The 46,824-nt window shown below is 70.7% G+C and carries 40 protein-coding genes and 1 pseudogene; 19 read left to right on the plus strand and 22 right to left on the minus strand.

From position 1 onward, the window contains the following. Positions 1 to 32: 32 nt before the first annotated feature. From C1I93_RS33375 to C1I93_RS04375, 4 genes are all read right to left on the minus strand, one after another. The gene (locus C1I93_RS33375) at positions 33 to 569 is read right to left on the minus strand and encodes a helix-turn-helix domain-containing protein (protein ID WP_111241911.1); all 537 of its coding nucleotides are present in this window, start codon (positions 567 to 569) and stop codon (positions 33 to 35) included. A 72-nt stretch (positions 570 to 641) separates the two neighbouring features. Further along, positions 642 to 1,400, minus strand: a complete 759-nt coding sequence (locus C1I93_RS04365; protein ID WP_223256659.1) for a polyphosphate polymerase domain-containing protein — start codon at positions 1,398 to 1,400, stop codon at positions 642 to 644. A 20-nt stretch (positions 1,401 to 1,420) separates the two neighbouring features. Beyond that, positions 1,421 to 2,008, minus strand: a complete 588-nt coding sequence (locus C1I93_RS04370) for a DUF4956 domain-containing protein (RefSeq protein WP_111241913.1) — start codon at positions 2,006 to 2,008, stop codon at positions 1,421 to 1,423. Positions 2,009 to 2,081: 73 nt separating this feature from the next. Then, a complete protein-coding gene (locus tag C1I93_RS04375; RefSeq protein ID WP_146603425.1) occupies positions 2,082 to 3,458 on the minus strand; it encodes a carbohydrate-binding domain-containing protein in 1,377 nt (458 codons plus the stop codon). 530 nt (positions 3,459 to 3,988) lie between these two features. Between C1I93_RS04375 and C1I93_RS04380 the strand changes: the two genes are divergently transcribed. Further along, positions 3,989 to 8,143 (plus strand): SpoIIE family protein phosphatase, encoded by a 4,155-nt coding sequence (locus tag C1I93_RS04380; RefSeq protein ID WP_111241915.1) that lies wholly within the window; start codon positions 3,989 to 3,991, stop codon positions 8,141 to 8,143. After that, positions 8,140 to 8,454 (plus strand): STAS domain-containing protein, encoded by a 315-nt coding sequence (locus C1I93_RS04385; RefSeq protein ID WP_111241916.1) that lies wholly within the window; start codon positions 8,140 to 8,142, stop codon positions 8,452 to 8,454. Before C1I93_RS04380 ends, C1I93_RS04385 begins: the two co-directional genes overlap by 4 nt. 36 nt (positions 8,455 to 8,490) lie before the next feature. Here the strand turns inward: C1I93_RS04385 and C1I93_RS04390 are convergent, their stop codons facing one another. Next, a complete protein-coding gene (locus C1I93_RS04390; protein WP_111241917.1) occupies positions 8,491 to 9,837 on the minus strand; it encodes a glycoside hydrolase family 6 protein in 1,347 nt (448 codons plus the stop codon). A 77-nt stretch (positions 9,838 to 9,914) separates the two neighbouring features. Here C1I93_RS04390 and C1I93_RS04395 point away from each other — a divergent pair, with 77 nt between their 5' ends. Continuing rightward, on the plus strand, positions 9,915 to 10,310 hold the full coding sequence (locus C1I93_RS04395) for a hypothetical protein (RefSeq protein WP_111241918.1): 396 nt from the start codon (positions 9,915 to 9,917) through the stop codon (positions 10,308 to 10,310). Positions 10,311 to 10,385: 75 nt separating this feature from the next. Here the strand turns inward: C1I93_RS04395 and C1I93_RS04400 are convergent, their stop codons facing one another. The 3 genes from C1I93_RS04400 to C1I93_RS04410 form a co-directional block, all read right to left on the minus strand. Beyond that, positions 10,386 to 10,697, minus strand: coding sequence for an amphi-Trp domain-containing protein (locus C1I93_RS04400; protein WP_111241919.1), 312 nt, complete (start codon positions 10,695 to 10,697; stop codon positions 10,386 to 10,388). A 29-nt stretch (positions 10,698 to 10,726) separates the two neighbouring features. Further along, positions 10,727 to 11,425, minus strand: a complete 699-nt coding sequence (locus C1I93_RS04405; RefSeq protein ID WP_111241920.1) for a YoaK family protein — start codon at positions 11,423 to 11,425, stop codon at positions 10,727 to 10,729. Positions 11,426 to 11,530: 105 nt separating this feature from the next. Beyond that, a complete protein-coding gene (locus C1I93_RS04410; protein ID WP_111241921.1) occupies positions 11,531 to 12,505 on the minus strand; it encodes an ArsR/SmtB family transcription factor in 975 nt (324 codons plus the stop codon). Positions 12,506 to 12,562: 57 nt separating this feature from the next. Between C1I93_RS04410 and C1I93_RS04415 the strand changes: the two genes are divergently transcribed. After that, the gene (locus C1I93_RS04415; protein ID WP_111241946.1) at positions 12,563 to 13,765 is read left to right on the plus strand and encodes an MFS transporter; all 1,203 of its coding nucleotides are present in this window, start codon (positions 12,563 to 12,565) and stop codon (positions 13,763 to 13,765) included. Positions 13,766 to 13,925: 160 nt separating this feature from the next. Then, positions 13,926 to 15,884: a copper resistance CopC family protein gene (locus C1I93_RS04420; RefSeq protein ID WP_223256660.1), complete on the plus strand. Its 1,959-nt coding sequence runs from the start codon at positions 13,926 to 13,928 to the stop codon at positions 15,882 to 15,884. Here the strand turns inward: C1I93_RS04420 and C1I93_RS04425 are convergent. Next, on the minus strand, positions 15,881 to 17,086 hold the full coding sequence (locus C1I93_RS04425; protein WP_223256661.1) for a DUF418 domain-containing protein: 1,206 nt from the start codon (positions 17,084 to 17,086) through the stop codon (positions 15,881 to 15,883). The two genes, C1I93_RS04420 and C1I93_RS04425, sit on opposite strands and share 4 nt — an antisense overlap. A gap of 91 nt (positions 17,087 to 17,177) precedes the next feature. On the opposite strand from C1I93_RS04425, the gene C1I93_RS04430 reads away from it, so the two are divergent. The 6 genes from C1I93_RS04430 (at position 17,178) to C1I93_RS04455 (ending at position 25,360) form a co-directional block, all read left to right on the plus strand. Continuing rightward, positions 17,178 to 17,972, plus strand: a complete 795-nt coding sequence (locus C1I93_RS04430; RefSeq protein ID WP_111241923.1) for a TetR/AcrR family transcriptional regulator — start codon at positions 17,178 to 17,180, stop codon at positions 17,970 to 17,972. Between the two features lie 172 nt (positions 17,973 to 18,144). Then, a complete protein-coding gene (locus C1I93_RS04435; protein WP_223256662.1) occupies positions 18,145 to 20,592 on the plus strand; it encodes a glycoside hydrolase family 43 protein in 2,448 nt (815 codons plus the stop codon). Positions 20,593 to 20,685: 93 nt separating this feature from the next. Further along, on the plus strand, positions 20,686 to 23,100 hold the full coding sequence (locus tag C1I93_RS04440; RefSeq protein ID WP_111241925.1) for a family 43 glycosylhydrolase: 2,415 nt from the start codon (positions 20,686 to 20,688) through the stop codon (positions 23,098 to 23,100). A 23-nt stretch (positions 23,101 to 23,123) separates the two neighbouring features. Beyond that, on the plus strand, positions 23,124 to 23,747 hold the full coding sequence (locus C1I93_RS04445) for a hypothetical protein (protein ID WP_111241926.1): 624 nt from the start codon (positions 23,124 to 23,126) through the stop codon (positions 23,745 to 23,747). A gap of 112 nt (positions 23,748 to 23,859) precedes the next feature. After that, positions 23,860 to 24,753: a hypothetical protein gene (locus C1I93_RS04450; protein WP_111241927.1), complete on the plus strand. Its 894-nt coding sequence runs from the start codon at positions 23,860 to 23,862 to the stop codon at positions 24,751 to 24,753. Positions 24,754 to 24,832: 79 nt separating this feature from the next. Continuing rightward, positions 24,833 to 25,360, plus strand: coding sequence for an AAA family ATPase (locus C1I93_RS04455; protein WP_111241928.1), 528 nt, complete (start codon positions 24,833 to 24,835; stop codon positions 25,358 to 25,360). A gap of 17 nt (positions 25,361 to 25,377) precedes the next feature. Here the strand turns inward: C1I93_RS04455 and C1I93_RS04460 are convergent, their stop codons facing one another. Both C1I93_RS04460 and C1I93_RS04465 read right to left on the minus strand, forming a co-directional pair. Continuing rightward, complete coding sequence (locus tag C1I93_RS04460) at positions 25,378 to 26,253, minus strand: LLM class F420-dependent oxidoreductase (protein ID WP_111241929.1); 876 nt, start codon at positions 26,251 to 26,253, stop codon at positions 25,378 to 25,380. A gap of 64 nt (positions 26,254 to 26,317) precedes the next feature. Then, positions 26,318 to 27,361 carry a DUF2332 domain-containing protein gene (locus tag C1I93_RS04465; protein WP_181445008.1) on the minus strand — a complete coding sequence of 348 codons (1,044 nt, stop codon included), beginning with the start codon at positions 27,359 to 27,361 and terminating at the stop codon, positions 26,318 to 26,320. 503 nt (positions 27,362 to 27,864) lie between these two features. Between C1I93_RS04465 and C1I93_RS04470 the strand changes: the two genes are divergently transcribed. Next, complete coding sequence (locus C1I93_RS04470) at positions 27,865 to 28,659, plus strand: TIGR02452 family protein (RefSeq protein ID WP_111241931.1); 795 nt, start codon at positions 27,865 to 27,867, stop codon at positions 28,657 to 28,659. Between the two features lie 74 nt (positions 28,660 to 28,733). On the opposite strand, the gene C1I93_RS04475 is transcribed toward C1I93_RS04470, so the two are convergent. Next, positions 28,734 to 29,948 carry a S8 family peptidase gene (locus tag C1I93_RS04475; RefSeq protein WP_111241932.1) on the minus strand — a complete coding sequence of 405 codons (1,215 nt, stop codon included), beginning with the start codon at positions 29,946 to 29,948 and terminating at the stop codon, positions 28,734 to 28,736. A gap of 68 nt (positions 29,949 to 30,016) precedes the next feature. Next, on the minus strand, positions 30,017 to 30,520 hold the full coding sequence (locus C1I93_RS04480; protein ID WP_111241933.1) for a DUF6403 family protein: 504 nt from the start codon (positions 30,518 to 30,520) through the stop codon (positions 30,017 to 30,019). 117 nt (positions 30,521 to 30,637) lie between these two features. Here C1I93_RS04480 and C1I93_RS04485 point away from each other — a divergent pair, with 117 nt between their 5' ends. Further along, entirely contained in the window at positions 30,638 to 31,111 is a 474-nt protein-coding gene (locus C1I93_RS04485) for a molybdenum cofactor biosysynthesis protein (protein ID WP_111241934.1), read from the plus strand. 35 nt (positions 31,112 to 31,146) lie between these two features. On the opposite strand, the gene C1I93_RS04490 is transcribed toward C1I93_RS04485, so the two are convergent. Continuing rightward, positions 31,147 to 31,875: a hypothetical protein gene (locus C1I93_RS04490; RefSeq protein ID WP_111241935.1), complete on the minus strand. Its 729-nt coding sequence runs from the start codon at positions 31,873 to 31,875 to the stop codon at positions 31,147 to 31,149. Further along, complete coding sequence (locus C1I93_RS04495; RefSeq protein ID WP_223256645.1) at positions 31,868 to 32,443, minus strand: RNA polymerase sigma factor; 576 nt, start codon at positions 32,441 to 32,443, stop codon at positions 31,868 to 31,870. Before C1I93_RS04495 ends, C1I93_RS04490 begins: the two co-directional genes overlap by 8 nt. Positions 32,444 to 32,522: 79 nt before the next feature. Here C1I93_RS04495 and C1I93_RS04500 point away from each other — a divergent pair, with 79 nt between their 5' ends. After that, positions 32,523 to 33,785: a YncE family protein gene (locus C1I93_RS04500; RefSeq protein ID WP_223256646.1), complete on the plus strand. Its 1,263-nt coding sequence runs from the start codon at positions 32,523 to 32,525 to the stop codon at positions 33,783 to 33,785. Between the two features lie 188 nt (positions 33,786 to 33,973). Further along, positions 33,974 to 34,381 carry a roadblock/LC7 domain-containing protein gene (locus C1I93_RS04505; RefSeq protein WP_111241937.1) on the plus strand — a complete coding sequence of 136 codons (408 nt, stop codon included), beginning with the start codon at positions 33,974 to 33,976 and terminating at the stop codon, positions 34,379 to 34,381. Positions 34,382 to 34,393: 12 nt separating this feature from the next. On the opposite strand, the gene C1I93_RS04510 is transcribed toward C1I93_RS04505, so the two are convergent. Beyond that, positions 34,394 to 34,783: a DUF2267 domain-containing protein gene (locus C1I93_RS04510; protein ID WP_111241938.1), complete on the minus strand. Its 390-nt coding sequence runs from the start codon at positions 34,781 to 34,783 to the stop codon at positions 34,394 to 34,396. Between the two features lie 179 nt (positions 34,784 to 34,962). Between C1I93_RS04510 and C1I93_RS04515 the strand changes: the two genes are divergently transcribed. Beyond that, positions 34,963 to 37,020: an alpha-glucuronidase gene (locus C1I93_RS04515; protein ID WP_223256647.1), complete on the plus strand. Its 2,058-nt coding sequence runs from the start codon at positions 34,963 to 34,965 to the stop codon at positions 37,018 to 37,020. Between the two features lie 43 nt (positions 37,021 to 37,063). On the opposite strand, the gene C1I93_RS04520 is transcribed toward C1I93_RS04515, so the two are convergent. The 6 genes from C1I93_RS04520 to C1I93_RS04545 all read right to left on the minus strand — a co-directional run bounded on the left by C1I93_RS04520 (position 37,064) and on the right by C1I93_RS04545 (position 43,069). Further along, on the minus strand, positions 37,064 to 37,654 hold the full coding sequence (locus C1I93_RS04520) for a peptidase inhibitor family I36 protein (RefSeq protein ID WP_146603426.1): 591 nt from the start codon (positions 37,652 to 37,654) through the stop codon (positions 37,064 to 37,066). Between the two features lie 314 nt (positions 37,655 to 37,968). After that, entirely contained in the window at positions 37,969 to 38,667 is a 699-nt protein-coding gene (locus C1I93_RS04525; protein WP_111241941.1) for a DUF624 domain-containing protein, read from the minus strand. Positions 38,668 to 38,828: 161 nt separating this feature from the next. Next, the gene (locus C1I93_RS04530) at positions 38,829 to 40,463 is read right to left on the minus strand and encodes an ABC transporter substrate-binding protein (protein WP_111241942.1); all 1,635 of its coding nucleotides are present in this window, start codon (positions 40,461 to 40,463) and stop codon (positions 38,829 to 38,831) included. A 43-nt stretch (positions 40,464 to 40,506) separates the two neighbouring features. After that, a complete protein-coding gene (locus C1I93_RS04535; protein ID WP_212808504.1) occupies positions 40,507 to 41,442 on the minus strand; it encodes a carbohydrate ABC transporter permease in 936 nt (311 codons plus the stop codon). Next, a complete protein-coding gene (locus C1I93_RS04540) occupies positions 41,439 to 42,416 on the minus strand; it encodes an ABC transporter permease (RefSeq protein ID WP_111241943.1) in 978 nt (325 codons plus the stop codon). The genes C1I93_RS04535 and C1I93_RS04540 overlap by 4 nt, the downstream gene beginning before the upstream one ends. Next, positions 42,413 to 43,069: a glycoside hydrolase family 3 N-terminal domain-containing protein gene (locus C1I93_RS04545; protein WP_420811783.1), complete on the minus strand. Its 657-nt coding sequence runs from the start codon at positions 43,067 to 43,069 to the stop codon at positions 42,413 to 42,415. The genes C1I93_RS04540 and C1I93_RS04545 overlap by 4 nt, the downstream gene beginning before the upstream one ends. A gap of 286 nt (positions 43,070 to 43,355) precedes the next feature. Between C1I93_RS04545 and C1I93_RS04550 the strand changes: the two genes are divergently transcribed. The 3 genes and pseudogenes from C1I93_RS04550 to C1I93_RS04560 all read left to right on the plus strand — a co-directional run. Continuing rightward, positions 43,356 to 44,387, plus strand: a complete 1,032-nt coding sequence (locus C1I93_RS04550) for a LacI family DNA-binding transcriptional regulator (protein ID WP_111241944.1) — start codon at positions 43,356 to 43,358, stop codon at positions 44,385 to 44,387. A gap of 20 nt (positions 44,388 to 44,407) precedes the next feature. Further along, on the plus strand, positions 44,408 to 45,436 hold the full coding sequence (locus C1I93_RS04555) for an acetylxylan esterase (RefSeq protein ID WP_111241945.1): 1,029 nt from the start codon (positions 44,408 to 44,410) through the stop codon (positions 45,434 to 45,436). Positions 45,437 to 45,696: 260 nt separating this feature from the next. Continuing rightward, positions 45,697 to 46,782, plus strand: a pseudogene (locus C1I93_RS04560) (glycoside hydrolase family 10 protein); the annotation flags it as partial. Positions 46,783 to 46,824: the final 42 nt, after the last annotated feature.

A 46,824-nucleotide genomic window follows, 5' to 3' on the forward strand; every position in this document is an offset into this window, starting at 1 on the left:
AGCGTACTACACGAGCCTTATCGTCGGCAGCGTCAGCTGTGTATAAGAGACAGGTCGGGGAATGCCTCGGCGTACCGGGTCGCCGCCTGCACCATGAGCGCCGTCTTGCCCAGCCCGGGTGGTCCGGAGACGACCGCGACCACCGGTGCGCCCTGCCGGTCGGCAGGTTCGGCGCTGCGGGCGACGAGGTCGCCCACCCAGGCCACTTCACCGTGCCGGCCGGTGAAGTCGTCGACGGTCCGCGGCGGCGCCAACGCCGGCGCCGGCTGCCCGTCCCGCCGGTTGGCACGGGCGCTGTCGCGGAGGGCCGCAGCCGCGCCGGCCGGCAGGTGCAGCGCCCGGAGCAGGGCCTCGACGGTACGTCGCTGCGGTACCCGGCTACGACCGCGTTCCATGTCGCTGATCGCCCGGATGCTGACTCCCGAGGCGGTGGCCAGCTCCTCGATCGTCAGGCCGGAGTCGGTGCGGTGCCGGCGCAGCAGCAGACCGAAGCGGTTCGGCTCGGTGTGCGGGTGCTCGGGTCGGCGACCCTTGGATGCGGTACGTGACGAGTCGATCACATGCGGCATGGGCTGATGATGCCATGGCCGTGTTGCGGCTCCCGGTGTCGCGGGGTGCACCGTCCACGAACGAGCGAGCGGCTACGTCATCGCGTCGCCGTCCGGCACGAAGTGTCGGCGCAGGGTGCGGCGCCACCGCGCGGCGGGCAGGTCGGGGTCGAGCGCGGCGAGTCCGGTGGCGTACTTGGAGATGGAGACGGGGCGGTGGCCATAGCGCCACAGCAGACGGTCCAGGTGCGACGCCGTGGATCCGGTCTTGGTCTCGATGATCGCCAGCCGGGGCAGTTCCAGGCGACCGCCACGGTTGTCCTGCCAGCTCAACTCGACGTCGATGGTGGCCCGACTCGCGGTCGCCGGGAAATACAGCGTGTTGCGCAGGTAGGTGGTGGTGAGGGTCGGTGTGAACGGCAGGTCGGCGGCGGTGCGCAGGGCGGCCAACGCGCTGTCGACGAACGCGCGCCCGGGGGCGAGGGAGCTGCTGTGGTCGAGGTGGTAGGGCAGCCGGTCCTTCACCGTGCCGCCACGCACGCCCCTGGTCTTCACCTCAAGCCAGCACAGACCCGAGTCGAGGTACGTCCGGGTCCTGATTTTGAACCTGCGTCTACGCCGGTGTGCGGTGAGCCGGAAGCTGATCAGGTCGGGTGTGTCGAAGTAGACCGACTCGTACCGGAAGGCCCGCCGGCCGTCGATCTCCAACACCTGGGTGCGGGGGTCGAGCCCGGCGATCAGCTCGGGCACCTCGGCCAGCGGAAGCAGGTACTTGCGGTCGAACCGGGTCTGCAGTGCGGCGCGCTCGATCAGTTCGGTGAGCCCGATGGGGGAGAGGTCGTTGAGGCCCACCGCGGAAATGGTGAAGGGAATCATCGCGCCACACCCGCCGGGACCGGAGTTCTGACGGTACGGGCCTTCGGTCGTGAGTAGCGTACGTCGACGACGGTGGTGTCGTTGACCAGGTCGATCCGCTCCACGTTGGCGGCGTGCACCCGGGCCCCGAGCAGCTGTTCCAGGTGAGCGGTGAGGGCGACCGGGTCGATCAGCGCGGTGTCGATCACCATCACGTGCCGCCGGTGCCGGTGCAGCAGCCGGGGGTGGTCGCCGATGAACATCACCACGAGGACGAGTGCCGTCAGTGCGGCGACGACCCAGACCGAGGTGCCGGCGATGGGACCGAGGATGCCGAGCGCGAGTGCGGAGAAGTAGTACGCCACCTCGTGCTGGTCCAGTTCCGTGGAGCGGAGCCGGATGATCGAGAGCACGCCGAAGAGCCCCAGACCGAGGCCGGCGCCGACGTTGCCGGTGCCGAGCGATGTGGCGACGGCGAAGACGCCGACGTTGACACCGAGGTAGGCCACTGCCAGGTCGCGCCGCCGGTGACGGGGAAAGTACAGCGCGAACACGAGCAGGCCCACGGCGGCCAGGTCTATCCCGGCCAGGACCAACTGCGACATGTGTGCTCCTTCCGATCGCTGCCTGGGCCTGGGCTGCTCTGCCCGGCCCAGGCAGCGGTGGTGCGGTAATGGGTCAGCGGCGGTACTGGCCTGCGGTGACGCCGGTCAGCACCCGGGTGGCGCCGGAGATGCTGCCGCCGGTGTAGAGGCCGCCGATGTTGCTGCCGCTCACGCTGCCACCGGTGTAGATGTCGTACTGCTGGCCGTTGGTGATCCGGTTCGACGAGACCACGATCTCCCGGCCACTGCGGGAGGTGCGGTACGAGGCGAGGACCGTGCTGCCGGAGACCACGTGCACGATGGTGTTGGCGGCGTAGTTGGCGGTGAATCGGGGGGCGACCCAGCCCTGTCCGGTGTTGGGCACGGTCCGGAACACGGCCAGGGAGGTCATGCCGGCGCCCACCACCGTGCCACCGGTGAAGTTGATGGGTCCGTCGGCGTCGATCGCGCCCTCGCCGCCACCCCGGCTGTGGGAGCTGCTCGCCACGACCGTGCCGCCGGCGAAGTTCAGCGACCCGTTGGAGTCGAAGCCGTCGGTCCCGCCGGTGGCCACGATCGAGCCGCCGGTGACGGTGATGAACGCCTTCGTGGAGGGGGTCATCTCGGGCAGGCCGTCTTCCGCGGCGTTGACCGCGTCGTCGCTTGCCACGACGGTGTGACTGCCGCCACTGATCGTTAGTTGCAGCGCCTCCAACGCCTCGTACGAGCGGGTCACGTTGATGGTGCCGCCGGAGATGTTCAGCGCGTTCTCGCCTTTGACGCCGTCGTCGGCGACGGAGACCGTGATCGTGCCGTTGGTGATGGTGACCACGCCTTTGCCGGCGTCGGTCTCGTTCGACTTGATCCCGTCGCCGCCTGTCGAGTTCACGTTTATCGTGCCGCCGTTGATGGTCAGCGAGTCCTTGCCGCGGATGGCGTCGTCCACCGCGTTCACGGTGATCGTGCCGGACCGGATGATCAGGTCGTCCTTGCTGACGATGCCGTCGGCGTAGTTGGCGCGTACGGCGAGCGCACCGGTGCCGGCGATGGTCAGGTCGGCCGCGCTGAACAGCGCCGCGTCCGGCTCGCCGGTGTTGGTGTAGCGGGTGGCGTCGGTGAGTGTGTTGCTGGTGCCGGGGGCCAGGGTGAGCAGGACGGAGCTGGCGTTCGTGACGTACAGCGCCGAGGAGCTGGCGTTGGTGATCGAGGCGCCGCTGAGTATGATCTCGACGGTGCCGGTGGCGGTGGAGTCCACCCGCACGTAGCCGTTGTTCAGGGTGCCGCTGATCTGGTACGAGCCTGGGGCGGTGATGGTGATGGCGCCGCCGGCGACGGTGACGTTGCTGCCCGAGACGCTGGCACTGGATCCGGTCAGGGTGATGGTGGCGGTCGGTGCGGCGGCGGCCGCGACGGCGAGCGGGCCGGCCAGCAGGGCGGCGGCGAGGCTGGCGGCGACGGCGCTTCTACGCACGGTTGGTCTCATAGCGGTCCTGTTCTCGGGGCGGGGTCTGCGACGACAGGCGTCGGGGTCGGGAACCCGAACGCTGGCTGTCGGAGAGATGAACAGTCGGCGAATTCACCGGCATCGACGATCGTAAATTACGTGTGAGCGTTCGCATAGTCCCTTCAGTGAGAAAGCGACGCCCTCTCCGCATGCCTGGGCCAATGACAGGTAATGCATAGGAAACGCATAGCTCCGCCCGCTTGACCGCCTGTCGGGGATGTGCTGTCACGAGCCCGTGCGATAACCGATATCCATTGACGTGCAGCCATCCCGATCGGGGCGGTTGCTGCTGCCGGGACCCGGCTGACCGGCCGTCGGCGGGCGGCGTGATCCCCGCTGCGTTGCGCGGCTATCGTGCTCAGGTAGTCCGCCGACGTGATCGGTCCGACCCCCCGGCTCGGGCCCCGCGCCGAGTGGCCAGGATGCCGCGACGGCGTGGGCGACGTACCTTTCAGGCTGGTAGGACGGCAGATCAGGGTGAGGGAGACGCCGACGCGATGAGCAGTGGTGGACATCAGCCGCGCGGCGACGCCGACGTGTTCGCCGTCGACGAGGAGATCGGCCGTGACCTGGCCAGGGTCGACTGGGCCGCCACGTCACTGGGGCCGCCGGCCGACTGGCCGCAGAGCCTCCAGACGGCGGTACGCATCCTGCTCTCCTCCCGGTTCCCCATGTGGATGGCGTGGGGGCCGCAGCTGACCTTCTTCTGCAACGCCGCCTACCGCCGGGACACGCTGGGGCGCAAGTACCCGTGGGCGTTGGGCCGCCCGGCCAGCGAGGTGTGGGCGGAGATCTGGGACGACATCGGCCCCCGGATCGACACCGTGCTCAACACCGGACAAGCGACCTGGGACGACGCGTTGCTGCTGTTCCTGGAGCGGGCCGGGTACCGCGAGGAGACGTACCACACCTTTTCCTACAGTCCGCTGCGTAACGACACCGGCGGACTTGTCGGCATGCTCTGTGTGGTCCGCGAGGACACCGACCGGGTGATCGGTGAACGTCGGATGGCGACGCTGCGGGATCTCGGCTCCGACCCCAGCGTGGTGCGTACGGAGCAGGAGATGCTCGCCTTCGCCGCCCGGCAGCTCGACCGTAACCGGCGGGACCTGCCGTTCACGCTTACCTATCTGTTCTCCGACGACGGCCACGCCCGGCTGGCCGCCGCCACCGGCTTCACCGCCGCGCACCCCGCCGCCGCGGCGACGCTGTCGCCCGCCGACCCCGAGGCGCTCTGGCCCACGGCGAAGCTGCTGGAGGGCGAGTCGGCGCGGGTGCCGCTCGACGGTGACCGGTTCGCCGGACTGCCGACGGGGGACTGGCCGAAGGCCCCCACCGAGGCGTTGCTGGTGCCGCTGCGGCAACAGGGTGTCGTGCCGTACGGGTTCCTGGTCGCCGGGGTGAACCACTACCGGGCTCTCGACGACGGCTATCGCGGGTTCATCGAGCTGGCGGCCGGGCATGTCGCGACGGGGATCGCCAGCGCCCGCAGCTACCAGGCCCAGCAGCGGCGGGCGGAGGAACTGGCCGAGCTGGACCGGGCCAAGACGACCTTCTTCTCCAACATCAGCCACGAGTTCCGCACCCCGTTGACTTTGATCATGGGGCCGTTGGACGAGTTGCGGCTGCGGCTGCACGATGCCGAGCAGCCGGTGCAGGAGGAACTGGAGGTCATCCGCCGCAACGGGCTGCGACTGGGCAAGCTGGTCAACAGCCTGCTGGACTTCTCCCGGATCGAAGCCGGCCGGATGCAGGCGCGCTACGAGCCGGTCGACCTGGCCGCCGCCACCGTCGACCTGGCCAGCGTCTTCCGCTCCGCGATCGAGCGCGCCGGCCTGACCTTCGAGGTGGACTGCCCGCCCCTGGCCGAGCCGGTCCACCTGGACCGGGGCATGTGGGAGAAGGTGGTGCTCAACCTGCTCAGCAACGCGCTCAAGTTCACCTTCCACGGCGCGATCCGGGTGACGCTGCGTGCCGAGGACGGGCAGGCGGTGGTGCGGATCGCCGACACCGGCGTCGGGGTGCCCGAGGACGAGATGCCGCGGTTGTTCGAGCGGTTCCACCGGATCGAGAACTCCCGGTCGCGGTCGAACGAGGGCAGCGGGATCGGGCTGGCCCTGGTCAAGGAACTCGTCGGGCTGCACGGCGGCACCATCACCGCCGACAGCGCCCCCGGCGAGGGCACCACGTTCACGATCCGCCTGCCCTTCGGCACCGCGCACCTGCCCGCCGTCGCCCTGGCGCCCGCCGTGACCGGCACGGCCGTGGTGTCCGCCTCCGCCGAACCCTTCGTCCAGGAGGCGCTGCGCTGGCTGCCCGCGATCATCGGTCCGGTGACCGCGGTGGATCACGATCAGCCGGTCGAAGACGGGCACCTGCGCCGCGGCGTCCCCGCCCGGGTGCTGGTCGCCGACGACAACGCCGACATGCGCGAGTACCTCATCCGCCTGCTGCGCAACGCCGGTCACCGGGTGGACGCCGTCGCCGACGGGCAGGAAGCCCTCGAGTTGGCCCGCGCCGAGACCCCGGACCTGGTGGTCAGCGACGTGATGATGCCTCGCCTGGACGGGTTGCGGCTGGTCGCCGCCCTGCGCGCCGATCCGCGTACCGCGGGCACACCCGTGTTGCTGCTGTCGGCCCGGGCCGGCCAGGAGGCATCCATCGAGGGCCTGGAGGCCGGCGCCGACGACTACCTGGTGAAGCCCTTCTCCGCGGCCGAACTGCTGGCCCGGGTACGGGCGAACGTGGAACTGGCACGACTGCGCAGCCACCATGCCCGCTGGCGCACCGCCCTTGTCGACTCGTTGCAGGAGGCGTTCTTCGTCTGCGCCGAGGACGGCTCGGTCGTCGAGGTCAACGCCGCCTTCACCGACATCCTCGGCTACGGGCCGGAGGACCTGCGCAACGGTCCGGTCCAGCCGTGGTGGCCGGACCCGGACATCGAGCCGGAGGCACACCGCCAGGTGACCGAGGCGTTCGAGGTGCTGCTCCGGCAGTCGCACGGCAGCTACACCGCGCCGGTGACGCATCGGGACGGCCACCGGTTGTGGGTGGCCGCCACCTTCAACCAGGTCGACGACCCCGACACCGGGCGACGGATGATCGTCGGCACCTTCCGGGACGTGACCGCCGAGCACTACGCCGTCCAGCGCGAGAGCGCCCTGGCGGCGTTGAGCATGCGCCTGTCGCAGGCCGAGGATCTGACCGACGCGCTGCACGGCGTCCTGGCAGAGCTGCGCAGGCTCTGGCGGGCCGCCGGCGTGCTCGCGGCGGTGTTCGACGGCGCACACGCTCCCGTGCTCACCGCCACCGACCCGGAGCTGCGCTGGGACGCGCTCGCCGAGCAGCAGCGCCGCGACCTCACCGCCCTGCGGGACAAGCCCCTGCTCACCCCGGTCGCCGGCCACACCGGCGGGGCGGGTATCACGGTGGAGCACCCGCACGGCACCATGGCGATCTGGATCGACCTGGGGGAGAAGCGACCCTTCACCGAGCAGGACCAGACCCTGCTGGCCCTGTTGGCCGGCCACCTCAGTCAGGGGCTGCACCGGGTCCACCAGATCGATCAGCAGCGGGAGACCGCACTGGCGCTGCAACGGGCCATCCTCGGTCCGGCGCAGCTACCCACCGGGTTCGCCGTACGGTACGCGCCGGCCACCCGCCCGCTGAAGGTCGGCGGCGACTGGTACGACACCGTCGAACTTCCCGACGGGCGGATCGGCATCGTGGTCGGCGACTGCGTGGGCCACGGCCTCCAGGCCGCCACCGTCATGGGGCAGCTCCGCAGCGCCTGCCGCGCGCTGCTGCTCCAGGACTCCAGTCCCGCCCAGACGCTCACCGCGCTCGACCGCTTCGCCGCCCTGCTGCCCGGCGCCGCGTGTGCCACCGTGTTCTGCGGCGTGCTCGACCTGCTCACCGGCGAGCTGCGCTACTCCAGCGCCGGCCATCCGCCAGCGGTCATCGCCCATCCCGACGGCACCGTCCATCTGCTGGACCAGGGGCGTTCCCGCCCGCTCGCGGTCCGCCCCGGTCTCGACCGGCCCGAGGCGGACTGTGTCGTGCCGGCACGTGCCACCCTCCTGCTCTACACCGACGGTCTGGTGGAGCGTCGCCGCCAACCGCTGAGTGTCGGCATCGCGAACGCCGCCGCCGCCATCCAGACCGGGCGGGCCGCACCCATCGAGAGCCTGGCGAGTGACGTGATGGACCAGATGGCGCCAGACGGTGGCTACGACGACGACGTGGCGCTGCTCCTCTACCGCCATCCGGGGCCGCTGGAGTTGGAGTTCCCCGCCGAGTCCACCCATCTCGCCCCGGTCCGCAGCGCGCTGCGCAACTGGCTCGACCGCTGCGGGCTGGCCCCGGCGAACGCGTACAACGTGCTGGTGGCTGCCGGCGAGGCCTGCGCCAACGCCATCGAGCACGGCAACCACGACTCCTCCGGTGGCCGGATCCTGCTGCGGGCCGCCGCCACCGCTGACGACCTGCGCCTCAGCGTCACCGACACCGGCCGGTGGCGCACCCCGCAGCCGGCAGCCAACAGCCATCGCGGCCGGGGACTCGTGCTCATGCAGGCCCTGATGGACACGATCACCGTCACCGCCGGTACCGCCGGCACCACTGTCGACATGCAGGCAAGGATCACTCGATGACCACCGCGCTCTCCCTCGCCAACAGCCGGCGTCCTGACGGCACGCGGGTCCTGACCGTGATCGGCGAGATCGACATGAGCAACGCGGCCACCTTCGCCGCCGCGCTCACCGACGCCGTGGACACCGACTTCGAGGCGGTCGACGCCGGCCACCTCGTCGTCGACCTCACCGCGGTGGAATACCTGGACAGCGCCGGCCTGGCCGCCCTGTTCCCGCACGCCGAGCGCATCCAGCTCGTCGTCACCCCGCTGCTGGAACCCCTGCTCACCATCTCCGGGCTGGCCGACCTGACCACCGTGCACCGTCCGTGACGGCACCCCGGCGCCGCGGTGCCGGCTACGCCGCCGTCAGATCGGCGGCAGGGGCGGGTGAGCGTTCGCCATGAGTTCGGCGAACTGCGCGGGAAACCAGGCACCGACGGGCGGTGCGCCCCGCAGCGCGTCAGTGGGTGGCCAGCCGGACCCCGTCGGCGGCCGGTAGTCCGGGTCGCACTTGGGGTCGAAACCGCTGCGCGGGTCACCGACCTGCGCCGGGTCGGCGGCACCGTCGGAGGTGCCCGGCGGCTTCATCCAGACGTACGCGTCGACGCCGGGTCGCGGTGCCACCGCCGGGCGCTCACCGAGGCCGGCACCGGCCTGGTTGCACCAGTTCGCCGCCGAGGTGCGCCGGTCGACCCGGGACTTGTCGACGAAGGAGTCCACCGTGACCGCGGTGCCCGGCCCGGTCGGCCGGCGCGGGCCGCCCCACCCGTTGCGGGAGGTGTCCACAAGCACCCCGATGCGCTCCGGGAATCCGGCCGCGACCAGCTCGCGCCGCACCTGTTGCGCGTACGGCAGCTCGTCGACGAAGTTGTTCCAGTCCACCCAGCGACTCTGCCGCACCGACACCCCGTTGATCGCGGTGGTCACGTCGAAGTACGGCTCTACCAGCGCGCCGTATCCGGCGGTGTTGACGATGACGCCGTCGACGCCGCGTACGCCGGCGCGACTGCCGCCGACGATCTCCGCGATCAGGCGTACCCCGGCCGACCGGGACTCGTCCCAGCCCAGCTCGGCGTGGTGTCCCGAACCCAGGTAGCTGTAGAGGTTGGCGTACGGGTGGAACTGGTCCAGCGCGTAGCGGATGCCGTCGACGTAGTCGCCGCTGCGCGCCACGGTCTCGCAGCGCGGGGTGAGGCCGATGCTGGTGGCCAGGGCGGGCACCGCATGCGGTTCGATCACGTTGATGATGCGCAGCCGCCGGTACCTCGGGTCACGTTCGATGGCCACGATCGGGTCGATGAACTCCCGCTGGTAGCGGCTCACCTCGCCGATCGCGAACTCGCCGTGCGGGGAGAGCCGGTAGCAGTCGCGGCCGGGCAGGTTGTTCAGCACCACCTGCACGTACCCGGCCCGCTGCGCCAACGCGGCGTCCAGGTGGGCGCGCAGCCCCAGCTCACCCGGATCGCCGGCGATCTGACTGACCCGGTTCAGCCAGATCCCGGTCGGGGTGTTCGACACCCGGTGTCCGCCCGGCACGCTCTCCGCCCGGGCCCGCCACTGCGGATCGACATACCCGGACACCCCGGCGTACGGGTTGTCGACGTGCGGCTGTCTGCCGCCGGCTCCGGCGGGTGTGGCGGCGGTCCCCGCGCTGGCCAGGGCCGCGACCATGGCGGCGGCGAGCAGGCGGCGGGCTCTCCTCGTGACAGGCATGTGAAATCTCCGTGTCCGGTCGACTTCTATCATTGACCGTCATCGCTGGAGCGAGCGCAAGGGCGTATCGTGTCCCCATGGTGGTGCGCGCCCCCGGCGGCGGCTACGGCGACATGTTCAGATATCCCGCGATGCCCACCCCGCTGCGGGTCACCGTGCTCGTCTTCGCGCTGCTGTCGCTGCTGTTCACCCTGGCGACAGCGCACCGCCTGATCGCCGGCGGCTCGTTCGGCGCCGCCGTCTTCTTCGCCGTGATGGCAGTGGCCTGCGCGCTGGTGGCGCTCAGCCTGGTCGGCCGCCGCCCCTGGGCGCCCTATCCCGCGTACGCCCTGGCGGGTCTGCTGGCCGCGGCCTCACTCGGGCTCTTCGGCACCATCACCTGCGTCGGTCTGGCCCTGCTCGCCTGGGTGCTCTGGGCCTGCAACGTCCGCGCCTCCCGGGACTGGCTCGGCGGGCGCCGCCGGCTGCGTTGACCAGGTCCGGTCTGCCACTATCGCTGGTTCCGCCCGGGGCGTGCCGACGGCCGCCCCGAGCGGTTCGGGGTGCTGCTACGCCGCAGCGCTGGAGGTGGCCGCTTCCTCGTCCGCGTCGGTCTCCGCCGACTCGGCCTCGTCGGCCTGCTCCGCCTCCGGCGCGCTCTCGGCCGCCTTCGGGTTCACCCAGGAGAACTCGATCTCGATCGAGAACTCGTCCTTGCCGTCCTGCTCGATCTCCAGCTCGCAGTGCACCTGGTCGGCAACGGCGATGCTGCCGGCAGCGCCGTAGAAGACCTTGCCGGTCTCCAACTGGCTCGCCACCTGCCGCAGCCACGCGGCCAGGTCTGCCCGCGACACCGTCCGCTCGTCCTCGTAGATATCCATGCCGCAATGCTGACATCCCGCGCGCGGACTCAACTCGTAGGGTCGGCCGAATCGACAGCGGTCCGCGCCTCCCGCCGTCGGACCACCGCGATCATGGCTGTGCCGGCCGCCATCACCAGGCCGGACAGGAGCAGGGCCGCCGCGCCACTGACCCGCAGGGTCAGGATCGCGGACACCAGGGCACCGAGTCCCATCGCCGCGATCGCCCCGAACCGGCGCCACCAGGCCCCACCCGCACCGCCCGCGAGTCGGCTGTCGGCGGCGAGGTGCACCATGGACATCGTCACCACCACCGTGGAGAGATCCCGGATGCCGATCTGCCGAACCGCAGCGGCCTGGGCACCCAGCACCAGCGCCAGCAAGCCGGTGATGAGCACCATCCGGATCTCGTCCGGTGCGCCGGTGCCGAGCCAGAGCCCGGCCAGCAGGAGCGTCAGCGCGGTGCCGCAGACGAGGACGGCGAGACCGGCGCGGGGCAGCCGGACCGGGTCCGACGCACCCCGGGTCAGCCGGGCGGCCAGCACCGCGCCGAGCATGAACGCCAGCAGCGCCACCAGGTTGTTCACCACCGGCAGGTTGGCCACACCGGCCAGGCCGAAGCCGATGAAGAGCACGTTGCCTGTCATGTTGCCGGTGAAGACCCGATCCAGGGCGAGATAGCTGACCCCGTCGACCGCTCCGGTCGCCACCGTGAGCATCAGCAACGACGGCTCGTACCTGGTGAACATGAACCTTCCCGACAATCGCCGGCCAGCGGACGACCCGCGCACCCGTTCGCCTGATTGTGCCGCCCGCGCCGGCCCCGGATCCTCCGATCACGACACCTGGGCGGCTCAGCCGCCCGGGTAGCCGCCGACCGCCGGGGCGCAGAGCGCCTCGCCGAGCGAGGTCTGCCAGTACAGCACCTCGCGGCCCGAGCGGCGTCTGGCCACCAGCCCCGCGTCGCGCAGCACCCGCAGGTGGTCGCCGACCGAGCCCAGGGCCAGCCCGGTCACCGCAGCCAGCTGCGAGGTGCTGTGCGGGGTGCCCAACCGGATGAGGATCGCCGCCCGGTTCACCCCGATCAACCGATCGAGCCCGTCCGGGACCGGCGGGGTGCTCTCGGCGAGGACGCCCCGGGCCGAATAGACCATGCCGAACCGGCTCGGCTGGTCCCACACCACCCAGCCCCGGGCGCAGTGCGCCGGCACGAACACCAGTTGTTCGGCCTGGTCGAGCGGCAGCGGTGCGCTCGGGTAGTCGTTGACCTGGAGACAGCCGTCGCCCAACCAGCGCATGTCGCAGGCGATGTCGGTGAGCGCGCCGGCCCAGCCCTCGGCGCTCAGCCGGGCGGTCCGGGCCACGATGTCGGCCCGGAGCCGGTTCTCCCGGTCCGGCCACTCCGGTCGTACCGTGTGCTCCCAGACCCAGTTGAGCAGGTACGTCGCCTGCTCGGTCAGCCCGTCGGTCAGCAGCAGGTCGGCGAGCGGGCCGGGTCGGGTCGCCCGCAGGTCGGCGCGGATCTGCTCGTCGCCACGACCGGCGACGACCGTCAGCTCCTCGGCGAAGGTCGGCGCGGTGGTCGGCGGGGTCAGGGTGAGGAAGTCGGCGATCCACCGCGGCTGGAACGACGCCGTCAGCAACGCGCGGAGCACCGGGCGCCGCTCGAGCATCTGTTGGTACGCGGACAGATGCGGCCGCCGCCAGGCGTGCTGCCACGGATGCCGGGGGGTGTGCAGTGTCTTCAACGCGGCGACCGTGTCGGTCATCGGTGAGATGACGAACCGGCTGCCCGCGAGCAGATCCACGGGTACCCGCCAGACTGTCACGTTTCGCCTCCAGCCGTAACTCTATGGTGGCCCGCCGACCACGATGAGGATCGGGTGGTGAGAACGTACTCGGAGCTGTTCGCCGTATCCGAATTCCGCAATCTCTTCCTGGCCAACTGTGCCGCCATCGCCGCGCACACCAGTTCGGCGCTGGCGCTCGGATCGCTCACCTACGCCGCGACGGGATCGGCGCTGCTCACCGCGTTGAGCATGTTCGGTGCGCCGCTGGCCGGCGTGCTCGGCAGCCTGACCCTGCTCTCGGCGGCGGACAGCCTGCCACCTCGCCGGGCGCTGACCCTTGCCGGGCTCGTCGCCCTCGCCGGTGCCGCGCTCCAGGCCGTACCCGGGCTGCCGCTGTGGGCCCGGTTCGCCGTCATCCTGTTCGTCGCGTACGTCGGGTCGGTCACCGGCGGTGCCCGGTGGGCGTTGATCAACGACATTCTGCCCGCCGGCGGGTACGTGCTGGGCCGGTCGACGATGAACGTCAGCGTCGGCGTCATGCAGATCGCCGGCTTTGCCGGTGGCGGCCTGCTGCTGGTGTGGCTGAGCCCGTACCAGGTCTTCCTGGTGGCCACCGGGTTGCGCGCGATCGCGGTCCTGATCACCTGGTACGGCCTGCGGGAGCGGCCGGCGCGAGCTGACGCGCGCACCTCCACCCGACGCACCCTGCGGGTCAACCGGGAACTGTGGACGGATCCGGGCCGGCGCTCGCTCTACCTCAACCTGTGGCTGCCCAACGGTCTGGTGGTCGGCTGCGAGGCGCTGTTCCTGCCGTACGCCGGGGACCGGGCCGGCTTCCTCTTCGCCGCCGGTGCCCTCGGCATGCTGACCGGGGACGTGCTGGTCGGGCGGTTCCTGCCGGCGGCGATCCGGGACCGGTGCGTGCTGCCGCTGCGGCTGCTGCTGCCCCTGCCGTACCTCGTCTTCCTGGTGCATCCCGGGCTGCCGCTGGCGATGCTGCTCGCCCTGGTCGCCTCGATCGGGTTCGCGGCCTCGCTGCCGTTGCAGGAGTGGCTGCTCGCCCGCTGCCCGGTCGAGGCCCGTGGTCAGGCGCTCGGTCTGCACCAGAACGGGATGCTGACCGGGCAGGCGGTGTGCGCGGCCGGGGCCGGGGTGGTGGCCGATCTGCTGCCGACGTCGGTGGCGGTGGCGGTGCTGGCCGGGCTGTCGCTGATGGCCACCCTGCTGCTCACCCCGGGACTGCGTTGCGTCCGGCCGGTGCCGGTGGCGACGCCCACCGCGACCGCGGTGGGCAGCTGACCATGCCCGAATAGGAGGTTTCACATCTATGGCGCCGGGGTTGAGTCATGTAGCACGATGACTTTCGTCACCAGCGCCAAAAGGTGGCTGTCTCTTGCCGGAAGCGGCATGGTCGGGAGGATTATCGATGCGCCGTTGCTCTCCACACCCCGGTCGCGCCGTGTCGGGTCTGCTGGTGCTGGTCCTCGTCGCGGCGGTCGGCCTGCTCGGCACCGCCTCGCCGGCCTCGGCCCATGGCGGTCTGGCGATGTCCACCCCGGCGGCGGACGCCACGGTGCGCGAGCCGCTGACCACCGTGCAGCTCTACTTCACCGAGCAGGTGGTCCCGAACGCCTACTTCGCCATCATCGCACCGGGCGGCGGCCGGGTCGACAACGGTTGGAGCACCGGGGCACCCCGGCCGCTGGACCAGCCGGTGCGGGAGTATTTCCTGGTCGACGGCAAGTTCGAGCCGCGTGAGTACACCACCGGATTCCCGGCGGTGGTGAACCTGGCGCACCTGCCGGCGGCGGGTAAATACACGGTGAGCTACCTGTCGGTGGCCTCGGACGGCGAGCCGGTACGCGGCACGATGAGCTTCCAGTACACCGGCCCGGTCACCCCCGCGCCGCAGGGCTGGAGCCCGCCGACCGGCCAGCCGGACCCGGCGCTCGTGGCAGCTACCGAACAGCACGGACACGACGCGGCACCGGCGCCGGCATCGGCCGGGCCGTCCGCAGTGGCATCGCCTCCGGTGGCCGCGCCGATGCCGACCGTCGAGGAGACCGGCCCTCCCGGGTGGATCTGGGCCGCCGGGGCGGTGCTGTTCGGGCTCGCGCTCATCCTGCTCGTCGCCGGGCGACGGCATCCGGCCGCCGTGGCGGCGCTCCTCGGCCGGGTCGGGCTCTCGACCGGGACCGGCCACCGGTCCAGCACCCGCGCGCGGACCGGTGTCCGCGCCGGCATCGGCGCGAAGAAGAGCCGGCCGGACACCGCCAGACGGACCGCCGCGGCGAAGGCCGGCACCGGTCGCCCCGCCGGGGCGAAAACCAAGCGCACCGCCTCGGCTGCCGCCATCTCCGCGCGCACCGCGCCGGCTGCCGCCTCCGCTGCCGCGCCGACTGCCGTGTCCACGGCTGCCGCGCCGCTGGACGCCGAGGTGTCGTCGTCCGAGGTGCACGCCGGTGCCCCCGCACCCGACTCCCGGTGGGGCAACACGCGGCTCGCGCTGCTCGTCGGTGGGCTGGTGGTGACGCTGCTGGCGGGGTTCGGGCTCGGGCGGCTCGGCACCGGCGCCCCGGTCGCCGGCGACGGCCCACTGCCGAGCAGCGCCGCCGGCACCAGCGGGCCGCTGCTGTCGGCCGCAGACGGCCACCAGCACTCGGCTGGCACCGGGGCACACACGCATCCGGGTGACGGCCCGGACCAGACGCAGGCCACCGGGGTCTGGGCCAGCGTCGCCGGATTCACCCTGCGACCGGCGCAGCGATCCCAACGTGCCGGGGTACGGGCCGACTACCGGTTCCAGATCGTCGGTCCCGACCGCAAACCGGCCACCACCTTCGCGACAGTCCACGAGCGTCCGCTGCACATGATCGTGGTCGGTCGTGACCTCGACGGATACCAGCATCTGCATCCGACGATGGCCGCCGACGGCACCTGGACCGTCCCGCTGGAACTGGATCGTCCAGGCGGCTACCGCATCTACGCCGACTTCTCGGTCATCACCGCCGACAACAGCACCTTGCCGCTGGTGCTGGGGGTCGACCACCAGGTGCCGGGGGCGTACGCGCCGGCGGAGCTTGCGCCGCCGCGACCGCAGGCCAGCGCGGGACCGTACGCGGTGACGATGGCCGGTGCGCCCACGATCGGGGTGAGCACGCCGCTGACCTTCCGGATCGGGCGCGAGGGTGCGTCCAGCCCGGTGACCCCGGAGCCCTACCTGGGCGCGTACGGGCACCTGGTGGTGGTCCGCGAGGGTGACCTCGGCTACGTGCACGTGCACCCGGAGCCGGAACTCGTCGACGGAACCGTCATGTTCTGGCTGACCGCGCCGAGCGCCGGCCGGTACCGTGCCTTCTTCGACTTCCAGGTCGACGGGGAGGTGCACACCGCGCAGTACACAATCGACCTGGGCTAGCGGGCCGGTCGGCGCAGTGGGGGCCACTGCTGGTGGGTCCATGCGCGCAACGCCCACTCCACCGGGCCGTACCGGAATCGCCGCATCCACCACGCGCTGACCGCCAGCTGCACCAGGAAGATGGCCACCGCGATGAGCTGCGTCTGGGCCGGCGGCACCCGGCCGGCCAGACCCAGTCCGACGCCGGTGAAGACGAACAGGCAGACGAGTGACTGGCTGAGATAGTTCGTCAGCGCCATCCGCCCCGCCGGTGCCAACGCCTGCGCGACGCGTGGCCGTCGGGTGCCCAGCCGCAGCAGGGTCGCGGCGTAGGCCGCCGCGAGCAGCGGCGCGGTCACGATGCTGACCATCAGTCCGGTCAGGTTCGCGGTGCCGCCGCCCACCGCGAACAGGGCGGCGCCGGCCAGACCGACCGGGTAGCCGACCCGCTCGCACCGGCGCAGCAGGCTTTCCTGCGTGTGCACGGCCGCCAGCATCCGGTGCCGCCCGGCGGCGAGACCGACGAGGAACGCGGCGAAGGCCAACGGCCCCTGCACCGCGAGCCCGCCGAGCATCGCCGGCAACGAGCGCAGGTGTTCCAGGACGACAACACCGGATCCGCCGCGCAGGGCCTCCGTCGACCGCGCACCGGCGGCCAGCGCGGCGGCCTCGTCCGGGACCAGCGTGGCACCGAGGACCGCGGCCAGCCCCACCACGAACGCGACCACCCCCACGATGGTCGCCGCCGCGACCAGGGCGGTGCGCGGCGCGATCCGCCGCACGGCGAGCAGCACCAGACCGAGCAGCGCGTACGTGGTGAGGATGTCGCCGTGGAACAGCAGCACCGCGTGCAGCACCCCGAGCACGAACAACCCGCAGGCGCGGCGCAGGAACGACGGGCCGAACGCCACCCCACGTCGGGCCGCCGAATCGAGTTGCAGGGTGAAGCTGTATCCGAACAGGAAGGAGAACAGCAGGTACGCCTTCATCGCGAACAGCAGCTCCACGACACCGTCGACCAGCCGGTCGAATGCACCGTGGGCGGGATCGCCGACCAGGTGGAAGGCGTACCCGGAGGCGAAGAACGACACGTTCACCAACAGGATGAGCAGCAACGCCAACCCGCGCAGCGCGTCCATCACGTCGATCCGGGTCCGGTCACCGGCGGCGTCGTCGGACGACTGGCGAACCCGGCCCTGCCCGTCAGTTCGGTGCATGTTCATGACATCGAGCCTGGTGAAGACCGGTAGTGGTCGTACAGTGTTTCCGTCACACGATCCGGCGTGACGAAAAAACGGCCCCGGAGGGTGCGCCATGAGTTGTGCCGAGTGCGCAGGCGAACTGCCGGTCGCGGTGGGCCGGGGCCGGCCACGGCGCTACTGCTCGCGGCGCTGCCAGGCCCGTGCGTACCGCAGACGCCGCGACCACGGCCCGACCACCGCGTCCCGACGGCCCGCCGCGCCACCCACGCGCGACGGCCGCGACCCGGTGACCGTCGCGATCGCACTCGCCGACCAGCTCGGCATCGGCAGCGTCTCCATGCGGCTGCTCGCCGAGCGGGCCGGGCTCCCCGCCCACCTGCTGTACCGGCACGTACGCAGTCGCAGTGAGCTGCTCAGCGCCATGGCCGAGCAGGTCATCGACGCGCACCGGCCCGCTGTCGAGGTCGGCGCCGGGCGGGAGCCGCCGGCGGATCCACCGGCGCGGCTGGCCGCTCTCGCCCGCCACGAGTGGGCCATGTACCGCAGGCATCCCTGGCTGCTGGGCGTCCTCGCCGGTGACCGGCCGCCGACCGGTCCCGCCGTGCTCGCCATGGTCGACCGCGTCGTGTCGGTGTTCACCGACGCCGGGCTCGATCCCGTGGCGGCGTACCGCGCGTACCTCGTCCTCAGTGGCTACGTCCAGGGCATGGCGTTGCTCATCGCCCGCCGGCCGACCGGCACCGACTACCGCGCCTGGCGGTCGGCGACTCACCTTCGGCTCACCCGCACCGGTCGTCTCCGGCAGCGGCCGTGGTTGGCGGCGGCGAGTCAGACCAGTCCGGACAGAGACCTGGACACCTGGTTCGAGTTCGGTCTGGGCCGGATGCTCGACGGACTACTCCGGTAGTCAGCGGTCAGATGTTTCGTGGACATTTCGGACGAGTATCGGGGAAACTATTGACGATCAATGTTAACGCTCACAGCATGAAGGGCCTGTGACCCCTGCGTCTGGAGCCGCTATGCAGGTGCCCCTCGCTGCTGCTGTCAACTCACGCCCCCGGCCGGTCCGCGCTGCCGCCTTGTCGTCGGCCCTGAAACGTCTGTTCACTCCACGCAAACCGGCAGGCCGGCGGCGTACGATCTCGCTCGCCACGGTCTGCGCGTTGCTCGGCGCCGGGGTGGCGACCACCGGCGGCGCCGCGCACGCCGCCGCCGACGAATGGTCACCCCGTCCGGCGTACACCTCGACGGACCGGGGAGATGGTCGATACTCCGTGCCGCTGTTGCGCGCCGACGTGCCGGACATCGGCGTGGAACGGGTGCCGGCGGCCGAGAACGACGAAGGCCGGGACATCTACTACATGATCAGCACGACCATGCACCTGAGCCCCGGTGCACCGATCATGAAGTCGTACGACCTGGTGAACTGGGAGATCGTCAACTACGTCTTCGACCGGGCGAGCATCGGCGACTCGTTCTCCCTGCGCAACGGCCAGAACTCGTACGGCCAGGGCCAGTGGGCGTCGTCGCTGCGTTACCACGACGGCATGTTCTACGTCGCCTTCAACACCAACAACCTCGGCGGGGCGTACATCTACCGCACCGACGACATCGAGAACGGTGCCTGGCAGCGTACGGCGCTCGGTCGTGGGCTGCACGATCCGTCGCTCTTCTTCGACCATGACGGCACGCCGTACATCTTCTACGGCAACGGGACCATCAGCGCGGTGCGGCTCAACGCCGGGTTGACCGCCGTCGTGCAGGACTACCCGAACGTCTTCAGCGCCAACGACTACGCCGGCCAGCCCTTCATCGGCGGCCTCTTCGAGGGCGCCCAGTTCTACTACATCGACGGGCACTACTACGTGGTTGTCATCACCTGGCCGGCCGGCCAGGGCCGGCAGGTGGTGATGCTCCGCTCGCCCGAACTGCTCGGCCGGCACACCTCGGGTGGTGTGAACACCTACGAGGCCCGAGGGGTGCTCAACTCCAACGGCTTCGCCCAGGGCAGCCTGGTGCCGATCGCCCGCGATGGTGGCGGCACCGACTGGCACGGCATGTTCTTCCGGGACACCTTCCCGATCGGGCGGATCCCGGCGCTCATCCCCGCCACCTGGCGCGACGGCTGGCCCACCTTCGGCAACAACGGCTCGGTGCCGGTGGAGGGACTGTTCGACAAGCCGATCCGGCTCAGCCCCGAGCAGGAGCGGTACGAGCGCCAGAAGAGCATCGTCTCCTCCGACGACTTCGCCAACGACGCCCCGCACAAGGCGTACCTGGACGAGGAGTGGACCACCTCGGACCCGGCGATCGCGGCGGAGATCGCGCCCAACGGGTCGCGGCTGGACATGACCTGGGAGTGGAACCACGCACCGGACAACAGGTACTGGTCGCTCACCGATCGCGCCGGCTGGCTGCGGTTGACCAACGGCAAGGTGGTGACCGGCAACTACGTCTACACCAAGCTCTCCAACCGGGCCGAGCTGGCCTGGTTCGAGGAGGCCCGCAACACGCTCTCGCAGCGTACGTTCGGGCCCCGGCAGTCGGCCGAGACCAAGATGGACATCTCCGGCATGCGTGACGGCGACGTCGCCGGGCTGGCCGCCTACAACCGTGGTTTCTCCTACGTCGCGGTGAAACGCTCCGGCGGCACGAACACCCTCGGTGTGGTCAACCGTGGGCAGCCGTTCGCGGTGAACCTCGACCAGGCGACGCTGGAGAACTTCCTGCCCGGCACCACTGTCGACCTCGGCGCTGCCACCGAGGTGCACGTCAAGGCGGACCTCGACTTCGCCTCCCCGACCGGGCAGCTCTGGACCACCTTCCACTACAGCCTGGACGGGCTGACCTGGACCCAGTTGGGCAACCGGGTCGGCCCGCAGACCCTCGACGGCAGCCTCGCGCACTTCATGGGGCACCGCGTCGGCCTGTTCAACTACGCCACCGGGAGCACCGGCGGGCACGTCGACTTCGACCACTACCTGCTCAGCGACACGCTCACCTCCCAGGGCCGCCCGCTGGACACCGGTGAACTCGACGCGGCCATCGCGTACGCGGGCACCCTCGACGAGGCCGACTACCCGGCGGACGCCTGGGCGGCGATGCGGGCCGCGCTCACCGCCGCGACAGCGGCACGGGCCGGCCAGTTCGGCACCCAGAACCAGATCGACGCGCCGGAGCGGGCGCTCAGCTACCAGCTCGCCCGGCTCGGGGTGCTCCGCACCGAAACGCCCGAGCTGCCGGTCACGGTCACCGCCCAGGCGCGGTGTGTCGCCGGTACGGCGTACCTCGCCGTGCAGGCCCGCAACGACCACGACGCACCTGTGGACATCACGCTGGAGAGCACCTACGGCACGCGGTCGGTGCGCCAGGTCGCGCCGGGCGGCAACGCGTACCAGCAGTTCACCACCCGCACCGGCGCGGCAGCGGCCGGCACGGCGACCGTCCGGGTCAGCGCAACGGTCGCCGGCCGGGACGTGACCACCGTCCGCACCACCGACTACCCCGCCAACACCTGCGGCGGTTGACCGCCCACCTGATCTGCCCCGGGGCCGGAATTCCCACGCCGGCCCCGGGGCGCCGATGAACTCCCCTGCCCGTCACCACCAAGGAGGACATCTGTGACACCACGCCTGCGCAGGGCACCCCGACGGCGGGCCGCCGCGATCGCGACGGCCGGCGTACTGCTCGCCGGATTCCTCTCGGCGGCACCGGCCGCGGCCGCCGACACCGACCTCATCGTCAACGGCGGCTTCGAGAACGGCCTGACCAGCTGGTTCGTGAACAACGGCAACGCGACCGACGGCGCCACCCTCGCACCCACCACGGACGCCTACTCCGGCGCCAGCGCGGTGCGGGTGACCAACCGGCAGACCACCGGCTCCGGCCCGATGCAGGATCTCTCCGGCAAGGTGCAGGCCGGACAGACGTACGCCCTCACCGCCCGGATCAAGTACGACAACCCGGCCAGCCCCGCGACGAAGCAGTTCTTCGCCACCATGCACTACGGCGGCGGCACCTACACCAACCTGGTCAGCGTGACCGCGAACCGGGGACAGTGGGCGCAGTTCAACGGGCAGTTCACCATCCCGTCCGGACAGAACGTGTCGACGGCGCGGCTGTTCTTCGAGACGCCCTGGACCAGCACGCCGTCGACCGCTCCGGAGACCCACCTGATGGACTTCACCCTCGACGACGTGTCAGTGGTCGGCGCCGCGCCGCCCGCCCAGCCGTCGAAGACCATCGAGGTCGTCGGCAAGCGGCCCGGCGAGCACAACCCGTTGATCGGGCACAAGTTCGGCGCCGACGGCTTCGGCTTCGTGCACGACGGCCGGGTGTACATGTACATGACGAACGACACGCAGGGCTACGCGCCCAACCCGACCACAGGCGTGTCACCGGGCATCAACTACGGCGACATCAACCAGATCACCCTGATCTCCACCACGGACATGGTGAACTGGACGGACCACGGCGAGATCCCGGTCGCCGGCCCGAACGGCGTGGCACCCTTCACCAACAACTCGTGGGCCCCCGGCATGGCCAAGAAGGTGGTGAACGGGCAGGAGAAGTTCTTCCTCTACTACGCCAACGGCGGCGGGTCCAGCAACGTGATCACCGGTGCCTCGCCGCTCGGCCCGTGGACCAGCGAGCGCACCAGCACGCTCATCGACGGACGCACCCCGGGTGCGGAGGCGGTCGCCTGGAAGTTCGACCCGGCACCGCTGGTGGACGCCGACGGCGAGGCGTACCTCTACTTCGGTGGCGGTCCCGCGTCGACGAGCATGCCGCCGGCCGAGCGCTTCAACAACCCGAAGAACCTGCGGGCGATCAAGCTCGGTGACGACATGGTGTCGACCGAGGGCACGGCGGCGGTGGTGGACGCTCCGGTGGCCTTCGAGGCGGCCCAGGTGTTCACCCGCGACGGCAAGTACTACCTGTCGTACTCGTCGCACTTCGGCGGCAACGACTTCGGCGGCAACCAGACGCCGCTGCCCGGCTACCCCGGCGGCGGCCAGATCGGCTACATGATCTCCGACGACCCGATGTCGTGGCCGAAGGAGACCTACGCCGGGGTGCTCTTCCCGAACCAGTCGCAGTTCTTCGGCACCGGCACCGGCGGCAACAACCACCAGTCGGTCTTCGAGTACGAGGGCAAGTACTACTTCACGTACCACGCCCCGACGCTGAACAAGCGGATCAACGGCGACACCACCCAGGGCTACCGCAGCCCGCACATCCAGGAATTGGCGTTCCACGCCGACGGCACCATCCAGCAGGTCGTCGGCACCTACGCCGGCGTCTCGCAGGTGCGCGACTTCGACCCGTACCGGGTGTTCGAGGCGGAGACGTTCGGCTGGAGCAAGGGCGTGGCGACCGCGAAAATCGACGGCGGGTCCGCCCAGTTCGGCGCCACCGCGCCGAACCTGGTGGTCCGCGACATCGACAACGGCGACTGGACGGCGCTCTCGTCGGTCGACTTCGGCGAGGGTGCCCAGAGCGTGACGGCGAAGGTCCGCCCGCTGGTGGCCGGCGGAAAGATCGAGATCCGCCTCGACGAGGCGACCGGACCGGTGGTCGGGACCATCCCGGTCGACGCGCCGATCGGCCAGTGGACGGAGCTGACCGCGTCACTCGACGGCGTGGCCGGCGTACACGACGTCTACTTCACCTACTCCGGCCCGCAGGGTGCGGACCTGTTCGAGATCGACACCTGGTCCTTCGAGGCCGGGTCCGCCGCCGAACTGCCGGTCGAGGTCAGCGCCCAGGCGCGCTGCGTCGCCGGCAAGGCGTACGTCGCCGTGCAGGCCCGCAACGCCCACGACGCGCCGGTCGACGTGACGCTGGAGACGGCGCACGGCGAGCGGTCGGTGCCGAACGTGGCGCCGGGCGCCAACGCGTACCAGCAGTTCGCCACCCGTACGGCGGCGGTCGAGGGCGGCACGGTGACCGTACGCGCCAGCGGAGAGATCGGTGGCCGGGACGTGACGAGCGTCCGCACCGCCGCACACTCCGGCGTCGACTGCGCCGGTTGAGAACTGACAAACGGAGCGTGGGGATGAAGAAGCGCAAGCTGTTCGCGTCGGTGGCCGCCGGAGCGATGGTGATCGGCTCGGTGGCGGCCGCCGCGCCGGCCTCGGCCGAGCCGGGGGACAACGCCGACGTCGAGGTGACCGTCGACATCGAGGAGATCACCGAGCCGGGTGTCCTGGCCCTGTCGGTGGCCGGTGACTCGGTGGCGTTGGCCGAGGACGGGTCGACGCTGCTGGTGCGCCAGTTCGTGGGCACGTTGCCGACGGTGACGGTGACCGACACGCGTACCGCTGACGAGGTGCCGGCGGGTGCGGCGTGGGCGGTGCTGGGTTCGGCGTCGGACTTCGTCGGTGCCGCCGGTCAGGAGCCGATCGGCGCCGGTCACCTGGGTTGGCGGCCGAAGCTGCTCGACGGTGGCGACACCGGCCTGGTCAGCGAGGGTGAAGAGGTGGTGACGGTCGTCGACGAGCCCACCCAGCCGGGTAACAACGTGGGTCTGGTGGACCAGGAGTTGCTGGTCTCGACGTTCGACTCGGGCGCGGTGGCCGGTGGCGAGTACACCGTCAACGCTGAGTTGTTCCTGCGTACGCCGGCTGATGTCGCGGCGGGTGAGTATGCCTCGACGTTGACCCTGTCCCTGTTCGAGTGACCCCGGGGTGAGGGCCGCCGCTGTCGCGGCGGCCCTCACCGATTCCGCTTCTTCCCGGCAATCCCGCGTCGGTGGACGCAACCAACTGGGGGTCGGGTGCGTCCAAGCCGGCATGAGAACTTCCCGAAGCGGGTGGCTGGCCCTGGTGCCCCTGCTGATGTTGACGGCATCGGCTTGCGGCCAGCAGGGTGACGCCGCAGGTGCCGGTGATGCCGGCACGCCTGAGATGTCCTATTCCGCCGACACCCTGGTGTTCCGGATGGATTATGTGGGCGGGTTCGTCACCCCGGCCATGCGCGCCACCCGCCTGCCCGCGATAAGCGTCTACGGCGACGGTCGCGTGATCAGCGAGGGGCCGGTCACCCTGGCCTACCCTGGACCGGCACTGCCCAACCTCCAGCAGGGCACGATCAGTGCCGACGAGGTGGCGAAGCTGGTCGAGGCGGCGCGTGCCGCCGGGGTGGGCACGGTCGGCGACCTCGGCACCCCACCGGTCGCCGACGTCCCGTCGACCCGGTTCATCGTCTTCGCCCCGGGTGGCGTGGAGGAGTTGGAGGTCAACGCCCTGGCGGTGGGGGGCGACGGCAACCCGGCCGCCAACGAAGGACTGACCGCCGACCAGCGCACCGCCCGGGACAAGTTGCGCCAGTTCGCCGATTCGTTGACAAGCGACAGCGGCCCGCTCGCCAGCGCACACGCCGCCAGCCAGCCGTACGCGCCCACCGCCGTCGCGGCGGTCGCCGAGCCGTGGGTCGCCAACCCGGAAGCCGGGAAGCAGCCCGAGGTGGCCTGGCCGGGACCGGCCCTGCCCGGCGCCGAAGTCGGCAAGGACCTGGGGCTCGGCTGCGTGACGGTCACCGGTGACCAGGCGCAGGAGCTGTTGACCGCCGCCGCCGACGCCACCGCGGTGACCCCGTGGGTCTCGGACGGCAAGCGGTGGACGGTCACCCTGCGGCCGCTGCTGCCCGACGAGACCGACTGCGCCGACCTCGCGAACAACGGCTGACCGGGTACGCCGGGCGGCCGGTCCTGGGGGACCGGCCGCCCGGCGGTGCGCTGGCACGGACCGTCTAGGCTGCCGCGCGATGAACGCGCCCTCCCGCATCCTGATCTACGGGGTCCACGGTTCCGGCAAGTCGACGCTCGCGGAAACGCTTGCCCAACGGCTCGGCCTGCCCTGGTATCCGGTCGACGACCTGCTCTGGGAGCCCGGCTGGGTCGAGGTGCCGGTCCCGGTGCAGCGAGACCGGATCGAGGCGATCTGTCGCCGGGACCGCTGGATCCTCGACGGTTCCTACCACGGCTGGCGGGACGTCCCGCTGGCCCGCGCCGACCTGGTCATCGGCCTGGACTATCCGCGTGGGCTCTCCTTCCGGCGGTTGTGGCGGCGCACCATGCGCCGGCTGTCGACGGGGGAGGAGATCTGCAACGGCAACCGCGAGTCGCTGGGCAGCGTGCTCTCCTGGGACTCCGTGCTGCGCTGGCATCTCACCGGGTACGCCCGGGAACGGGCCCGGATGCGGGCCTGGCACGCCGACCCGGCCGGACCGCCGGTGCTGCTCTTCGACACCCCCGAGGCGCTGGAAAGCTGGTTGGCCGGGCTACCCCGTTGAGACCCGGCGGGGTCGGGCTACCCGGCGGGGATCTCCGCCAGCCGTTCCGCCACCCGCCGCTCGGCGAGCTGCTTCGCGAACTCGACCGGGTGCCCCTGCGGCATAATCTGCACCTCGGTCACGCCGAGTGCCGCGTACTCGGCCACCTCGGCCACGAACGCGTCGACGTCGGCCAGGGCAGGGCGGGTGACAAGCACGGTCTTGGCGATGTCGGCGTAGTCGCGGCCCTCGCTGGCGCAGTGGTCCCGCAGCACGTCGAGCTTGTGCGCGACGTCGGCCGGGCTGCCGAAGAGGTTGCACGAGTCGGCGTAGCGGGCCACCAGCAGCAGCGTCCGCTTCTCGCCACCGCCACCGATCATGATGGGCGGACGCGGCCGGCTGATCGGCCCCGGCACGTTCAACGTCTCGGTGAGCTGGTAGTGCCGGCCCTCGAACGGACCGTTGTCGTCGCTCCACATCTGCTGGCAGATCTGAAGTGTCTCCTCCAGCCGTTCGAAGCGCTCCCGGACCGGCACGACCGGCACTCCGAGGCCACGCTGCTCCCGCTCGTACCATGAGGCGCCGAGGCCGAGCCGGGCCCGGCCGCCGGAGAGTACGTCGAGCGTGGTGACGATCTTCGCGAGCAGGCCCGGGTAGCGGTACATCACCCCGGTGACCAGGACACCGAGGGTTATCCGTTCGGTCTTCGCGGCCAGGAAACCGAGCGTGGTGTACGCCTCCAGCATCGGCTCCTCGGCGGTGGCCATGCCCTCCATCTGGAAGTAGTGATCCATCACGGTGAACGCGGAGACGCCAGCCTGCTCCGCGATGCGGGCGGTCTCCGCGAGCGTCGGTGCCAGCTGCGCCGGCTCGGCCGGCGTGGAGAAATTCCAGTAGTGCAGCCCCAGCTTCATCGCCCATCCGATCTGTGGCAGTCAAATCGATACGACTCTCTAGGTTGTCACACATCCTCGCCGATCAAGGGGTGACGTCGCGGGCGCCCAACTCGGGGAGGGGCTCCAGCCAGGCCAGGTGGCCGTCGGCGACGGCGATGGTCCGGCTGCCGGTGGAATCGGTGGCGGTCAGCCCGATGCCCGGCCGTCCCGAGGGGGCGGTGCGGTGGTCGTCCTCCAGCGCGAGGTGCAGCATCGGTCCGTCCGCCGCGAAGGCGGCGATGACCGTGTCGAAGGCGGGGCGTTGCGCTACCGGCACGTGGATCCGGGTCGCGGTGTGCACGACCAGCCGCGGCACTCCCGGCGGCAGGCTCGCGGCGACGTCGGCACCGATGTCAATGATGTTGCCCCGCAGCACCCGGGGCGGATCGTCGGCCACCGCCGTCATCGCCGCCCGCAGCAGGGTCGCCTGATGCGCGTTCTCCGGCCAGACCAGAGCCCGCAGCCAGGCGCGGTCGTCGGCATCGGTGAGATCGGGCGGGTCGAGGTCCACGCCGACGGCGTCGGCGATGCGCGGCACCGGCTCCAGCGCCGGCAGCAGGTGGGCGTCTGGCACGTCCACGGCGATCCGGACCGGTGAGGTGGGCTCGCCGACTGTCGTACCGCCCACGGTGAAGGCGTAGCGGTCGGCGCGCAGGTTCAGCCCCGCGCTGCAGCCCACCTCGACCAGGCAGACCGGTGCCGACGTCACTCGGCGCAGCAACGCCAACCCGAGCCGCGTCACCAGGGCCCGCTGCACCTGGTTGGTCTGCACCAGCCGGGTGGCGAGAATCGCCGCGATCTGGTCGGCGTACGCCGTGCAGAACCGCGCGAACGTCGGCCCGGTGCGCGCGTCGACTGGCCGGGCCCGGTCCCCGACGACCGACGGGTAATACTCGGCCAACGGGTCGTTGCTGCCGTCCAACAGCAACAGGTGCACGGCACCGAAGAGCGCGAACGTCGGCTGCTGCCCGGCGCGCGTCTGCGCCGCCAGTTCGATCAACCCCGGATCGTCCGCGACCACCCCGAGCAGGTGACTGTAGAGCGGCGAGCTGCCGAACCCCCGCGCCGTCCGAAAGACTTCCGCCACCCCGCCACGATCCCGCACCCCCCTACCCTAACCTCGACCGTAGATCTTGGTGCGAAACCGCCCTCCCAGGGGCAATTTCGCACCAAGATTCACGCGGGGCGACCCTTGAGGACGGTGGCGAGGCGGGTGATGTCGGCGGGCGCGGGTCCGCCCTCGCTCTGTTTCACTCCACGCACATGCCTCGTGAGCAGCGACGATGGCTCGACGGCAACAGACTCACCGGAAGCCGACCGCACATGCTGCCCCCGCACGTGCGTCTTCCCGACTGCTCGCCGGCACGAGTTGCGGCATGTCGCGGCTTCCGGACCGGTTTTGGGCACCAGTTGCGGCGTCTCGTGAAGGACGCGGGCAGCCAGCGGTTCCGCCAGCCCGCGCTGCCCTATCTACGCAGCCCGTTATGGCCGATCTTGAAACGACCGGGTGCTGCCCGGCGACGCGCGCGAGAGCGGCGGGCCGGGGTATTCGGTCGCGGATGCAGGGGCGGTGCGGCAGGCTGTGGCGTCGTGAGTAGTCGGTTGCGCGCCATCGCCAAGGACACGGTAGGCATTGCCGAGCGCGGCAGTTACCGTGCGGACGGCGGCGAGGTCTCCATCGCCGCGCAGGTGGCGCGGGCGGTGGCGGGCACCCGGTTGTACCTGCCGACCGACGACCTGGCGGTGCCCGCGCCAGCAGACGCCGCACCCGTCGTCGAGGTGACGAACGAGTCGACCCTGTCGGCCACCCGTCGGCTCGGCGGTGACCTGGCCTGTCTGGTCTTCGCCTCGGCGCGTAACCCCGGTGGCGGGTTCCTCAACGGTGCCCAGGCCCAGGAGGAGAGTGTGGCCCGCTCCTCGGCGCTCTACCCCTGTCTGCGGGCGGCCGAGGACTTCTACACCCACCATCGCGCCCACCCGGAGTTGACCTACAGCGACCGGGTGATCTACTCGCCGGAGGTGCCGGTCTTCCGCGACGACAGTGGAACGCTGCTGCCGATGCCGTACCCGGTGTCGTTCCTGACTGCCGCCGCGCCCAACCGGTCCGCGATCGTCCGCAACCAGCCGCAGCATCTTCCCGACGTGCCCGCGGTGCTGGCCCGCCGTGCCGCCCGGATCCTCCGGGTCGCCGCCGTCCACGGCCACCGTCGGCTGGTGCTCGGGGCGTGGGGCTGCGGGGTGTTCGGCAACGAGCCGGGCATGGTCGCCGCCGCGTTCGCCACCGCCCTACGCGAGCACCCCTGGTTCGACGAGGTGCACTTCGCCGTCCTGGACCGGCAACCCACCACCCCGACATACGCCGCGTTCGCCACCGCGCTGCGCTGACCGAAACGACGATGCGGGCAGCATACGACGCTGTCCACGGGCCGTGGGGCCCGTGGACAGCGTCCCGGACGGTGTTACAGGTTGCGCTTGTTGAGTAGCAGGTTCGGGGTGCCGGAGAGGCTGCCGCCGACCACTCCGCTGACCCCGTTCGTGACGATCCAGTTGTGCACGGTGGCCTGGCTGGCGTCGCCGTACGTCGCCTTGTAGAGGGCGGCGACCCCGGCGGCGTGCGGGGTCGCCATCGAGGTGCCGTTCAGGCTGGAGGTGGTGGAGGTGGGGTACGTCGAGACGATTGCCGAACCGGGGGCGTAGATGTCCACGCACGTGCCGATGGAGGAGTAGCTGGCCCGGGCGTCGGTGTTGGTGGTGGCGGCGACCACCAGCGCCGCGGAGAGGTTGCGTGGCAGCCGGTCGCACGAGTTGCCGCCGGTGTTGCCGGCCGAGGCGGCGAGGAAGACCCCGCTGTTCATCATGTTGGTCAGGGCGGTGGCCAGGGTGGCGCTGTAGGTGTAGTTCCAGGAGGCGTTCGCCACCGCGGGCTTGTTCGCGTTGCTGGTGACCCAGTCCACCGCGCCGACGGCGGCGGAGAGCGTGCCACCGCCGGCGCAGTTCAGCCACTTCACGCCGTACAGCCGGACGTTCTTGGCCACGCCGTGGCTGGTGCCGCCGATGGTGCCGGCCACGTGCGTGCCGTGCCCGTTGCAGTCGGTGTTGTTGCTGTCGATGGCGTTGTACGCGAACTGGGCCCGTCCGCCGAAGTCGGGGTGGTTGGCCTGGATGCCGCTGTCGATGACGTACGCGTGCACGCCGGTGCCGGTCGAGTTGTAGGTGTAGCTGCTCGACAGCGGCAGGTTGGTCTGATCGATCCGGTCGAGACCCCAGGAAGGCGGGTTGGTCTGGGTGGCATCGAGCACGTCGTACTGGATCACGTCACGCTCGATGCTGAGCACGTTGGCGTTGTGCGCCAGCTCCGCGACCTGTGCTGAGGTGAGCCGGGCCGCGAAGCCGTTCACGGCCCGGCTGAAGTACGCGCTGGGGGTGGCCTTCAGCGCGCGCGCCGGTGCCGTCGCGTCGGTGCCCGGCTTCATCGTGACGACGTACGCCCCGGGGATGACCGTGACGTCCGTCGCCGCATCGGGGGTGCTGATGGGCAGGGCGGTGGCGCGGAGCGGTCCACCCGCGGCCGTTGCCGGTTGCGGCACGGCGAGCAGGGCGACGACGACGGTGCTCGCGGTGATGCCGGCGGCGACCGCGACGCGCCGAAGGCGCGGTAGGCGTGTTTGTGGCACGAAGCCTCCTCAGGAGCAGACCATTCAATATGGATGATCATCACGAACCTGAGGCGAGGTTATATAGATCACCGGGAAGATATAAGTCCGGCGATGTTACGGCTTGATGTCATCGGCGCGGGGTTCGCGTTGGAGCGGTACGGCCGCAAAGTACGAGCGGACGTGGTCAGGACTCGCTCGCGAGTCGGGCGGCGCGTCGGCTGAGCGTGTCCACCTGGTCGCGCAGCCGCCGTACGCCGTCGGTGTCGGATGTCGCGACGGCCGTGACGTCGGCGAGCAGGCCGGTGTAGTCGCCGGCCAGCCGCAGGTACGCCGGGCGGGCCGGCGATCAGGGTGAGCAGGGGATCGGTCACGTCGCCGGTGGCGAACCGGGCCCGCCAGCCGGTGGGGGTGTCCGGGGTGGCGGTGGCGTCGCGGCTGATCGTGGCGCTGTCGATCGCCGCACGCGCGCTCGACCAGGCCACCCGGGTCTGCTCGGCACGGGCGCGGTGGCGCGGCAGCAGGGTGGTGAGCAGGCCGGCGGCCAGCAACAACAGGCCGCCGGCAAGCCAGCTGAGCAGGGATGGTGACATGCGCTCCCACCGTCCGAGAAGATCAGGTACGGCTACCTGTCTAGTCGACAGGCGCCAGCGCGCCCGCAGCGGGTCGGACCGAGCTGCCGCAGCTCGTGGGCGGGGTAGGGTGCGGCTGTGCCGGAAATCGTGCAGCTGTTGGCCTCGTCCGTGCACCGATTCGTGGGCCGCCCGGTGGACGGCGCGGCGCCCGCCCCGGCCGACGAGCTGGTCGACGAGATCCGGATTCGGGCGGAACTGGGCATCGTGGGGGACCGGTACTTCGGCAAGCCGGCGCACCGTGCGGCGAGCGTGACCGTGATCGCGGCCGAGTCGCTGCCGGCCGGCGTCGGTTTGGCCCAGGTCCGGCGGAACATCCTGACCACCGGCATCGCCGTGGACGAGTTGGTCGGGTCGGTGCTGGTGCTGGACTCCGGCGCGGGCCCGGTGCGGCTGCGGGTCAACCGCCCCGCCCACCCCTGTGCCTGGATGGACGTCACCATCGGTCCGGGTGCCTGGCGCGGGTTACGCGGCAAGGGCGGCATCCGCTGCACGCCGTTGATCGACGGCGTTCTCCGGGTCGGCCCGGTCGATGTGCTGATCGAACCGTGACGGCTTCGGCCTCCCTCTCCTTGTGCGGCGCGGAGTCATTCCAGCGACGTGGCGATCGATACCGCCTCGGCCGCGCTCAGCTCGCCCTCCAGCCGGTAGGTCACCCCCGCCTGCTCCCAGATCAGGGTGGCGGCGGCGAGCCGGGCGCTCTCCTGGCGCAGGGTGCCGCCACGGTCCACGTACGACACCGGGTGTGGACCCGCGAGCCAGAGCGCAGTCTGGCCGGCGACCTCCGTCCACTCCGCTCCCGAGCCGCCGGACTGCTTGAAGAAGACCGGGTCCAGGCTGCCGTCGAAGGCGTCCAGGCGCACGCTGCCGCCCCGGTAGAGCAGGCTCGCCACCCGGTGGCCGCCCTCGTCGTCCGGGTCGGCCACCAGCACCCGCTCCGGCGGCCCGAGTGCCGCTGGTGCCCGCAGCGGAAACCGGACCGCGTGCCGCGCCTCGTCCCACCCGGCGGGCTGCTCCCCGGGCAGCGGCGCCGGGGAACCGGTCGGCGGCACCGGCGCGGAGGAGGTGTCGACGGTGATCCCGGCGAAGCGCAACAGCCCGGTCACCGCGTCGGCGACGGCAGCCCGACCGGGCGGCAGCAACGCGACGAGCAGCGCGGCAAGCGCTACGCCCACCGCGTACCGCCACCGCCTCCGTCGACGGTCGACGCGGGGCGGGGCGGCGATCCGGGCCCGGACCTGGGTCCTGACGTCGGGTGGCTCGGGCGTGGCCAGCCACCCGGACAACTCGCGCAACTCCCGCTCCAGGTCAGCCACGGCTGACCTGCGCATCGTCGAGCAGGCCGCGGAGCTTCGCCAGCGCACGGGCGGTCCGGGACTTGACAGTGCCCCGGGGCCAGCCCAGCATCGCCACGGTCTCGTCCTCGCTCAGGTCGAGGAAGTAGCGGCAGACGATCACCTCCCGGTCCCGGACCGGGAGCAGCCGTAGTGCCCGCACCAGGGTGGCCCGGCGCTCACCGGCGAGCGCCCCGCCGACGGCGGAGTCCTCGCCGATCTCCGTGCCCGGGGCCACCCGCGCGGCCCTGAGCACCAACCCGTTGCGCCGCTCCCGGGACCGGTGCAGGTTGCGGGTCTCGTTCGCCACGATCGCCAGCAGCCAGGAGCGGAACGACGAGTCCCCGCGATAGCGGGACAACTTGCGGTAACCCTTCACGAACGCCTCCTGGATGACGTCCTCCGCGTCCGAACCCGCACCGAGCAGCACCGCGGTCCGGTACGCGGACGCGGTGTGTCGGGCGACCAGGGCCTCGTACGCCCCCAGGTCACCTGCCTGCGCGCGGGTGACGAAATCCTCGTCGTCCAGTGGAACCTCCGGTGCGGTCACTGTCTTGACACCGCCGAGCGCGTGCCGGTTCCACAGGTGCGGGAGGGAACCTCGACGCATCCGGCGGTGTCACCGGGGCATGATGCAGAAGCGCACCCTCTCCCGTCGTACCCTCCTGACCGCCCTGACCGGTGCGGGGGCAGCGGCCCTCGCCGGTTGCGGGCCGATCCGCCGGCCGGTGGCCTCGACCGTCGCCACCGCGATCCCCGACCCGCTGCTGTTCGAGGTCGACGGCGGACTCGGCGTGCTGCGCGGCGCCGACCGACAGACGATCCCGCAGGCGGTCGCCACCGCCGACGGCCGGCTGATCCACGCCAGCGCGCCCGACGGCGCCGACACCGCCCTGTGGCGGGTCGACCCGACCAGCGGCCACGCCTCCGACCGGCTGGGGCTTTCCGGCCGTTGGGTGCCGCAGACGGTCTCCACCGACGGGACGCTGGTGGCGCTGACCACCGAGGCGGTGAGCGCCACCACGCAACGCCCGGCCGGGCGGGAGCGCACCCCCGTGCTGATCGTCGACGGCGGCGGCGTGCGGCGGCGACTGGACCTGCCGGGCAACGTCGTGCCGGAGGCGTTCACCAGTGACCACGACGGGCTCTTCGTCCTGGAATGGTTGCCGCCGCACGCCCCGGACCGTTACCGGGTCCGGGTGGTCGACCTCGCCACCGGCACCGCCGGACCGTTGTCCACCCGGCTGAAGCAGCCGATCCCGCCCGGCGCGGAGGAGGAGATGCGCGGTGACGGGCGGCAGGCGGTGCTCGCCCCGACCGGCAGGGTGCTCTACACGCTCTACACCCACCAGCCCGAGCACCGGCACACCCGGGACCGGATCAGCGGGCGGCCCGGCAGCGACGTGCACGCCTTCGTGCACACCTTGCACCTGGATCAGCGGTGGGCGTACTGCGTCGACCTGCCGCACCCGTTCGGGACCGGCCCGGCCGAGGGCCACGCGATGGCGCTCACCCCCGACGGCAGCCGCCTGTACGTCGTCGACGTCACCTCCGGTGTGCGTGCCGAGATTCTCACCGAGGAGTTGGCCGTACGCGGGGTGGCTCCGTTCGTCGCCACCACCGGCCCGGCGTACGCGGCGGCCGGCGTCGACCGGCTGTACGTCGGCGCAGGCCCCGCCGTCTGGACTGCCGACCTCAGCACCCGTGGCGGCGTGGTCGAGCATCCGATCGCCGACCCGGTCCGCGGTCTCGCCCTCAGCTCGGACGCCGCGCGCCTCTACGTGGCCGGGGAGACTGCGGTGAGTTGGCACGAACCGGCCACGATGGGCGAACTCGGCCGGGTCGCGACGCCCGGTCTGGTGGAGCTGCACGGCCCGGCCGACTCACGCTGACTGGCTACTCACGCAGCGTGAGGGCAGCGACACGCCGGAACCGGCTCGTGGTCCGACCCGTCCGATCGGGGTGAGCAGGGTCATCGTACGTTGGGGGGAACGAGGACCGGGATCGGCGGAGGCCGGGGCTCCTGATGCCGGAGTGACTCTGGTACGAAAGTGGGAGCAACCCGACGAGAGGACAGCCCATGACCCTTGCCGTGGCCACCGCCGACAATCTCGGACGCGCGCTCGACGATATCGTCGACCGGGTACCGGGTGCCCAGTTCGCGGTGGTGCTCTCGCCGGACGGGATCCTGCTGGGTGCCTCGCGCGGCATCGACGACGAGCTCGCCACCCAACTGTCCAGCATGGTCTGTGGCCTCCAGGCGCTCGGCCTGGCCGCCGCCCGGGTCTGCGGCGAGGGCGAGTTGCACCAGGTCGTCGTGCAGATGTCGCGGGCGTTCCTGTTCCACGCCACGACCGGCAACGGCGCGGTCCTCGCCGTCGGCATCGACGGTGACGCCGAGGTCGGCGACATGGCCTACGAAGTCGCCATGTTCGTGGCGAAGGCCGGCCACCATCTGCCGGTCTACCTGGAGCCGGCTTTCCCGTAGCGGACCGCGGCCCTATCCGTCGTAGGGCGGGGTGGGGTCGGCGACCTGCCACAGCTCGGCGGGGAGTTGCGCGATGATGTCGTCGTAGTCGCCGGGCTCGACGGCTTCGCGGATGGTGTCGAAGACCGCCCGGATACCGGCCTCGGCCAGCTCGGGGTCGACGTCGGCGCGTCCGCCGACCCGCTGTACGAACACGTCGAGCCCGAACGGCTCGGCGGTCTCGTCGGGTGCGAAGGCGTACGCGCGCAGCGCTTCGGGGAGCCGGTCGGCCAGGTCCCGTGCCTCGCCGCCGTCGATCCGCTCGGCCAGCGTGGTGAGTGTGGCCCGCGCGATCGCGGTGGCCTGCTCAGCCGATGCGCCGGTACGGTCCGCCACGGAGTCGATGAACTTGTTGTCGTCCACCTGGCCGGCCCCCTTCTCGCCACGGATGGCGCGTCTACCCGGAAAGGGGGCCGGTCAAACGGCACGACGGGCCACGGCACCGCGCCCATAGCCGAGGAGCACGACTTCCGGAAGCACCTTGACGCATTCGCGGGGATCATTACGATCTGCGCAATGCGACGATATCGCCGGGAACTCTCGTGACCCCGCCCGAACCCTGCTCCGACGCCCACCCCGCCTGGCTGCCGCTGGAGGCGTGGCGCGCCGTCGGTGCCCGGCACACGGTGGTGTACGGCCAGGGTCTCCTCGTCGACACGGTGTTCGCCGAAATCGAGCGGGCCTGCGCCGGGCACGGTGGCGCCGTGGCCCGGGGGATCGGCGAGCCCGCCGGGCACCCGGCCCAGTTGATGTTCGCCCTGGTCAAGTCCCTGCCGCCAGGTGATGATCTCGGCCGGATGGCGTACGCCGAACTCGCCGCCCCCGGCGAGTCCCTCGGCAGCGAGGGCTTCGTGGTGGCGCGACCCGGCGAGGTGACGGTGGTGCTGGCCGACGCGCCGGCCGGGTTGCTCTACGGCCTGTTCGAGGTGGTCCGCCTCGGCGAGGCGGCGTTCGGCCCGGCGTACCCGGTGCGGGTGCACCGCCCCGCGCTGGGTCGACGGATGCTGGACCACTGGGACAACGTCGACGTCCATCCGGTGATGGGCCAGGTCGAGCGCGGCTACGCCGGCGGGTCGATCTTCTGGCGGGACGGCCGGCCCCGCCGTGACCGGGCCCGGCTGCGGGCGTACGCCCGGTTGCTGGCGGCCTGCGGTGTCAACGCGGTGTCGGTGAACAACGTGAACGTGCACGCCACCGAGGCGCGGCTGCTCACCGAACGGCTCGACGAGGTCGCCGAGATCGCCGACGAGCTGCGTGCGTACGCCATCCGGGTGCATCTCTCGGTCACCTTCGCCGCGCCCGTGATCCTGGCCGGCCTGCCCACCGCCGACCCGCTCGACGACCGGGTGCGGGCCTGGTGGGCGGAGACCACCCGCCGGGTCTACGACCGCATCCCCGACTTCGGCGGCTATCTGGTCAAGGCCGACTCGGAGGGGCAACCGGGCCCGTTCAGCTACGGCCGCGACCACGCCGACGGGGCGAACCTGCTGGCCGAGGCGTTGGCACCGCACGGCGGCGTGGTGCACTGGCGGGCCTTCGTCTACAACCACCGGCAGGACTGGCGGGACCGCTCGACGGACCGGGCCCGGGCCGCCTTCGACCACTTCGCCCCCCTCGACGGCCGCTTCCTGGACACCGTGATCGTGCAGGTCAAACATGGTCCGATCGACTTCCAGGCCCGGGAGCCGGTGTCACCGGTGATCGCGGCGATGCCCGGCACCCGGCTGGCGGTGGAGTTCCAGGTGACCCAGGAATACACCGGGCAGCAGCGGCACGTCTGCTACCTGGCCCCCTGGTGGAGCGAGGTGCTGCAGTTCCGTCCCTGGGGCGACGACGGCCGGTCGGTGGCCGAGGTGGCCGCCGACCTGGTCGCGGTCTCCAACGTGGGCGACGACCGGTTCTGGACCGGACACCCGCTGGCCCAGGCCAACCTGTACGCCTTCGGCCGGCTCGCCTGGGACCCTGGGCTGAGTCCCGAAACGGTGCTCGACGAGTGGATCGACCTGACCTTCGACCCTGCCTCGTCGGCCGGTCCCGCGCTGCTGCGCAGCACCCTGCACGAGATCATGGACGACTCGTGGCGCAGCTACGAGCGGTACACCGCCCCGCTGGGCGTGGGCTTCATGGTCCGGCCCGGCCACCACTACGGCCCCGACGTGGACGGGTACGAGTACACGCCGTGGGGCACCTACCACTTCGCCGACCGCGACGGGGTGGGGGTGGACCGCACCCGGGCCACCGGCACCGGCTTCACCGGCCAGTACCCGTCGCCGTGGGCCGAGGTCTACGAGTCGCTCGACAACTGCCCCGACGAGCTGTTGCTCTTCTTCCACCACGTGCCCTACGGCCACGTGCTGCACAGCGGCAGCACGGTCATCCAGCACATCTACGACACCCACTTCGCGGGCGTACGCGAGGTGGAGGCGATGGCCCGGCGGTGGCAGCGCCTGGCCGGGCTGGTCGGCGACGACGTGTACGCGCGGGTCGACGAGCTGCTCGGCGAGCAACTGCGCTGCGCTCGCGAGTGGCGCGACCAGGTGAACGCGTACTTCCACCGCAAGTCCGGTGTGCCCGACGCCCACGGCCGCCCACTGCACTGACCGCACCGCGGGACCCGGTGCGGTCAGTGTGGCGGTGGACCGGCTACGCCAGCGGGATGCAGGGAACGACGTAGCGGATCGGTGACCAGTTGATGGGAGTGACCGGCGCCTGTGCCGCCACGCTCAGGCTGATCGCGTTGTAGTTGCTGTCCACGAAGACGGCCCGGGTGCCGGTGGTCTGGTTGTTGATGTACGAGCCGCTGCCGGTGAACCAGTTGGTCGCCTTCGACAGGGCCCAGGTCTTACAGGTGAACAGGTTGAGCCGGTTGCCGGTGGCGCCCGGCCCCGCGAACGCGCAGAAGGTCTGGGCAGGGCATGTCGCCGCCCCCACCTGTGGGGGCTGACCGATGCTGTCGACCTCGTAGGCCACGCTCTGCCCGGGTAGCGACAGCAGGATGTTGCCCACGCCCTTCAGGTCGATCTTGTTGATGGCGACCTGGGTGCCACCGGTGTCGGCCCGGATGGCATCCACTTCTTTCTGCAACTCTTTGGCCTGGGCGCCGGTCAAGCCTGCGGCCTTCGCCTGCGCCGCGAAGTTCGGCTCGCTGGTGGCGGCCTGGGCGGCCACGGCGCTGCCGGACAGAATCATGGACATCAGCCCGGACACGAGGGCTATCGTGCGTACTCTCCTCACGTTTTCCTCCTAAACGTCGGCGAGTTCGGGGTGGCTGAACGCACCTTAAGTCCATTTCAGGCGACGTGGCTGTCGATAATCGGACATTGAAGACTATTCATGAAAAAATGATGAAGAGCCTAGCGCCCGGCAGCGGCGGGTCTGGGACCGGACGGCCGGCAGCTACGACCGGCAGATCGGCTTCGCCGAACGGCACCTGCTCGTCGGCGCGCGGGAATGGCTCGGCGCCCGCGCCCAGGGCCGGGTCCCGCCGGGTCCCCGTGAGTGGCCCGAAACGGACGGACCCGTCTGTCTTGTCTCCGGGGCCGGCTGGGTCAGTGCCCAGTCGAAGACGTCGTGAACTCCTCGCGGATGGTGGCGATCATCGGTTCGCCGCCGCGGACCAGTGCCAGTGCCAGCACCGAGCCCAGCGCGGCGAGCGCCGCCTCCGCCGCGACAAGCGTCAGCACCGTCGCCGCGACCAGCAGCAACGCGGTGCCGAGCGCCACCTGCGGGGTACGCAGCACGAAGTATCTGGCCAGCCGGAGCACGTCGCGCAGCCGGAAGGTGAAGAGTGAGGTGATCACCAGGGCGTTGACCCCGATCACCGCCACTGCCGCTCCGACCAGCACCAGCGGCACCGCCCACCACCCGGACAGCCCGGACGCCCGCAGGTTGGCCAGGTTGAGCGCGAGGATCGTCAGCCACAGCAGCGTCGGCACCCAGACCAGCAGGCTACCGGCCAGGTTCGCCCGGTAGCCGCGCCAGAACAGCCGCGACGGGCGCAGTTCGGTCAGGTCGAGCCGCTGGTGGTGCAGCGCGTACAGGGCGGCGGCCAGCGCCGGGCCGAGCGGCACCGCGCAGACAGCGACCAGCGGCAGGTTGCTCGGGTGGCGTTCCAGCGCGAACAATGCCACCACTCCGGGCAGCGTGCAGAGCACCAGCAGCAACTCGACCACGAGCAGCGTGTAGATCAGCGCGGCGAGGCGGGACAGCGGGCCGGTGCCGAACTCCCGCCGCGTCGTGGTGCTCACGCGTCGTCACCGGCGACGCTGTGCCGGCCGTGGCGCGTCAGGCTGCCGTAGGGCTGCTCGGCGCGGGTGATGTGCATCCTCTCGTCCCTCTCATCGACAGAAGCCCCGAGCTGCGGGCGGGGGCCGGTCCGGTCGTCGACGGCGACCGGACCGGCCGGGTGTCAGCTGTGCTCCTCCCGGTAACGCTCGTACGCCTTGTTCACCGTCTCCAGGTAGGCGTCCATGTTCTTGCTCTTCAACTCCGCCACGTAGGCGTCCCACTCGGCGAGGTCACGCTGGCCGAGGGCGAACTGGAGCGTCGCCTGGTAGACGTGGTCCTTCAGCGGGGTCTCCCAGAGCGACGCCTGCTCCCGCTCCTCGTCGCTGAGCGGGAACGGCGGCGGCGGTGACTTCGGCGTCCGGGCGTTCATCACCTGCTGGAACTCCTGCTCCTCGGCGGAGAAGAACGCCTGCACCAGCTCGGGCTTGCCGCCGTAGGCGAAGACCCCGTTGGCGAAGCCGAAGTCCTTCTGGAGGTGCTTGGGTGCGCCCGGGTTGAGACCGATCATGTCGACGTCCGGAGCGAGGCTGGCCTTGCCGGCGGCGTCCTTGACGTAGGTGGTGCCCTCCACCCCCCACCTGGCGAACTCCTGGCCGGCGTCGGAATACCAGAGCCAGTCGACGAACTGCATCATGGCGACGAAGTTCTTGCTGTCGCGGGCCTTCGAGGAGATCATCATGCCGTTCTCCAGCCGGCTGGCCGGGTTGACCTCGCCGGCCGGGCCGACCGGCAGCGGAATCTTGGTGATCTTCGCCTTCGGGTTGGTCGCGGCCAGATCCGGCCGGTAGTCGTTCACCAGCGTCTGGGCGTTACTGCTGATCACGAAGGACTTGCTGTTGGCGAGCTTCTGCCGGGCGATGTCGTCGGTCTGGGTGAAGCTCTCCGGGTCGAGCAGCTTCTCCGCGACCAGTTTGTGGAGGTACTGCACCATCTGCTGGTACTGCTCGGTGGCGCCGGTGTACTCGAACTTCTGCGCGGTGGCGTTCCAGCTCACGTGCTGGAAGTTCCAACCCGCGCCCGCCAACCCGTACGACACGGCCAGCAGGTTGAGCAGGTTGCCGGCCGGGTTCGGCTGGCTGTACCGGTCGGAGAACGGGTAGGCGTCCGGGTACTTCGCCTTCATCGCCTTGAGCATCTGGTAGACCTCGTCCCAGGTCTTCGGGACCTCCAGGTTCAGCTCGTCGAGGATGTCGGTGCGTACCGCCAGCGAGTATTCGTGCCAGGGCTTCTCGTGCACGCCGGGCAGCAGGTAGAACTTGCCGTCGGCCTGGCGCAGCGTGTCCAGCTCCGGCGCCAGGTTCCACTTCTCGATCTTGTCTTTGAGGTTCGGCATCAGGTCGAGGTAGTCGCTCACCGGCAGGATCGCCCCCGACGAGACGTACGCGTGCACCTCCGGCGGGTAGGTCTTCGGGATGAGCAACGGCGCGTCGCCGGCGCCGATGAGCAGGCTGCGCTTCTGGTTGTAGTCGCTCAGCGGCACCGCGACCGGTTCGAGCGTGACGTTGGTCCGCGCCGTCAATTCCTTCCAGAACAACCAGTCGTTCTTCAACGGGTAGTTCGGGTGGTTGTTGTAGAGAACCGAGAAGGAGATCGGTTCGGTGGCCTTGAACTGCGTACCGACGGCGTAGTTGTCCATCGCACCGGCCCGCTTGTCCGACAGGTTCTCGGACGGGTCGTCGCCACAGGCGGTGACGCTGGCGAGGGCGAGCAGCGCGGCGGTGGCTGCCGCCGCGTGACGCCACGATCTGCGGAACATGGCGGTTCCTTTCAACTGTGGTGGTGGGAGGGGGTGCGCCGGCTCAGCCCTTCACCGCGCCGAGCATGATGCCGCGGACGAAGTACCGCTGGACGAAGGGATAGACCAGCAGGATCGGCAGGGTGGTGAGCACGATGGTCACGGCCTTGAGCGTCGCCTCGGCCTGCACCTCGTTGGCCTCGGTGATGGACCCGACGTTCTCCGCGCCGGTGGCGCCGGCGATCAGGTTCCGTAGGTACACGGTGACCGGCCACAGCTCCTGCTGATCCAGGTACAGGAAGGCCGCGAACCAGGAGTTCCAGAAGGCCACCGCGTAGAAGAGCACCATCGTGGCGACGATGGCCTTCGACAGCGGCAGCACGATCCGCAGCAGGATTCCGTACGTGTTCAGGCCGTCCACCGCCGCGGCCTCCTCCAGGTCGGTCGGCAGACTCTCGAAGAACGCCTTCATCACCAGCAGGTTGAACACGCTTATCGCGTTGGGCAGCGCGATCGCCCAGACGCTGTTCTTCAGCCCCAGGCTGGTGACCAGCACGTAGTTGGGGATCAATCCGCCGGTGAAGAACATGGTGAACACCGCGATGCCGACCAACGCGCCGCGTCCCTTGAGGTGCTTCTTGGACAGCACGTACGCGTAGCAGGTGGTCAACGTGATCGAGATGAGGGTGGCGGTGACCGTGTAGAACACGGTGTTGCGGTAGTTCGTCCAGAACAGCGAGTCGGACATCACCAGCTGGTAGGTGTCGAGGGTGAACCCGCGCGGCACCAGGTTCACCTGACCGGCGATGATGTACGCCTCGTTGCTCATCGAGCGGGCCACGATGTTGACGAACGGATAGAGCGTCACCACCACCACGAGGGTCAGGACGATCCCGTTCGCCACCTGGAACGCCCGGTAGCCCCGGGTCTGCTGGATGCCGCGTCGCCGACGCGGGCGGGGCGGGGTGTCGGTGCGCCGCGCGGCGGCCTCGGTCGTCACCACAGGCTCGTCCCCACCGTGCGCCGGGCGATCAGGTTCGCCGACAGCACCAGGACCAGCCCGATCACCGCCTCGAACAGGCCGATCGCGGCGGCGTAGCTGAAGTTGCTGGACGCGAAGCCGACCCGGAACAGGTACGTGGAGATGACGTCCGCCGTCGGATAGGTCAGCGGGTTGTAGAGCAGCAGGATCTTCTCGAAGCCGACCGCCATGAAGGTGCCGATGTTGAGGATCAGCAGGGTCACCATTGTCGGTCGGATGCCGGGCAGCGTCACGTGCCAGGTCTGCCGCCAGCGGTTGGCGCCGTCGATCCGGGCCGCTTCGTACAGGTTGTCGTCGATGGTGGTGAGCGCGGCGAGATAGAGGATGGTGCCCCAGCCCACCGTCTGCCAGACCTCAGAGGAGACGTAGATGGTGCGGAACCACTCCGGCCGTTGCAGGAACGGGATGGCGTCCCCACCGGTGGCCTGGACGACCTGGTTCACCGTGCCGTCCACGGAGAGCAACTGCATGACCATGGCGGCCACGATCACGATGGACAGGAAGTGCGGCAGGTACGACACCGACTGCACGAAGCGCTTGATGCTGCCGGTGCGTACCTCGTTGAGCAGCAACGCCAGCACGATGGGCAGCGGAAAGCAGAAGAGCAGCGTCAACGCGCCCAGCACCAGGGTGTTGGTGAAGACGTTCCAGAACGTCGGGTCGGTCAGGAACATCTTGAAGTACCGCAGACCCACCCAGTACTCGCCGAAGATGTTGCCGCCGGGCTGGAACCGGCGGAAGGCGATCACGTTGCCGAGCATCGGCAGATACCGGAAGATCAGGAAGAACAGCAGCGGCAGGATCGCCAGCGAGTAGAGCTGCCAGTCCCGACGCAGCGCCCGGCGCCAGGTGTTGCGGCCGGCCCGTGGGGGCGGCGGCGGTGGCGCAGGCGGGCCCGGGGCGGGCGAGGTCACTGTCGTCGGTCTGCTCACCGCCGGTGCTCCGGGCTCGGCGCGACGCAGACCCGGGAGACCAGCTCCCGGCGGTGACCGGTCTCGCGTTCGTCGCCCACCAACCGCGCCGCCAGGCTCGCCACGATCTCGCCGCTGGACCGGCCGAGTCGCAGCTGTACGTCGCCGGGCTCGACCACCCGCCGGCCCCGGGAGGCGGAGTAGCCGGCGAAGTGCTTGAGGGTGGCCACCACGCCGGCGCGTTCCAGCCCGCGCACGTACGCCGCACCGATGGTGCCGACCAGGGACGGATCCTCACCGATGGTCTCCTCGGTGCGCCCCCAGCGGTAGTCGCGGGTCACGTCCAGCACCGGGGCCAGTCCCTGGTGTACGCCGGCCGACCGCACCGACCTGCCGATCCGCCCGGCCGTCTCCTCCACCAGCGCCGGATCGAAGGCGGCGCCCCCGCACAGCGGGGCGGGATAGACGGTGGCGCGCCAGGCCGCGAAACCGGTCAGGCACTCCTCGTGGACCTGCGCCGGGATGCCGAACCGGTTGGCCGCCACGATCTTCTCTTCGAGTGACGTCAATGAGATAAGCGCTTCGGCCCGCTCGTTTTGCTGCCTCGTCGGGTCGCGCCGTCGCTCGGTCCCCGATGACGTCAGTCGATCGTCGACGGGTAGCTGACTTGTCATGCGAACCCCTCCGGCCGCGCCCGCGGGGGCTCGCCCCGGCGGCCGTACCAGCGCCGTGCAGCACGGCGGACATCGAAAATTTCGGAAACCAGTTCGACACCTGTGTCCGGAACCTAAGGGCGCTGACGAATCCCTGTCAAGGGTCGGAAAGGCACTGTCCACGCGGGTGGCACCGAGGAGGCAAACGATTTTCGTCGACGGTTTGTCATAGATGTGCGTCAGCGGCGAACGTTACCGGCATGCTACAGTTCCCCGAAATTTTCGCCGACCGGTTGCAGGGATTCCGATGGCCGCACACCGCTCGCCGCCCGCGCTCGGCTCCGCGACGATCGCGACGATCGCACGTGAGGTCGGCGTCTCCGCGGCGACCGTCTCGAAGGTCCTCAACGGACGGTCAGACGTCGCGGCGGGCACCCGGGCCCGGGTGGAGGCGAGCCTGGAGCGGCACCGCTACCGCCGCCGCGCCCGCCGGCCGACCGGCCCCGGTCAGATCGATCTGGTGTTCCACGAGTTCGGCTCCGACTGGGCGCTGGAGATCATCCGAGGGGTCGAGACGGTCGCCGCCGCCGAACAGGTGAACCTGGTGCTGTCGCAGCTCGGCGGCGCGCGCCGGCCGCCACCGTCCTGGCTCGAACGCGTGATCGCCCGGCGTCCGCTCGGCATCGTGCTGGTCATGTGCAACCTGACCGAACCGCAGCGCCAGCAGTTGCGGCGGCAGGCGGTGCCGGTCGTCGTGGTCGACACCGACAGCGCCAGCGCGGCCTCGGTGCCCACCGTGGGCTCGAACAACTGGAACGGTGGTCTGATCGCCACCCGGCACCTGCTGGAACTCGGTCACCGCCGGATCGCGATCATCTCCGGTCCGCCGGACGTGTGGTGTGCGCGGGCGCGGACGGCCGGCTTCCGCGGCGCGCACGAGGAGTTCGCCGTACCCGTCGATCCCGACCTGGTCCGCACCGGCAACTTCCACCTCGACGCCGGCTACCAGCAGGGCATGGAGCTGTTGGCCGCGCCGAACCGGCCGACGGCCGTCTTCGCCGGCTCGGACCTTCAGGCGATGGGGGTGCTGCGCGCCGCCCGGCAACTCGGCCTCGACGTCCCCGCCGACCTCTCCGTGGTCGGGTACGACAACCTGCCGCTCTCCGCCTGGAGCGGACCTGCGTTGACCACTGTCAACCAGCCGTTGCGCGACATGGCGGGCGCCGCCACCAAGATGCTGTTCGACCTGGTGCGCGGGGTGGCCCTGCCCACCAGTCGCATCGATCTGGTCGCCGAACTGGTGGTACGCGAGAGCACCGGGCCGCCCCGACGACCCTGACCGATCACCTGTGAGGAAGCATGCCGCTGTTCGATCTGCCTCTGGACCAACTGCGCGACTACGCGCCCACGGTGGTCGAGCCCGCCGATTTCGACGCCTTCTGGCAGGCCACCCTGGAGCAGCCGGCGGACCTGCCGGTGCTCGTCGAGGTCCGTCCCGAGCCGACCGATCTGCACCTGGTCGACACCTGGGACGTCACCTTCGCCGGCTTCGCCGGTGACCCGGTCCGGGCGTGGTACACCCGACCGGCCGGAAACGACGACGACCTGCCGGCCGTCGTCGAGTACGTCGGCTACGGCCGCGGTAGAGGCTTGCCGCACGAGCGGCTGACCTGGCCGGTCGCCGGGTACGCGCACCTGCTGATGGACGCCCGGGGGCAGTCCGGGCAATACGGCGCTGGTGACACCGCCGACCCGCACGGCGCCGCACCGGGCGGACCCGCACCGGTGACCCGGGGCATTCTGTCGCCGGAGGGCTACCACTACCGCCGGCTCATCACCGACGCGGTCCGGGCGGTCCAGGCGGTCCGGGTGCTGCCAGGGGTGGACCCGAGCCGGGTGGTCGTCGCGGGAAACAGCCAGGGCGGCGGGCTGGCACTCGCGGTCGCCGGCCTGGTGCCGGACCTCACCGCCGTGCTCACCACCGCGCCGTTCCTCTGCCATCCGCAACGGGCCATCGAGATCACCGAGGTCGGCGTGTACGGCGAGATCGTCAACTACCTCGCGGTCAACCGCACTGCCGAGGCGGCGGTGCGCCGCACCCTGTCGTACGTCGACGGGGTCAACTTCGCCCGGCGGGCCACCGCGCCGGTGCACTTCGGGATCGGGCTGCGCGACATGGTCTGCCCGCCGAGCACCGGCTTCGCCGCCCACAACCACTACGGCACGGCGTGCGGGGGACCGGTGCCGGTACGGGAACTGCACGTCTATCCGTTCAACGGTCACGAACACGGGGAAGCCGTCCACGTCCGGCGTCAGCTGCGCTGGCTGGCCACCCTGCTCGACACGTCGCCACCGAAACTTCCGGTGCCCTCGATCGCCGTGCGCTGAGCTGCCACCTGCGCTTTGCTGCGGTCCGGATCGTGCCGGTGACCCGTGGCGGTGCACCGAAAGCGGTCGAGGCGCGTTGAGCTTACTGACGTGTTTCGATATTGTTTTCGATAACACAGCCTCGATCTACTCATGGTGGCCGGCGCAGTGACCGGCCGACGCGGCATCCGGGCGACCGCGTCGGCGACGCCGGACCGTCGTGATTGGGCAGTAGTCGGGGCCGGCTTCCCTCAGCACGGCTTCGTCGAAAGGCTCATGCCATGAACAACGCCTCCGCCCGCGCCAGCGGGCGCCCGGCGACCCGACTGCGACCGCGCTCCGCGCTGGTCTCGGCCGTGGTCGGTCTCGCCCTCGTCGCCACCGCAGTGGTGGTCTCCTCAAGCGCCAGCGCGGCGACCACCCTGGGTGCCTCCGCTGCCGAGAAGGGCCGCTACTTCGGTGCCGCGATCGCGGCGAACAAGCTCTCCGACTCCACCTACGTCGGAATCCTCAACCGCGAATTCAACTCGGTCACCCCCGAGAACGAGATGAAGATCGACGCGACCGAGCCGCAGCAGAACCAGTTCAGCTTCACCAACGCGGACCGGATCGTCAACCATGCCATCTCGCGTGGCATGAAGGTGCGGGGTCACACCCTCGCCTGGCACTCCCAGCAGCCCGGCTGGATGCAGAACATGTCCGGCACCGCGCTGCGCAACGCGATGCTCAACCACGTCACCCGGGTCGCCACCTACTACCGTGGCAAGATCGACTCGTGGGACGTGGTGAACGAGGCGTTCGCCGACGGCGGCAGCGGCGCCCGGCGCGACTCGAACCTGCAACGTACCGGCAACGACTGGATCGAGGCGGCGTTCCGTGCCGCGCGGGCCGCTGACCCGGGCGCCAAGCTCTGCTACAACGACTACAACACCGACGACTGGACCCACGCCAAGACCCAGGCCGTCTACCGGATGGTGCAGGACTTCAAGCAGCGGGGCGTACCGATCGACTGCGTCGGCCTCCAGTCGCACTTCAACGCGCAGTCGCCGTACCCGAGCAACTACCGCACCACACTGTCCAGCTTCGCCGCCCTCGGGGTGGACGTGCAGATCACCGAGCTGGACATCGAGGGCTCCGGCACCCAGCAGGCCGAGACGTACCGCCGGGTGGTCCAGGACTGCCTCGCGGTGCCGCGCTGCAACGGCATCACCGTGTGGGGCATCCGGGACAGTGACTCCTGGCGCTCCTACGGCACCCCGCTGCTCTTCGACAACAACGGCAACAAGAAGCAGGCGTACAACGCCACCCTGGAGGCCCTGAACGCCGGCGGCACCACCCCGCCGCCGACCACCGCGCCGCCCACCACCTGATGACCGTGACGAATCACCCCCCCAACATCCACCCCTGTC

The sequence above is a fragment of the Micromonospora endophytica genome (assembly GCF_003236305.1).
GTDB lineage: Bacteria > Actinomycetota > Actinomycetes > Mycobacteriales > Micromonosporaceae > Micromonospora > Micromonospora endophytica.

Bases quoted from the DNA above. Each gene is read 5' to 3' on its own strand.
- C1I93_RS04545 (WP_420811783.1), bottom strand. From the start codon at position 43,069: ATGACAAGTCAGCTACCCGTCGACGATCGACTGACGTCATCGGGGACC.
- C1I93_RS04445 (WP_111241926.1), top strand. From the start codon at position 23,124: ATGAAGAAGCGCAAGCTGTTCGCGTCGGTGGCCGCCGGAGCGATGGTG.
- C1I93_RS04450 (WP_111241927.1), top strand. From the start codon at position 23,860: ATGAGAACTTCCCGAAGCGGGTGGCTGGCCCTGGTGCCCCTGCTGATG.
- C1I93_RS04555 (WP_111241945.1), top strand. From the start codon at position 44,408: ATGCCGCTGTTCGATCTGCCTCTGGACCAACTGCGCGACTACGCGCCC.
- C1I93_RS04370 (WP_111241913.1), bottom strand. From the start codon at position 2,008: ATGTCGCAGTTGGTCCTGGCCGGGATAGACCTGGCCGCCGTGGGCCTG.
- C1I93_RS04455 (WP_111241928.1), top strand. From the start codon at position 24,833: ATGAACGCGCCCTCCCGCATCCTGATCTACGGGGTCCACGGTTCCGGC.
- C1I93_RS04395 (WP_111241918.1), top strand. From the start codon at position 9,915: ATGGTGGTGCGCGCCCCCGGCGGCGGCTACGGCGACATGTTCAGATAT.
- C1I93_RS04380 (WP_111241915.1), top strand. From the start codon at position 3,989: ATGAGCAGTGGTGGACATCAGCCGCGCGGCGACGCCGACGTGTTCGCC.
- C1I93_RS04500 (WP_223256646.1), top strand. From the start codon at position 32,523: ATGATGCAGAAGCGCACCCTCTCCCGTCGTACCCTCCTGACCGCCCTG.
- C1I93_RS04460 (WP_111241929.1), bottom strand. From the start codon at position 26,253: ATGAAGCTGGGGCTGCACTACTGGAATTTCTCCACGCCGGCCGAGCCG.
- C1I93_RS04505 (WP_111241937.1), top strand. From the start codon at position 33,974: ATGACCCTTGCCGTGGCCACCGCCGACAATCTCGGACGCGCGCTCGAC.
- C1I93_RS04480 (WP_111241933.1), bottom strand. From the start codon at position 30,520: ATGTCACCATCCCTGCTCAGCTGGCTTGCCGGCGGCCTGTTGTTGCTG.
- C1I93_RS04550 (WP_111241944.1), top strand. From the start codon at position 43,356: ATGGCCGCACACCGCTCGCCGCCCGCGCTCGGCTCCGCGACGATCGCG.
- C1I93_RS04400 (WP_111241919.1), bottom strand. From the start codon at position 10,697: ATGGATATCTACGAGGACGAGCGGACGGTGTCGCGGGCAGACCTGGCC.
- C1I93_RS04390 (WP_111241917.1), bottom strand. From the start codon at position 9,837: ATGCCTGTCACGAGGAGAGCCCGCCGCCTGCTCGCCGCCGCCATGGTC.
- C1I93_RS04385 (WP_111241916.1), top strand. From the start codon at position 8,140: ATGACCACCGCGCTCTCCCTCGCCAACAGCCGGCGTCCTGACGGCACG.
- C1I93_RS04530 (WP_111241942.1), bottom strand. From the start codon at position 40,463: ATGTTCCGCAGATCGTGGCGTCACGCGGCGGCAGCCACCGCCGCGCTG.
- C1I93_RS04405 (WP_111241920.1), bottom strand. From the start codon at position 11,425: ATGTTCACCAGGTACGAGCCGTCGTTGCTGATGCTCACGGTGGCGACC.
- C1I93_RS33375 (WP_111241911.1), bottom strand. From the start codon at position 569: ATGCCGCATGTGATCGACTCGTCACGTACCGCATCCAAGGGTCGCCGA.
- C1I93_RS04425 (WP_223256661.1), bottom strand. From the start codon at position 17,086: ATGAACATGCACCGAACTGACGGGCAGGGCCGGGTTCGCCAGTCGTCC.
- C1I93_RS04430 (WP_111241923.1), top strand. From the start codon at position 17,178: ATGAGTTGTGCCGAGTGCGCAGGCGAACTGCCGGTCGCGGTGGGCCGG.